The sequence below is a fragment of the Streptomyces sp. NPDC051738 genome, assembly GCF_044453205.1.
GTDB lineage: Bacteria > Actinomycetota > Actinomycetes > Streptomycetales > Streptomycetaceae > Streptomyces.
Window position 1 is genome coordinate 169,458 of the sequence record NZ_JBITCM010000020.1, and the last position, 46,069, is coordinate 215,526.

General features: G+C 69.4%; 45 protein-coding genes, 1 rRNA gene and 2 pseudogenes (1 of these 48 running past the window's edge). 19 read left to right on the forward strand and 29 right to left on the reverse strand.

Annotated features, from left to right (window positions below; translation table 11 throughout):
• The 3 genes and pseudogenes from ACIA8X_RS36525 to ACIA8X_RS36535 all read right to left on the reverse strand — a co-directional run.
• Window positions 1–134 carry the 5' end (the start) of a CE1759 family FMN reductase gene (locus ACIA8X_RS36525; RefSeq protein ID WP_393458334.1) on the reverse strand. 457 nt of this gene lie to the left of the window's left edge, so the window shows 134 of its 591 coding nt (coding positions 1–134); the start codon lies at window positions 132–134; the stop codon falls past the left edge of the window.
• Window positions 131–1,199, reverse strand: a pseudogene (locus tag ACIA8X_RS36530) (CE1758 family FMN-dependent luciferase-like monooxygenase). The gene ACIA8X_RS36525 and the pseudogene ACIA8X_RS36530 overlap by 4 nt, the downstream one beginning before the upstream one ends.
• A gap of 428 nt (window positions 1,200–1,627) precedes the next feature.
• The gene (locus ACIA8X_RS36535) at window positions 1,628–2,218 is read right to left on the reverse strand and encodes a TIGR03086 family metal-binding protein (RefSeq protein ID WP_393458331.1); all 591 of its coding nucleotides are present in this window, start codon (window positions 2,216–2,218) and stop codon (window positions 1,628–1,630) included.
• Between the two features lie 61 nt (window positions 2,219–2,279).
• Between ACIA8X_RS36535 and ACIA8X_RS36540 the strand changes: the two genes are divergently transcribed.
• Window positions 2,280–3,128 (forward strand): DUF6597 domain-containing transcriptional factor, encoded by an 849-nt coding sequence (locus ACIA8X_RS36540; protein ID WP_399460102.1) that lies wholly within the window; start codon window positions 2,280–2,282, stop codon window positions 3,126–3,128.
• A gap of 36 nt (window positions 3,129–3,164) precedes the next feature.
• Here the strand turns inward: ACIA8X_RS36540 and ACIA8X_RS36545 are convergent, their stop codons facing one another.
• Window positions 3,165–4,058, reverse strand: a complete 894-nt coding sequence (locus ACIA8X_RS36545; protein WP_393458325.1) for an NADP-dependent oxidoreductase — start codon at window positions 4,056–4,058, stop codon at window positions 3,165–3,167.
• A gap of 131 nt (window positions 4,059–4,189) precedes the next feature.
• On the opposite strand from ACIA8X_RS36545, the gene ACIA8X_RS36550 reads away from it, so the two are divergent.
• Window positions 4,190–4,615: a winged helix-turn-helix transcriptional regulator gene (locus tag ACIA8X_RS36550; protein WP_393458322.1), complete on the forward strand. Its 426-nt coding sequence runs from the start codon at window positions 4,190–4,192 to the stop codon at window positions 4,613–4,615.
• A 29-nt stretch (window positions 4,616–4,644) separates the two neighbouring features.
• Here ACIA8X_RS36550 and ACIA8X_RS36555 read toward each other — a convergent pair whose 3' ends face one another.
• Window positions 4,645–5,124, reverse strand: a complete 480-nt coding sequence (locus ACIA8X_RS36555; RefSeq protein ID WP_393458770.1) for a hypothetical protein — start codon at window positions 5,122–5,124, stop codon at window positions 4,645–4,647.
• A gap of 122 nt (window positions 5,125–5,246) precedes the next feature.
• Between ACIA8X_RS36555 and ACIA8X_RS36560 the strand changes: the two genes are divergently transcribed.
• Window positions 5,247–5,582 (forward strand): YnfA family protein, encoded by a 336-nt coding sequence (locus ACIA8X_RS36560; RefSeq protein WP_393458319.1) that lies wholly within the window; start codon window positions 5,247–5,249, stop codon window positions 5,580–5,582.
• 12 nt (window positions 5,583–5,594) lie between these two features.
• Here ACIA8X_RS36560 and ACIA8X_RS36565 read toward each other — a convergent pair whose 3' ends face one another.
• The gene (locus ACIA8X_RS36565; RefSeq protein ID WP_393458316.1) at window positions 5,595–6,023 is read right to left on the reverse strand and encodes an ester cyclase; all 429 of its coding nucleotides are present in this window, start codon (window positions 6,021–6,023) and stop codon (window positions 5,595–5,597) included.
• A gap of 136 nt (window positions 6,024–6,159) precedes the next feature.
• Between ACIA8X_RS36565 and ACIA8X_RS36570 the strand changes: the two genes are divergently transcribed.
• Both ACIA8X_RS36570 and ACIA8X_RS36575 read left to right on the forward strand, forming a co-directional pair.
• A complete protein-coding gene (locus ACIA8X_RS36570; RefSeq protein ID WP_393458313.1) occupies window positions 6,160–6,939 on the forward strand; it encodes an SDR family NAD(P)-dependent oxidoreductase in 780 nt (259 codons plus the stop codon).
• Complete coding sequence (locus ACIA8X_RS36575) at window positions 6,936–7,082, forward strand: hypothetical protein (RefSeq protein WP_393458310.1); 147 nt, start codon at window positions 6,936–6,938, stop codon at window positions 7,080–7,082. Before ACIA8X_RS36570 ends, ACIA8X_RS36575 begins: the two co-directional genes overlap by 4 nt.
• Before the next feature lie 28 nt (window positions 7,083–7,110).
• On the opposite strand, the gene ACIA8X_RS36580 is transcribed toward ACIA8X_RS36575, so the two are convergent.
• Window positions 7,111–8,304, reverse strand: coding sequence for an RtcB family protein (locus ACIA8X_RS36580; RefSeq protein WP_399460103.1), 1,194 nt, complete (start codon window positions 8,302–8,304; stop codon window positions 7,111–7,113).
• 216 nt (window positions 8,305–8,520) lie between these two features.
• On the opposite strand from ACIA8X_RS36580, the gene ACIA8X_RS36585 reads away from it, so the two are divergent.
• The 3 genes from ACIA8X_RS36585 to ACIA8X_RS36595 all read left to right on the forward strand — a co-directional run bounded on the left by ACIA8X_RS36585 (window position 8,521) and on the right by ACIA8X_RS36595 (window position 11,922).
• Window positions 8,521–9,426, forward strand: a complete 906-nt coding sequence (locus tag ACIA8X_RS36585; RefSeq protein ID WP_393458304.1) for a DUF3558 domain-containing protein — start codon at window positions 8,521–8,523, stop codon at window positions 9,424–9,426.
• A 137-nt stretch (window positions 9,427–9,563) separates the two neighbouring features.
• Window positions 9,564–10,457 (forward strand): DUF3558 family protein, encoded by an 894-nt coding sequence (locus ACIA8X_RS36590; protein WP_399460104.1) that lies wholly within the window; start codon window positions 9,564–9,566, stop codon window positions 10,455–10,457.
• Window positions 10,458–10,674: 217 nt separating this feature from the next.
• Entirely contained in the window at window positions 10,675–11,922 is a 1,248-nt protein-coding gene (locus ACIA8X_RS36595; protein WP_393458298.1) for a DUF2637 domain-containing protein, read from the forward strand.
• Between the two features lie 71 nt (window positions 11,923–11,993).
• Here the strand turns inward: ACIA8X_RS36595 and lysS are convergent, their stop codons facing one another.
• Window positions 11,994–13,730, reverse strand: coding sequence for a lysine--tRNA ligase (lysS, locus tag ACIA8X_RS36600; RefSeq protein ID WP_393458295.1), 1,737 nt, complete (start codon window positions 13,728–13,730; stop codon window positions 11,994–11,996).
• A gap of 254 nt (window positions 13,731–13,984) precedes the next feature.
• Here lysS and argS point away from each other — a divergent pair, with 254 nt between their 5' ends.
• Complete coding sequence (gene argS, locus ACIA8X_RS36605; RefSeq protein ID WP_399460105.1) at window positions 13,985–15,745, forward strand: arginine--tRNA ligase; 1,761 nt, start codon at window positions 13,985–13,987, stop codon at window positions 15,743–15,745.
• 75 nt (window positions 15,746–15,820) lie between these two features.
• Here the strand turns inward: argS and ACIA8X_RS36610 are convergent, their stop codons facing one another.
• Window positions 15,821–16,276: a peptidoglycan-binding protein gene (locus ACIA8X_RS36610; protein WP_393458289.1), complete on the reverse strand. Its 456-nt coding sequence runs from the start codon at window positions 16,274–16,276 to the stop codon at window positions 15,821–15,823.
• 325 nt (window positions 16,277–16,601) lie between these two features.
• Here ACIA8X_RS36610 and ACIA8X_RS36615 point away from each other — a divergent pair, with 325 nt between their 5' ends.
• Genes ACIA8X_RS36615 through ACIA8X_RS36625 form a run of 3 tightly spaced genes read left to right on the forward strand, consistent with a single transcriptional unit; the run spans window position 16,602 to window position 19,315 of the window.
• Window positions 16,602–17,414: a peptidoglycan-binding protein gene (locus ACIA8X_RS36615; RefSeq protein ID WP_399460107.1), complete on the forward strand. Its 813-nt coding sequence runs from the start codon at window positions 16,602–16,604 to the stop codon at window positions 17,412–17,414.
• Complete coding sequence (locus ACIA8X_RS36620) at window positions 17,411–18,406, forward strand: DUF2690 domain-containing protein (RefSeq protein ID WP_399460108.1); 996 nt, start codon at window positions 17,411–17,413, stop codon at window positions 18,404–18,406. Before ACIA8X_RS36615 ends, ACIA8X_RS36620 begins: the two co-directional genes overlap by 4 nt.
• A 42-nt stretch (window positions 18,407–18,448) precedes the next feature.
• Complete coding sequence (locus ACIA8X_RS36625; RefSeq protein ID WP_399460109.1) at window positions 18,449–19,315, forward strand: DUF4253 domain-containing protein; 867 nt, start codon at window positions 18,449–18,451, stop codon at window positions 19,313–19,315.
• A gap of 43 nt (window positions 19,316–19,358) precedes the next feature.
• On the opposite strand, the gene ACIA8X_RS36630 is transcribed toward ACIA8X_RS36625, so the two are convergent.
• Window positions 19,359–20,576, reverse strand: a complete 1,218-nt coding sequence (locus tag ACIA8X_RS36630; RefSeq protein WP_399460110.1) for a PLP-dependent aminotransferase family protein — start codon at window positions 20,574–20,576, stop codon at window positions 19,359–19,361.
• A gap of 382 nt (window positions 20,577–20,958) precedes the next feature.
• Between ACIA8X_RS36630 and ACIA8X_RS36635 the strand changes: the two genes are divergently transcribed.
• A complete protein-coding gene (locus ACIA8X_RS36635) occupies window positions 20,959–21,141 on the forward strand; it encodes a hypothetical protein (protein WP_393458274.1) in 183 nt (60 codons plus the stop codon).
• 30 nt (window positions 21,142–21,171) lie between these two features.
• On the opposite strand, the gene hemB is transcribed toward ACIA8X_RS36635, so the two are convergent.
• The gene (hemB, locus tag ACIA8X_RS36640) at window positions 21,172–22,170 is read right to left on the reverse strand and encodes a porphobilinogen synthase (protein ID WP_393458271.1); all 999 of its coding nucleotides are present in this window, start codon (window positions 22,168–22,170) and stop codon (window positions 21,172–21,174) included.
• A 182-nt stretch (window positions 22,171–22,352) separates the two neighbouring features.
• Here hemB and ACIA8X_RS36645 point away from each other — a divergent pair, with 182 nt between their 5' ends.
• Both ACIA8X_RS36645 and ACIA8X_RS36650 read left to right on the forward strand, forming a co-directional pair.
• Window positions 22,353–23,789: an FAD-binding oxidoreductase gene (locus ACIA8X_RS36645; protein WP_399460112.1), complete on the forward strand. Its 1,437-nt coding sequence runs from the start codon at window positions 22,353–22,355 to the stop codon at window positions 23,787–23,789.
• Between the two features lie 144 nt (window positions 23,790–23,933).
• On the forward strand, window positions 23,934–24,665 hold the full coding sequence (locus ACIA8X_RS36650) for a hypothetical protein (protein ID WP_393458265.1): 732 nt from the start codon (window positions 23,934–23,936) through the stop codon (window positions 24,663–24,665).
• A 79-nt stretch (window positions 24,666–24,744) separates the two neighbouring features.
• Here ACIA8X_RS36650 and ACIA8X_RS36655 read toward each other — a convergent pair whose 3' ends face one another.
• Genes ACIA8X_RS36655 through ACIA8X_RS36665 form a run of 3 tightly spaced genes read right to left on the reverse strand, consistent with a single transcriptional unit; the run spans window position 24,745 to window position 26,839 of the window.
• On the reverse strand, window positions 24,745–25,239 hold the full coding sequence (locus ACIA8X_RS36655) for a hypothetical protein (protein ID WP_393458262.1): 495 nt from the start codon (window positions 25,237–25,239) through the stop codon (window positions 24,745–24,747).
• 40 nt (window positions 25,240–25,279) lie between these two features.
• Window positions 25,280–26,518: a putative T7SS-secreted protein gene (locus tag ACIA8X_RS36660; protein ID WP_393458259.1), complete on the reverse strand. Its 1,239-nt coding sequence runs from the start codon at window positions 26,516–26,518 to the stop codon at window positions 25,280–25,282.
• Window positions 26,519–26,533: 15 nt separating this feature from the next.
• A complete protein-coding gene (locus ACIA8X_RS36665; protein ID WP_393458256.1) occupies window positions 26,534–26,839 on the reverse strand; it encodes a hypothetical protein in 306 nt (101 codons plus the stop codon).
• Window positions 26,840–27,264: 425 nt separating this feature from the next.
• On the opposite strand from ACIA8X_RS36665, the gene ACIA8X_RS36670 reads away from it, so the two are divergent.
• Window positions 27,265–27,618 carry a DUF4333 domain-containing protein gene (locus ACIA8X_RS36670; RefSeq protein WP_393458253.1) on the forward strand — a complete coding sequence of 118 codons (354 nt, stop codon included), beginning with the start codon at window positions 27,265–27,267 and terminating at the stop codon, window positions 27,616–27,618.
• A gap of 298 nt (window positions 27,619–27,916) precedes the next feature.
• On the opposite strand, the gene ACIA8X_RS36675 is transcribed toward ACIA8X_RS36670, so the two are convergent.
• The 5 genes from ACIA8X_RS36675 to ACIA8X_RS36695 all read right to left on the reverse strand — a co-directional run bounded on the left by ACIA8X_RS36675 (window position 27,917) and on the right by ACIA8X_RS36695 (window position 33,648).
• Entirely contained in the window at window positions 27,917–29,623 is a 1,707-nt protein-coding gene (locus tag ACIA8X_RS36675) for a uroporphyrinogen-III synthase (protein ID WP_393458250.1), read from the reverse strand.
• On the reverse strand, window positions 29,620–30,579 hold the full coding sequence (gene hemC, locus ACIA8X_RS36680; protein ID WP_393458247.1) for a hydroxymethylbilane synthase: 960 nt from the start codon (window positions 30,577–30,579) through the stop codon (window positions 29,620–29,622). Before hemC ends, ACIA8X_RS36675 begins: the two co-directional genes overlap by 4 nt.
• Window positions 30,576–32,321: a glutamyl-tRNA reductase gene (locus tag ACIA8X_RS36685; protein ID WP_393458244.1), complete on the reverse strand. Its 1,746-nt coding sequence runs from the start codon at window positions 32,319–32,321 to the stop codon at window positions 30,576–30,578. Before ACIA8X_RS36685 ends, hemC begins: the two co-directional genes overlap by 4 nt.
• Window positions 32,318–33,088 (reverse strand): redox-sensing transcriptional repressor Rex, encoded by a 771-nt coding sequence (locus ACIA8X_RS36690; RefSeq protein WP_399460113.1) that lies wholly within the window; start codon window positions 33,086–33,088, stop codon window positions 32,318–32,320. Before ACIA8X_RS36690 ends, ACIA8X_RS36685 begins: the two co-directional genes overlap by 4 nt.
• Window positions 33,089–33,369: 281 nt before the next feature.
• Window positions 33,370–33,648 (reverse strand): glutaredoxin family protein, encoded by a 279-nt coding sequence (locus tag ACIA8X_RS36695; protein ID WP_393458238.1) that lies wholly within the window; start codon window positions 33,646–33,648, stop codon window positions 33,370–33,372.
• 150 nt (window positions 33,649–33,798) lie between these two features.
• Here ACIA8X_RS36695 and ACIA8X_RS36700 point away from each other — a divergent pair, with 150 nt between their 5' ends.
• The 3 genes from ACIA8X_RS36700 to ACIA8X_RS36710 all read left to right on the forward strand — a co-directional run bounded on the left by ACIA8X_RS36700 (window position 33,799) and on the right by ACIA8X_RS36710 (window position 37,441).
• Window positions 33,799–34,734 (forward strand): HAD family hydrolase, encoded by a 936-nt coding sequence (locus ACIA8X_RS36700; RefSeq protein WP_393458235.1) that lies wholly within the window; start codon window positions 33,799–33,801, stop codon window positions 34,732–34,734.
• A gap of 437 nt (window positions 34,735–35,171) precedes the next feature.
• Window positions 35,172–35,945: an ECF subfamily RNA polymerase sigma factor, BldN family gene (locus ACIA8X_RS36705; protein ID WP_126394069.1), complete on the forward strand. Its 774-nt coding sequence runs from the start codon at window positions 35,172–35,174 to the stop codon at window positions 35,943–35,945.
• Between the two features lie 251 nt (window positions 35,946–36,196).
• Complete coding sequence (locus ACIA8X_RS36710; protein ID WP_393458231.1) at window positions 36,197–37,441, forward strand: DUF5667 domain-containing protein; 1,245 nt, start codon at window positions 36,197–36,199, stop codon at window positions 37,439–37,441.
• Window positions 37,442–37,664: 223 nt separating this feature from the next.
• Here the strand turns inward: ACIA8X_RS36710 and ACIA8X_RS36715 are convergent, their stop codons facing one another.
• The 10 genes and pseudogenes from ACIA8X_RS36715 to rrf form a co-directional block, all read right to left on the reverse strand.
• Window positions 37,665–38,717, reverse strand: a complete 1,053-nt coding sequence (locus ACIA8X_RS36715; protein ID WP_393458228.1) for a lysophospholipid acyltransferase family protein — start codon at window positions 38,715–38,717, stop codon at window positions 37,665–37,667.
• Between the two features lie 14 nt (window positions 38,718–38,731).
• The gene (locus ACIA8X_RS36720; RefSeq protein ID WP_393458225.1) at window positions 38,732–39,793 is read right to left on the reverse strand and encodes an NAD-dependent epimerase/dehydratase family protein; all 1,062 of its coding nucleotides are present in this window, start codon (window positions 39,791–39,793) and stop codon (window positions 38,732–38,734) included.
• Between the two features lie 271 nt (window positions 39,794–40,064).
• Window positions 40,065–40,163: a 30S ribosomal protein bS22 gene (locus ACIA8X_RS36725; protein ID WP_003948845.1), complete on the reverse strand. Its 99-nt coding sequence runs from the start codon at window positions 40,161–40,163 to the stop codon at window positions 40,065–40,067.
• Window positions 40,164–40,362: 199 nt separating this feature from the next.
• On the reverse strand, window positions 40,363–40,575 hold the full coding sequence (locus ACIA8X_RS36730; protein ID WP_004984898.1) for a helix-turn-helix domain-containing protein: 213 nt from the start codon (window positions 40,573–40,575) through the stop codon (window positions 40,363–40,365).
• Between the two features lie 129 nt (window positions 40,576–40,704).
• On the reverse strand, window positions 40,705–41,520 hold the full coding sequence (locus ACIA8X_RS36735) for a phosphatase (protein WP_393458222.1): 816 nt from the start codon (window positions 41,518–41,520) through the stop codon (window positions 40,705–40,707).
• Window positions 41,521–42,056: 536 nt separating this feature from the next.
• Complete coding sequence (locus tag ACIA8X_RS36740; RefSeq protein ID WP_393458219.1) at window positions 42,057–43,229, reverse strand: acetoin utilization protein AcuC; 1,173 nt, start codon at window positions 43,227–43,229, stop codon at window positions 42,057–42,059.
• On the reverse strand, window positions 43,180–44,415 hold the full coding sequence (locus ACIA8X_RS36745) for an MFS transporter (RefSeq protein ID WP_393458216.1): 1,236 nt from the start codon (window positions 44,413–44,415) through the stop codon (window positions 43,180–43,182). The genes ACIA8X_RS36740 and ACIA8X_RS36745 overlap by 50 nt, the downstream gene beginning before the upstream one ends.
• An 81-nt stretch (window positions 44,416–44,496) precedes the next feature.
• Window positions 44,497–45,203 (reverse strand): annotated as a pseudogene (locus tag ACIA8X_RS36750) (VC0807 family protein).
• Between the two features lie 69 nt (window positions 45,204–45,272).
• Window positions 45,273–45,917: an HAD family hydrolase gene (locus tag ACIA8X_RS36755; protein ID WP_393458210.1), complete on the reverse strand. Its 645-nt coding sequence runs from the start codon at window positions 45,915–45,917 to the stop codon at window positions 45,273–45,275.
• Between the two features lie 60 nt (window positions 45,918–45,977).
• Window positions 45,978–46,069, reverse strand: a 5S ribosomal RNA gene (rrf, locus tag ACIA8X_RS36760); the annotation flags it as partial.

Sequence of the window (46,069 nt, forward strand, 5' to 3'; positions counted from 1 at the left end):
ACGGCGAGCTCGCGCAGCTCGACGACCTCTACCTCCACCGCGGCCTCCCGGCCCACCGCCGCCGCCAGCCGATCACCCAGCAGCCGCGTGGAGGACGGGACACTCAGCCCCGCGGACACGACGACGAGCCTCATGCGACGGTCACCTCCTGAGCGGCCTTGAGCGAAGCGTGGGTCGGCGCCTGCGGCACACCCGCGGGACGCCGCGCCGCGAACTCCTTGCGCAGCACCGGCACGACCTCCTCGCCGAGCAGGTCGATCTGCTCCAGCACGGTCTTCAGCGGCAGCCCGGCGTGGTCGACGAGGAACAGCTGGCGCTGGTAGTCGCCGGCGTACTCGCGGAAGGCCAGGGTCTTCTCGATGACCTGCTGAGGGGAGCCGCCCGTCAGCGGGGTCTGGTCCATGAAGTCCTCCAGCGACGGCCCGTTCCCGTACACGGGCGCGACGTCGAAGTAGGGCCGGAACTCACGGATCGCTTCGTGGGAGTTGCGGCGCATGAACACGGGGACGCCCCGGCCGACTATTGTCTGCCGGGGCGTGCCCGTCCTGATGTGCGCTGAAGGGTCCTATACAGCTCGGCCCTTGGGCGCTTTCCCCCTTCGGCGGGGGCCAGAAGATGTTGTTTTGACCCCCCCCCTCGCCGGAGCGAGAGGATTCCAGCCCAAGGGCTGAGGTTCACGAGCGCTCGACCGCTGACGCGATGTCACCCCTCCGGCAGGCCCTGCCGCGACGCTCCGAGCGGAGCAATGGCACGCTATCACAACTCCACGTCACCACATCATCGCATTACGTAGCCCTCGATGGCGAGGTTGACGTCTGCCGGATGTCCTGGCCGAGCCAGGGGTAGACCGGGCCGGTGTTCCCGCGGCCCATCATCAGATCCACCCGCCCGTCGGCCAGGTGCTGGAGCATCGCGAAGTCCTCGGCGATCTTCACCGGGTCGTTGGTGGTGATGAGGGTGGTGGAGGTGGAGAGAATCAGCCTCTCCGTCCGCGCCGCGATGTACCCGAGCATGGTCGTCGGCGACGACGGCACGAACGGCGGATTGCGGTGCTCCCCGGTCGCGAAGACGTCGAGCCCGACCTCCTCGGCCTTCGGCGCGATGGCGACCATGGCCTTGATGCGCTCGCGCTCGCTCGGCGTACGGCCCGTCGTGGGGTCCGGCGCGACATCGCCGACGCTGAAGATCCCGAACTGCAGGGTCGCTCATCCTCCAGGTTGTTGACCGTTCAACTATAGCTGGAGAACGGGGAGGGAGCGGGGGGTATTCCCGGCAGATCTGCGACAGGGCCCGGCGGTCCCGGGCAGATCCCTTTTCGGGCCTGGGACCTTGCCCATGCGGAGACCGCTGCCGGGAACCATCGCCCGCTCGGGGACCGGTCGGTGAGCATTCCCGGCGGGTTCCGGCGGCGCCGGACACGTCCTGGGCGGATCCCTGGCGGGCCCGGCGGCTTGGCCTCTCGCGGGCCCAGCGGCATGGTCCCCGGCGGTCTCGGCGGCGCCGGACACGTCCTGGGCGGATCCCGGCGGTACCGGGACCCGCCCACGCAGGGATCGCCGCCGGGCGACCGGGGGCCCTCACACCCCGTACGGATCCCGACCCGGCACTGATCCCGGCAGGCCCGGAACTATCCCCAGCGCGGATCCCTACCCGTCCGCGCAAGCAGCCGCTCGAAGGCCGACGCGTCCTCGACCTCCGGCACCGGCTCCCCGAACACCCCCATCTTCCGGGCCGTCGGCGCAAGCTCGTCCACCGCGCCGGCCAGCTCCGCCACGACCGCCTCGTCGGCACCCGGGTAGTCCTGGCCCGTCGCGCGCGCCAGGTCCCACACATGGACGGTCAGATCGAGCAGCGCCATCGCACCGACCAGCCGCGCGGGCATGTTCATCCCGCCGGTCGTCCCCTCCTCGGCACCCGGCGCGGACCACGCCGCCACCAGTCGGTCCGCCTCGTCCGCGAGCCGCTCGCGCCAGTCGGGGCTCCCGGCGACCCGGTCGGGCGTCTCACCGAAGTCGGACGCCCCCTTCGCGGCCAGCCGCTGGAACTGCACGATCACCTGGAAGAGGTGATTGACCAGGGCTTTCACGTCGTACTCGGCACAGGGCGTGGGAGCGGAGAGGGCGGCATCCGGGATCCCCCGGACCACCGGAACCGCCCGCTCGCGCGCCATGCCCAGCAGTTCACCGATGCCGTACGTCCGCACAGAGTTCGTGTCCATGCCCCGACCGTAGGGACGCCCGCCGCTGCCTTCTTGAAGAAACGCGACGTACGATCCGGCCATGGAGGCACCCCGCCACGACACCCGCGGGATCGTCGACCCGGCCGGACTGCTGAACCGCGTACGGTTCCGCCGCCACGAGCCCGCCGAGCCGCTGCGCCGGTACGTCGAGTGGTACTGGCTCATCGACTGGGACCTGCCCGAGCCGTACGCCTCCCACGTGGTCCCGCACCCGTCCGTCAACCTCACCTTCCAGTGGGACGGGGCCGACGAGGAGGGAGCGCCGCCCTACTGCGAGGTCACCGGAGTCGCCCTCGGCCTCTTCACCCGCAAGCTGACCGGACGCGGCCGGGTCTGCGGGGTGAAGTTCCGGCCAGGCGGCTTCCGGCCGTACGTCCCCGGGGTGCCGGTGTCCCGCTGGACCGGCGAGGCGCTGCCCGCCGGGGAAGTCCTCCCGCAGGCCACGGCCGACATCGCCCACGGGATCGTCACCCCCGCCGACGACCACGCCCGCGTCGCCGCCCTCGACACCTTCCTCCTCTCCCTCCCCTGCGTCCCGGACCCCCAGGCCGACCTCGCCACGACCCTCGTCCAGCACATCCGCACCGACCGCACCGTGCGCCGCGTGGCCGACTTCGCCGACTGGCAGAACATGTCGGTACGTTCCCTGCAACGCCTCTTCTCGGCCTACGTCGGGGTCAGCCCGAAGTGGGTCATCCTCCGCTTCCGGATCCACGAGGCCCTGGCCCACGCCACCACCCACACTGACACTGACACCGGCACCGGCACCGGCACCGACTGGGCCACCCTCGCCAACGACCTCGGCTACGCCGACCAGGCCCACCTGATCCGGGACTTCACGAGGACGGTGGGGGTGCCGCCCGCGGCGTACGCACAAGGGGTGGAGTGACCCGACGTGCGTGGCTGCGGACAGCCGCACCCCACCTCAAGGCACCAGCACCAACCGCCCCCGAACCCCACCCTCCGCCAGCCGCGCATGCGCCTTGGCGGCGTCCTCCAGCGCAAACGTCTCGGCCACCCGAGTCGTCAGCACCCCCTCATCCACCAGCCGCACCAACTCGGCCAGCCGCCCCCCATCGGCACTCACCTCGACCGCACCGGTCCGCACCCCCCGCACAGAACCGGGCTGCGCCTGCGGAATGACCCCCGCATACGCACCCCCGTCCCGCACCCACGCCAACGCGGACTCCCCGAGCACCGCCGCATCCAGCACCGCGTCGACGCTCCCCGCAGCCACCCCACCGCTCACGAACTCCCCCGCCCCCAGCGACCGTACGAGCTCCTCGTCCCCCTCCCGGGCCACCCCGGTCACCGACACCCCGCGCCGCACGGCGAGTTGCACGGCGTACCCGCCGACCGCCCCCGCGGCCCCCGTCACCACCAGCGACCGCCCCGGCGCCAACTCCAGCAGATCCAGGGCCTGTACGGCGGTCAGCGCGTTCAGCGGCAGTGTCGCCGCGGCCACCGCCCCGACCGTCCTCGGCGCCGCCGCCACCGCACCCGAGTCCACGACGACATACTCGGCATGCGTGCCCAACGGCTTCATCAGCCCGGCGTCCAGCGCCACCACCTCGTCCCCCACACGCCACGCACCCCCGGCGTCCCCCATCGCGTCCACGGTGCCGGCCACGTCCCAGCCAAGACCGAGTTGCCGCCCCGCACCCCCGAAGACCCCGGACCGCACCCCCGCGTCCGCCGGATTCAGCGAGGCTGCCGCGACCTTGATCCGTATCTGTCCCGCCCCCGGTTCCGGCACCGCGGTCTCCACGACCTCAACGACCTCGGGCCCACCGAACATCGACACCACAGCAGCACGCATGACACATCTCCATCCCAGAGCATTCATCTCATTCCGGGGCATTCACCCCGCTACTGCGACAACCCTAGGAAGAGTTACTATCGAAAGGTAAGTAGTTACCCGAGAGTGCGTATGGACCCCGGAGGTGAGCCATGGCGACCATGACGGCGGCACAGCGCCGCGAGCAGGCCCGCATGGAGTACGACGCGTTCCTCAAGGGCTGCCCCACCAACCAGCTCATGGAGCGCATCAGCAACAAGTGGGTCTGCCTCGTCCTCGCCGCCCTCGCCCCCGGCCCCATGCGCTACAGCGACCTCGGCCGCAAGATCGCCGGCGTCAGCCCCAAGATGCTGACCCAGACCCTGCGCTCACTGGAACGCGACGGCCTCCTCACCCGCGCCGTCACCCCGTCCGTCCCGGTCCGCGTCGACTACGAACTCACCGCGCTGGGCGACGACCTGGCCCGGCTGCTGACCGCGGTGAAGGACTGGGCGGAGACCCACTTCGACGAGGTACGCGAGGCCCGCGAGCACTACGACGCCGAGGACACGAACGACGTCGGGAACAGTCAGAAGTAGCGGGACCAGCCAGGAGCAGCAGGACCCGGTCAGAAGTAGTACGTGTCCCCCGTGTCCAGCACGAGCACCCGCTGCTGCCCCTGCCCGGCCTGCTCATCGAGCTGCTGACCGCTCCGCAAGGTGCCGACTTCCATCAGCACCTCCGACGGCGCCCCCTGCAGCCGTACCCGCAACCCGACCCGCTGCCCCACCCCGTCCGCGTCCGGCCCCCCGACCCGGCACATCACCGCCTGCGGCTGCGCCCGCACGCACCCCCGCGGCAGCTCCTGCCGGTCCGCCAGCGGCACCGACCAGCGCAGCAGCACCGTCACCTGCGCGCCCGCCGCCGCGGCCGGCTTGTGCTGGTGCGGCGCGAACCGTACGTCGACCTGCCCGGCGGCCAGGGCCACCGACCCGTGATAGGCGAGACCCGGCTCGGGCCCACCCACCGCCCCGGCGTCCGAGGCCACCCCACCGACCGTCGCCAGCACGGCCGCACCGCACACCGCAGCCACCCGCATCCGCCGCATAGCGCCCACTCCCACTCCTCACTCCACGTGGTCGTACGGATGTATCCCACGCGGAGCGCCCGGCAGGCGCCGTCCAACAGGTGACGCGAAGGCTCACGTGAGGGCATGCGAAGCTGACGGCCATGCTCGTCCTCCGCTCCGCCGCCCTCTTCGCCGTCGCCGCCCTCTTCGAGATCGGCGGCGCCTGGCTGGTCTGGCAGGGCGTGCGCGAGCACCGCGGCTGGCTGTGGATCGGCGCGGGCGTCATGGCGCTGGGCGCCTACGGCTTCGTCGCCACGCTCCAGCCCGACGCCGAGTTCGGCCGCATCCTCGCCGCGTACGGCGGCGTCTTCGTCGCCGGCTCCCTCGCCTGGGGCATGGTCGCGGACGGCTACCGCCCCGACCGCTGGGACGTGACGGGCGCGCTGATCTGCCTCGCGGGCATGGCGGTGATCATGTACGCGCCGCGAGGAAACTGATCCCGTCAGGGCTCAGGTCGGCGGCAGCAGTCCCAGCTGCCCGAGGAAGTCCATCTCGTCGAAGTAGAGCCGGTAGTCGACGATGTGTCCGCTGGCGTCGACGGTGGCGAAGTCCACCCCGCGGATCCTGATCTCCTTCTGCGTCGGGGCCAGCGTCTCCCCCGTGGGCAACTGGATCGGCCCCGTGTTCCGGCCGCTGAAGATGCCCTCGTCGATGGCCGTGTTGCCGACCTCGTACGAGTGCACCGACTCGTAGGAGCCGTCGGGTACCGCCTCCGTCATCTGACGCCAGTACGTAGCGATGTCGTCCCGCCCATGGAGCTCCCCGCCGTCGGGGGTGACGGCGACCGCGTCCTGCGCGTACAGCTCGGCGATGGTTTCGGGGTCTGCCGTGGTGATCGCTTCGGTGAGCCGGTCCATGACCTCACGTGCCTGTCCCATGATCCACCTCCCGTAGTGGAGAACCACCCCCCTCATTCTCCCACCGCCCACCTATCCTGGCCGGACAGGCTTTCGATCACGCACAAGCACGCACAAGCACCCACGAGCCCGCACGATCACGCACCGAGGAGCAGCCATGCCCACCGCCGCACCGTCCGCCGCCTCCCGCATCGCCGTCGTCACGGGCGCGAGCGGCGGAATCGGCGCCGCCACGGCACGACAGCTCGCCGCGGCCGGCTACCGGGTCGTCCTGACCGCCCGCCGCAAGGACCGCATCGAGGCACTGGCCGAGGAGATCAACGCGGCCGGCCACTCGGCGACGCCGTACCAACTGGACGTCACCGACCGCGCCGCGGTCGACGAGTTCGCCCTGGCCTTCAAGACGATCGGCGTCCTGGTCAACAACGCGGGCGGCGCACTCGGCGCCGACCCGGTGGCCACCGGCGACCCCGCCGACTGGCGCACGATGTACGAGACGAACGTCATCGGCACCCTGAACCTCACCCAGGCCCTGCTCCCGAAGCTGGACGCGAGCGGCGACGGCACGATCGTCGTCATCTCCTCCACCGCCGGCCACGGCACCTACGAGGGCGGCGCGGGCTACGTCGCCGCCAAGCACGGCGCCCACGTCCTCGCCGAGACCCTCCGCCTGGAGATCGTCGGCCGCCCGGTCCGCGTCATCGAGATCGCCCCCGGCATGGTCAAGACGGACGAGTTCGCCCTGACCCGCTTCGCCGGCGACACGGACAGGGCGGCAAAGGTCTACGAGGGCGTCACCGAGCCCCTCACCGCCGACGACGTCGCCGACACCGTCACCTGGGCGGTCACCCGCCCCAGCCACGTCAACATCGACCTCCTCGTCGTCCGCCCCCGCGCCCAGGCGTCCAACACCAAGGTCCACAGGGAGCTTCAGTGACGGACGGCGACAAGAACAGCGCCCCGCCCCGCAAGGACCCGCACGACGAACGCCAGATGTGGTGGTGGCTCGCCTACTTCCTCTTCGGCATCCACATCGTGGCGTTCGTCATGATCTACGCGGTGACCCACGCTCCGAAATGAGGAGCGTGGGCCGGGGTGTCAGTGGGCGTCAGCCCTTCACGCACACAACCTGCTTCAGCTTCGCCACGACCTCCACGAGGTCCCGCTGCTGATCGATGACCTGCTCGATCGGCTTGTACGCACCCGGAATCTCGTCCACGACACCGGAGTCCTTACGGCACTCAACACCCCGCGTCTGCTCCTCCAGGTCCTTCGTCGAGAAGCGACGCTTCGCCGCGTTCCGGCTCATGCGCCGACCCGCGCCGTGCGAGGCCGAGTTGAAGGACATCGGGTTCCCGAGGCCCTTCACGATGTACGACCCCGTGCCCATTGAGCCCGGGATGATGCCGTACTCGCCGGAGCCGGCCCTGATCGCGCCCTTGCGGGTCACGAGCATGTCCATGCCCTCGTAGCGCTCCTCGGCCACGTAGTTGTGGTGCGCGCTGATCTCCGGCTCGAAGGTCGGCTTGGCCTTCTTGAACTCCTTGCGGATCACGTCCTTCAGGAGCGCCATCATGATCGTGCGGTTGTACTTGGCGTACTCCTGCGCCCAGAACAGGTCGTTGCGGTACGCCGCCATCTGCGGGGTGTCCGCGATGAACACGGCGAGGTCGCGGTCGACCAGGCCCTGATTGTGCGGGAGCTTCTGGGCCACGCCGATGTGGAACTCCGCGAGTTCCTTGCCGATGTTCCGGGAACCGGAGTGCAGCATCAGCCAGACGGAACCGTCCGTATCGGTGCACACCTCCACAAAGTGGTTTCCGCTGCCCAGCGTCCCCATCTGCTTCCCGGCCCGCTCCTGACGGAACTTGACCGCGTCCGCGATCCCGTCGAACCGCCCCCAGAACTCATCCCACCCCGCGGTGGCGAACCCATGCATCCGCCCCGGATCCACGGGACTGTCATGCATCCCCCGCCCCACCGGAATCGCCTGCTCGACCTTCGACCGCAGCCGCGACAGATCCCCCGGCAGATCATTGGCCGTCAGCGACGTCCTCACCGCCGACATCCCGCACCCGATGTCCACCCCCACCGCCGCAGGACACACAGCCCCCTGCATCGCGATGACGGACCCGACCGTCGCCCCCTTCCCGTAATGCACGTCCGGCATCACAGCGAGGCCCTTGATCCACGGCAGGGTCGCGACGTTCCGCAGCTGCTGCAGGGCCACGTCCTCGACCGTCGCCGGGTCGGTCCACATACGGATCGGAACCTTCGCGCCCGGCATCTCCACGTACGACATATCGTCCTCTATCCCCCGGAAATCACATACAAGTCTGAAATCGCAAAACCGGCGCCAGGATCGATGAAAAGGGACAACGGACCGGCGTCCACGGCAGTGCGTGCGATACACATTGTCTCCAGTGCACGCCCCCGCGCAGCAAGCGAATAACCAGCGGGGACACTGGAACACCGGCATCGCACCGACCACACAGCCACCGTCGAGAGGAGCCTGACCGTGCAGCGGAAGGCGTACGTACCCGGCGTAGCCGCGCTCCTCGCGGCGCTGCTGGCCGGCTGCACCGGCAGTTCCGACAGCGGCGGTTCGACCGACGACTCCAACCCAGGCGACTCGGGTACGGCGACCGCGGCGGCCGAGCCCGGCCGGTACACCACGCTGCCCGAGGCCTGCGAAGTGCCCGGCCAGGAGACGCTCGACGCGTTGCTGCCCGGCATCAGGCAGCTCACGGACGAGGAGCAGCGCGAGAAGGCGTACGAGGGCACGCCGACGCTGACCTACGACACGGACCGCAAGGTCGGCTGCCGTTGGAAGGTCGAGTCGGCGGACGCCACGGACCATCTCTTCGTCGACTTCGAGCGTGTGGTGTCGTACGACACATCGGTCAGCGACGACAGCGAGGCGCAGGAGCTCTTCGCGATCCAGCAGGAGGCCGCCGACCTTCCGGAGCCGACGAGTTCGGAGAGCGGTGAGGGCAACAGTGAGGGCGCCTCCTCCGGCGACCCGAGCGGCTCGTCCTCCCCCTCGGCGTCGGCCTCCGCCTCGACCTCGGCCTCGACGCCCAATTCGCCCTCTACGTCCGGCTCATCCCCTTCGTCCTCTGCCTCAACCTCCCCCTCCACCTCCGGTTCCTCCAGCCCCACCGACGGCGCGACCCCCGTCGAGCTCCAGCCCCGCGTTCTCGACGACCTCGGTGACGAGGCCTTCCTCGACGACGCGCTCAGCAGCTCCGGTTCGACGGCCCAGCAGCGCACGGTGACTGTGGCGTTCCGCACGTCCAACGTGATCGTGAGGATCGTGTACGAGGAGCAGCCGGCGACCGTCGGCACGGTTCCGGACAGTGAGGAAATGCAGGACAGGGCCCTGAATCTGGCTTCGCAACTGGCGGACGAACTCGCGGAGTAGCGCCCCTCGACCGCCCCACTGCGCCCGTGTGCGACGTAACCGAAACGAGACCACACACCTTCTTCACCGCGTACCGTGGCCCCTCGGACCCGATCCGACCGCAGGAACCACGAGTGTCAGTCATGAGTGAAGGAACCATGCAGCGAGCAGCAGAGCGAGACCAGCATGACCGGCGTGACCAGCGCGAGCAGTGGGCTAGGGGCCTGCGCCGTGTCCTTGTCTGCGCGGCAGCCGTCCCGGTGATGCTGATCGCCTCGGGCTGTTCCTCGGACTCCGGTTCGGACGACGCCGGTGCCGGGGACAGCGCGAAGGCGTCGGCGTCGGAGTCGTCGGCGAGCCCGTCGCCGACGGTGCAGGCGGTCGCGTACAAGGCGCTTCCCGAGCCGTGCAAGGTGCTGACGAAGAACACGCTGGAGGTTCTGGCCCCGAAGGCCAAGTCGGGCAAGAAGGGGTCGTCGGACGACGCCTCGACGCGTAGCTCGTGCTCCTGGAGCAGCCTCGACAACAACGGCGTGAAGGGCTCGCAGTTCCGCTGGCTGAACGTCTCCCTGCTGCGCTTCGACTCGGACGTCACGCGCGGCTCGGGCAACCAGCTGGCGCGGGAGTACTACGAGACGCAGGTCGAGGACGCCCGGGCGGTGAGCGGCGCGAAGAACGTCAAGTCGGAGCCGGTCAACGGGGTGGGCGACGAGGCGACGGCGGTGCGCTACGACCTGAAGAAGAAGGAGGGCGCCTTCAAGCAGGAGACGGTCGTGGCCCGGGTGGAGAACGTGGTCGTCACGCTCGACTACAACGGCGCCGGTCTGGCCGGTGAGAAGACGCCGAGCGCGGACGATCTGAACAAGCTCGCGCAGAAGGCGGCCAAGGAGGCGGTGGCCGCTGTGACGAAGGAGAACGGCAGCGGCGGCGCGGGCACGCCGAGCAGCACCCCTTCGAAGTCGGCTTCGAAGTCTCCCTCGAAGTCGCCGTCCGGCAGCTCCTCGAAGGCGGCGTCCAGCTCCCCGTCCAAGTCAGCGTCGAAGAAGAGCTGACCGTCACACCTGCCCCACCCCTGTGTCACAACGCGCAGCTCAGACCCGCCTGTTGTACGAGCCCGGCCCCCTCCAGGGACCGGGCTCGTGCCATGCGTGAATCCGGACGCCGCACAGATGTGCCACCCTGTTGCGCGCAACAGCATGCACTGGGAGGGGAGTACGAGTGGCCGCGCCACCACCGCAGCTGACTCGGACGCATCGCATTCTCATCGGTGTGGTCGTGTTCGGCGCCGTGATCATCGCCGGCATCGGCTTCGCCGGTTCGTACGCGGCCGTCCGCGAGCTGGCCATCCAGAAGGGCTTCGGGAACTTCAGTTATGTCTTCCCGATAGGCATCGACGCGGGTATCTGCGTCCTGCTCGCCCTGGATCTGCTCCTGACGTGGATCCGTATCCCGTTCCCGCTCCTGCGTCAGACGGCCTGGCTGCTGACGGCGGCGACGATCGCCTTCAACGGCGCGGCCGCCTGGCCGGACCCGCTGGGCGTGGGCATGCACGCCGTGATCCCGATCCTGTTCGTGGTGGCGGTGGAGGCGGCCCGCCACGCGATCGGCCGCATAGCGGACATCACGGCCGACAAGCACATGGAGGGCGTCCGCCTCACCCGCTGGCTCCTCTCCCCCCTCCCGACGTTCCTCCTGTGGCGCCGCATGAAGCTGTGGGAGCTGCGCTCCTACGAGCAGGTCATCAAGCTGGAGCAGGAGCGCCTGGTGTACCAGGCGCGTCTGCGCTCCCGCTTCGGCCGCGGATGGCGCAGGAAGGCCCCGGTGGAGTCCTTGATGCCGCTGCGCCTGGCGCGGTACGGGGTGCCGCTGGCGGAGACGGCTCCGGCGGGCCTGGCGGCGGCGGGCATCGAGCCGGCACTGCTGCCTCCGGCGCCCAAGCAGGCCCTGGACGTGGCACCCGTGGCGCCTGCGGCACCCGTAGCGGACGTGGCACCGGTCCCCCGGCAACCGGCGCCCCCTCGCGAGGAGCGCCCTGAGCTGATGGTCGGCGCCCCGGGCCCCGAGCAGCAGGAGTACGTGCAGGACTGGTTCAACACGCCGCGCCAGGTCGCGTACCAGGGCGGCTACGACCCCTCGCGCGAGCCCCAGGAGCACTACGACGACTGGTACCAGGAGCAGCTCCAGGCGGAGCAGTACCAGGACCAGTACCAGGAGGAACCCCCCGTCCAGGAGCCCTCTCCGGAGGACACCGGCACCTTCCCGATCCCCGTGACCGGCAACCGCACCCGCCAGCTGGGCGAGGGCGGCGGCCCCGCGGAACCCCCGGAGCCGGACGAGGACGACTACTACCAGGTCTTCCGCCAGTCCATAGACGGCAGCTATCCCACGCCCCGTGTGCTCGGCGACAACATCCAGGCGACTTACGGCGTGTCGCTGGGCCCGAGCGAGCTGAAGACCCTCGCGGAGCGCTTCCAGCAGCGCCACTCGGCGGAGCTGGAGGAGGACCACATCGCGTAACCCGTACCCGTACGACGATGGGGGGCGCCCGGCGAACACCGGGCGCCCCCCATCGTCGTAGAACGGCTTACTTACTCCCCGAGCAGGGCCCGCACCCGCTCCTGCCCCACCGCAAGCAGCAGCGTGGGCAGGCGCGGCCCGGTGTCCCGCCCGACCAGCAGGTGGTAGAGCAGGGCGAAGAACGTCCGCTGGGCGGTCTTGATCTCGGCCGGCAGCTCCTTGGGCGTGGCGTCCGCGGAGAACCCGGCCTGCACCTTGGGCACGCCGTACACGAGGTGGGTCAGGCCGTCCAGCGACCAGTGCTCGGCGAGTCCGTCGAGCAGCAGCCGCAGTGACTGCTGGGACGCCTCGTCGAGGGACTTCAGCAGCTCGGCGTCGGGTTCGTCGCGCACGATGGTCCGCTGGTCGGCGGGCACCTGCGTGTTGATCCAGGCCTCGGCCTTGTCGTACCGGGGACGGGCCTCGTCCAGCGTGGCCAGGGGGTTCTCCGGGTCCAGCTCGGAGAGGATCCGCAGCGCCTGGTCCTGGTGCCCGGCGGTGATGTCGGCGACGGACGCGAGCGTCCGGTACGGCAGCGGCCGCGCGGTCCTCGGCAGCTCACCGCCCGCCGTGCGCACGGCACGCGAGTGCGCGGCGACGTCGGCGGGCAGCGCGGACCCGTCGGCGACCTTCCCGTCGAGCTTGTCCCACTCGTCGTAGAGCCGCTGGATCTCCTGGTCGAAGGCGATCTTGAAGGACTGGTTGGGCCGGCGGCGGGCGTAGAGCCAGCGCAGGATCTGCGGCTCCATGATCTTCAGCGCGTCGCCGGGCGTGGGTACCCCGCCCCGCGAGGACGACATCTTCGCCATCCCGCTGATCCCCACGAAGGCGTACATGGGCCCGATGGGCTGCTTGCCGCCGAAGATCCCGACGATCTGCCCGCCCACCTGGAAGCTCGACCCGGGGGACGAGTGGTCCACGCCGCTCGGCTCGAAGACGACACCCTCGTACGCCCACCGCATGGGCCAGTCGACCTTCCAGACCAGCTTGCCGCGGTTGAACTCGTTGAGCCGGACGGTCTCCGAGAAGCCGCACTCGTCGCAGGTGTACGACAGCTCGGTGGTGTCGTCGACGTAGGAGGTGACGGTGGTGAGGTCCTTCTCGCAGTTGCCGCAGTAGGGCTTGTACGGGAAGTACCCGGCGGAGCCGAGGCTGCCGTCGTCCTCGCTCGCCGCGCCGGAGCCCTCGGCGGCCTCCAGCTCGGCCTCGTCGACCGGCTTCTGCGACTTCTTGGCGCCGGCCTTCGGCTTGGTGCGGTACTGGGCGAGGACGGCGTCGATGTCGCCCCGGTGCTTCATGGCGTGCAGGACCTGCTCGCGGTACACGCCGGAGGTGTACTGCGCGGTCTGGCTGATCCCGTCGAACTCCACACCGAGCTCGGCGAGCGCCTCGACCATGGCCGCCTTGAAGTGCTCGGCCCAGTTCGGGTGCGCCGAGCCCTGCGGCGCCGGCACGGAGGTCAGCGGCTTGCCGATGTGCTGGGTGTGGGTCTCCTTGGAGACACCTGCGATGCCCTCGGGCACCTTGCGGTACCGGTCGTAGTCGTCCCAGGAGATGAGGTGCCGGACCTGGTACCCGCGCCGCCGGATCTCGTCGGCGACGAGGTGCGGGGTCATGACCTCGCGCAGGTTGCCCAGGTGGATGGGCCCGGAGGGAGAGAGCCCGGACGCGACGACGACCGGTTTGCCCGGGGCCCGACGCTCCGACTCCTCGATGACCTCATCCGCGAAACGGGAGACCCAGTCGGTGGTCTCGGTGCTCTGAGCCACGTCGGCACGTCCTTCTTTCTCCAGGGCAGCCGTACGGTCAACGGCTGGCGCCGTCCATTGTCCCAGACCCGATAAGCGGCGCAGCCGCTTATCGAGGGGCGCGGGGCTGTATCGATTTGCGGCTCCGCCGCGTGGGCGCGACAAGCCCCCACCGCCCCGCACCCGGCCACGAACCCGGAAAACCCCTTTGCGACCCCGTGGGATACTGACCGGGACTGTCAACCCAGCCCCGACCAGAACGGCAGCCCATACCCATGGCCCCGGTCACGTCCATCACCGCCAACGTCAACGCACAGCTCTCCGACGCCCTCACGGCCACCCTCCCGGGAACCGTCGGAGACGCCTTGCTGCGACGTAGCGACCGGGCCGACTTCCAGGCCAACGGGATCCTGGCCCTCGCCAAGAAGGCCAAGTCGAACCCGCGGGAGTTGGCGACGCAGGTCGTCGGCAACATCGTCACCGGTGACGTCATCAAGGACATCGAGGTCTCCGGCCCCGGCTTCCTGAACATCACGGTCACCGACAAGGCGATCACCGAGAACCTCGCGGCGCGCTACGCGGACACCGAACGCCTCGGCGTCCCCCGCAAGAACACCCCCGGCATCACCGTCGTCGACTACGCCCAGCCGAACGTCGCCAAGGAAATGCACGTCGGCCACCTCCGCTCCGCGGTAATCGGCGACGCCCTCCGCGGCATGCTCGACTTCACCGGCGAGCAGACGATCGGCCGGCATCACATCGGCGACTGGGGCACCCAGTTCGGCATGCTCATCCAGTACCTGTTCGAGAACCCCGGCGAGCTGGCCCCCGCGGCCGACGTCGACGGCGAGCAGGCGATGAGCAACCTGAACCGGGTGTACAAGGCGTCCCGCGCGGTCTTCGACTCGGACGAGGAGTTCAAGGAGCGGGCCCGGGGGCGGGTCGTCGCCCTGCAGTCCGGTGACAAGGAGACCCTGGAGCTGTGGCAGCAGTTCGTGGACGAGTCGAAGGTCTACTTCTACTCGGTCTTCGAGAAGCTGGACATGGAGATCCGCGACGAGGAGATCGTCGGCGAGTCCGCGTACAACGAGGGCATGCCCGAGACCGCCCGCCTCCTGGAGGAGATGGGCGTCGCGGTGCGCTCCGAGGGCGCGCTCGTGGTGTTCTTCGACGAGATCCGCGGCAAGGACGACCAGCCGGTCCCGCTGATCGTGCAGAAGGCGGACGGCGGCTTCGGCTACGCGGCGTCCGACCTGACGGCGATCCGCAACCGGGTCCAGGACCTGCACGCCACGTCCCTGCTCTATGTCGTGGACGTCCGTCAGTCCCTCCACTTCAAGATGGTCTTCGAGGCGGCCCGCCGCGCCGGCTGGCTGACCGACGAGGTCACCGCGCACAACATGGGCTACGGCACGGTGCTCGGCGCGGACGGCAAGCCGTTCAAGACGCGTGAGGGCGAGACCGTACGGCTGGAGGACCTGCTGGACGAGGCGGTCGAGCGAGCGACGGCGGTCGTACGCGAGAAGGCCGAGAAGGTGGGCCTGACCGAGGAGGAGATCGTCGAGAACGGGCGGTACGTCGGGATCGGCGCCGTGAAGTACGCGGACCTGTCGACGTCGCCGAACCGTGACTACAAGTTCGACCTGGACCAGATGGTGTCGCTGAACGGCGACACGTCGGTCTACCTCCAGTACGCGTACGCCCGTATCAGGTCGATCCTGCGCAAGGCGGAGGGAGCTGCCCCGCTCGCGCACCCGGAGCTCGAACTCGCCCCGGCGGAGCGGGCGTTGGGCCTGCACCTGGACGCGTTCGGCGACACGGTCTTCGATGCGGCCGCGGAGTACGCACCGCACAAGCTGGCCGCGTACCTGTACCAGCTGGCGTCGTACCTGACGACCTTCTACGACCAGTGCCCGGTCCTCAAGGCCGAGACCGCGGAGCAGACGGAGAACCGCCTGTTCCTGGTCGACTTGACGGCCCGGACCCTTCACCAGGGCATGGCCCTGCTGGGCATCCGGACACCCGAGCGGCTCTGATCCATTCCGGAAACGCGTGCGGCCCGTCCTCTCCCCCGCTGGGAGGACGGGCCGCGGTCCGTTGGGGGCGACCCCTCAGCAGTACGGCTGGGAGTCGGCCGCGAAGTCCTTGAACGCGGCCTTGGTCCCCGATCCGGCGATGCCGTCGATCGCGCCGGTGTACCCGTGGTGCGCCTTCAGGTCCCGCTGCAGGGCCTTGATGGTGTTCGGGCCGACGATCCCGTCGATGCTGTCGTTGTAGCCCCAGTGCGCCTTGAGCCAGCGCTGCAGCGCCTTCCAGCTGTTGGTGCCCAGCTGCCCGTCGAGGGCGCCGGTGTAGCCCCAGTAGTCCTGGATCCAGCACTGGACGTACTTGGCCTGCGTGGTGCTCAGGCCGAGGTTGTTCACCGCGAGGACGCCGGCGTCGGCGCGCACGGCCGGTTTCGCGTCCGAGGCGGCGAAGCTGGTGCCCGCGGTCGCGAGGCCTCCGGCGGCAAGGCCGACGACGGCGCTGACGCCGACGAGGGTCCTCGTCCAGACATTCGGTCGCATACGCTTCCCTCTCGATCTCGGTCGGGTGGCGGCCCGTGCCGCCTGGCTGGCGAAACGAGACTGCGGGGCCGGCGACGAGGGTGGCCACAGTTACCGCGGAAGTGACGTCATCGCGGGACACCCCACTCACTGACCTGCGCGAACGCCGGCCGCCGGGACGCCGCGGCGGGACGCCTGGGGCGGCCGGTGGCCGATTCCCGACCGGTCCGGGAACCGGCTTCCGGTGCGGGCCGTGCATGCTGATGCAGAATGCGGCGGGCGCGCGGGGACGCTGACCACGGACCATGGACCGCGGGCCCGGACCGTTGACGCGAGTGGGGGGAACATGTCGCGTTGGGCAGTGCTGCCCGCGGAACTGGATCCGCGCGTACGACAGTTGGTGGTGCGGCTGCGCCGGCTGAAGGATCACAGCGGGCTCAGTCTGCGGCAGCTGGCGACGCGGACCGGGTACAGCCCGAAGTCCTGGGAACGGTATCTGGGCGGCAGGTCGCTGCCGCCCCGGGAGGCCGTCGAGGCACTGGCCCGGACCGGGGGCGAGGATCCGACCCGGCTGCTGGCGTTGCACGAGGTCGCCGCGGAGGCGTGGGCGAGGGGACGCGGGGACGTGACCGCGGCGGACGCGTACACATCCGTACCGGAACCTCCGGCGACGGAACCGGAGATCCTGTCCGCCGAGGTCAACGGGGCGCGGTCGCCCGGGGGTTCGCTGCTGGTGGCGCTCGTGGCGGGGGCGGTGGCGCTGGTGCTGGCCGTCTCCACGGCGGTCCTTCTCGTCGTACGGCTGAGCGGCGGCGAGGGAACGGGAGCGGCGGCCCCCGTGGCGGCGCCCACCACACCCGCCGCGACCGCCTCACCCACCGTGTCGGCACCCCCGTACGCCTGCCGCGTCGAGCGGATCGACGGCCGCTGGTACGCGGGCAACAGCCGCACCCAGGGCGCCGTCCTGGCCTTCGGCCACGCCGGGTCGGAGGTCGCGGAGGCGCAGTGCCTGCTGCGCAGGGCGGGGATCTCGCCGGGCGACGTCGACGGGATCTTCGGTCCGGTGACGGAACGCGCGGTCCGGCAGCTGCAGAAGCGGTCGGGGCTGGTCGTGGACGGCATCGTCGGGCCGCACACCTGGAAGGCCCTACGACGATGACGAAGCCGTCGCCGTCGACGTCGCCGGAGCGGGCCCGACTGGCCGCCACGCTGAGGGAGTTGAAGGTCCGCACCAGTCTGAGCCTGGTCGGCCTCGCGACGAAGACCACGTACAGCAAGTCCTCCTGGGACCGCTACCTCAACGGCAGGGCGCTGCCCCCGCGCGACGCGGTACAGAAACTGTGCCGCCTCGCCGGCGAGCCGGAAGGACGGTGTCTGGCGCTGTGGGAGATCGCGGAGGCGGAGGGGAGTGGGCGGGGTGCGGGGAGCGGACGGAGCCAGTGCGCGGGTTCGCCTCCGCTGCCGTCCCGAGAGGAGGTCACGCCTGCCGACGACGGTGCCGGGAGTGGAGGTGGGGCCGGGGGCGGGGACGGGTGCACCGCTGACGCCGGCGCCGTGCGCCGGAGCGCGACGGCCATGGCTGTGCTCGCGACGGTGTGTGCCGTGGTGGTCGGAGGCCTGGCGACAGCCGTACTCCTCCTGCCGCACCGGGACGGCGAACCGCGGTCGGCCCTGTCCCCGTCCTCCTCCCCTGCCGCGCCCGGCGGCCCGCGCTGCCGGGGAGCGGTCTGCGAGGGCAGGAGCCCGATGCAGATGAAGTGCGGCGCCGAGCCGACGACCGTCGCCGCGCACCGCACGGCCACCGGAACCTGGATGGAACTGCGCTACAGCGAGGAGTGCGGGACGAGTTGGGCCCGGATGTGGCGGACGCGCATCGGGGACCGGATCGAGATGACGGCGGGCGGAGGTGAGGATCCTGACGGTCGTGAGGATCGTGATGGTCGTGATGGTCGTGATGGTCGTGAGGCTACTGACGGTCCCGAGGATCGTGCGGGTCCGGTCCGCAGCGCCGAAGTCCAGGACGCCGTCGACGCGGACTCGTACCTCTTCACCCCCATGACCGTGGCTCATCCCGGCACCGTCGTCCGGGCCTGCTTCCGGCCCGCGGCGGGCGGCGAGGGGGAATGCTTCGACGCCAGGGTGCCCGGGTGAGGGCGGGGTCCGTTGTCAGTGGCACCGCCTACAGTCACCGACATGGCGACACTTCCGAACCCGCTGCCGAAACTGGCCACCGACCCGACGGGCACCGCCCTCGGCCTCCAACTCCCGCCCGGCAGACTCCTGGACGCGACTGACGAGGGCCCCTGGCACGAGCCGCTGCTGTGGCTCGCCGACGTACCGGCGGCACCCGGCGCCTGGGCGGCACTGGAGCCGGCACGGCACTCGGCCGGACTGCTGCCGGTCGTCATCGACGTGGGCGGAAGCCAGGGTGCCCCGGAGGACTGGGAGTTGATGCCCGGGGAGATGTCGTATCCGGGAGACCACGACGCGGAGGAAGTACTGGAGGACTTCTGGTACGACTGCGTGACGAAGGAGGACGCGGAGTGGCCGGGCCTGGCCGACACCCCCGACACCCCCGCCACCACCTTGAACGGCTCCGCCCCCGCCACCACTTTGAACGGCTCCGCCCCCGGCCCGGCCCCGGACCTGTCGCCGGACCCGGACACGGTGGCCACCGGCATCGCGGACGCCCTCGTCGACGGCGGCGGCCCCCTGAAGAACCCCCGCCTCGCCCTGGTCCCGGCCCGCCGCAGCGCGGACGTTCCGGCGGCGATCGGCTGGACGGGCCCGATGAACCACGAGAACGACACCGCCCGCCTCTGCGCGGTGCTCCGCTCCTGGGAGGACCGCTTCGGCATACGCGTGGTGGCGCTCGGCTTCGACCACCTCCTCGCCTCGGTGGCGTCCCCGCCCACCACCCTGGCGGAGGCGGAGGCCGTCGCCGCCGAGCACTTCGCGTTCTGCCCCGACAACATCTGGCAGGGCAGGGACACGACCATCCGCGCCTACGCCGAGAACCAGCTCCTCAACCAGCCGGTCTGGCACTTCTGGTGGGACTGACTCCTCTTCCGAAGGATGGGCTGAGCCTGTTCCGAAGGATGGCCTAAGCCTGCCGCAGCCCGTCCGCCAACCTCCTCAACCCTTCCCGGATCTCCTCCGGCGTCTGCGTCACGAAGCACAGCCGCAGCGTGGCCCGGTCGGGCTCACCGGCGTAGAAGGGCGCCCCGGGGACGTAGGCGACATCGTGCCGCACCACCCCGGGCAGCAGGGCCGTCGTGTCGTACGACTCCGGCAGCCGGGCCCAGAGGAACATGCCGCCCTCGGGCCGGTTCCAGGTCGAGCCCTCCGGCAGCGCCTCCGCCAGCCCGGCCAGCATGGCGTCGCGGCGTTCCCGGTAGACGTCCCGGACGCGGGCCACGTGGGCGTCGAGGCCGGTGAGGTAGCGGGCGGCGGCGAGCTGGTTGACGGTCGGGGTGTGCAGGTCGGCGGCCTGCTTGGCGACCGCGCAGGCGCGCCGCGGGGCGGCCGGTGCGCGCAGCCAGCCCAGCCGCAGCCCCGGCGCCATCACCTTGGAGAAGGAGCCGAGCAGCACGGTGCGGTCCTCGGCGCCGGGGTAGGAGGCGATCCAGGGCACGCGCTCGCCCTCGTAGCGGAGTTCGCCGTAGGGGTCGTCCTCGACGATCCACAGCCCGCACCGGGCGGCGACCTCCGCGACGGCCGCCCTGCGCTCGGCGGGCAGGGTTCTGCCGGTCGGGTTCTGGAAGGTCGGCACGGTGTAGAGGAGCTTCGGCCGCTCCCGCGCCACCAGGTCCTCCAGCGCCCGCACGTCCACCCCGTCCGCGTCGCCCGGCACGGCCACGATCCGCGCTCCCGCGAGGCCGAAGGCCTGAAGTGCCGCCAGATAGCAGGGGTCTTCGACGAGGACGGTGTCACCGGGATCCAGCAGCGCGGTGGCGAGGAGCGACAGCCCCTGCTGGGAGCCGGTCGTGATGAGCAGGTCGTCGGCGTCCGTGGCGAGACCCCGCGCCGACATGCGCGCGGCGAGCCCGCTCCGCAGGCTGGGCTCGCCCTCGGTCGTGGAGTACTGCAGCGCCTGCGCCGGTGTCTCGTCGAGTACGTCGCGGAAGGCGGCCGCGATGCCCTCCCGGTCGAACAGCTCGGGCGCCGGCAGCCCGCCCGCGAAGTTGATGACCTCGGGACGGGAGGTGACGGCGAGGATGTCGCGCACGGGTGAGCCACCGACGGACGCGGCCCGCGCCGCAAGGGACGGTACGGCGGCGCGGGTGGGGAGTGGCGCGGATGCGGACTCGATCACGCTCATGACACGGCTCCTTCGGCTACGACGACGAGTGTGACGGCTCGTGCCGAGCAGCGTAGAGAACTACATGTCACCTACAGGCAGCTTTCCGGGATACGGACCCCAGGGGCTCCGCCGACGGCGTTCCGATGGCGTCCACGTGCGGTCCGCTTGCCGCCTGCTTGCCCTCCGCTTGCCGCCTGCTTGCCCTCCGCTCGCCATCGGCTGCCGATTTCCCCGGCCCCCGGCGTCCCATGCCACGCCGACGGGACGGACCATCCCCGCAGGTCAGCGGCGGTCCCACCACTCCGGTGTCCCGAATTCCCGGCCGAGGGTGGCGGCCGGGACGGATGATCACGCAGGCTGAAGGCCGACCTCGACCCCCACCCAAGGAGAGGGCAACCCCATGTCCGCGGACGCACCCCCCGCCCGTCGCCCCCGCGCCCGGCTCCTCGCCGCCACGCTGGTGGCGGTCGCCGCGCTCACGCTCACCGCGTGCGAGGACGGCCAGGGCCTGCGCGACGAGGGCCCGTCGACCCCGACCAGCCCGACGGCGACGGCACCACCGCCGACGTCCGACCGCCCGTGACGGGCCCTCGGCATTCAGGCGTTCAGGCGTTCAGGCGCGGCCCAACTTCTGCGCCGCCTCCGTCGCCCAGTAGGTGAGGATGTTGCGCGCACCGGCCCGCTTGATGCCGGTCAGCGTCTCGAAGATCGCCCGGTCCCGGTCGATCCAGCCCTTCTCGGCGGCGGCCTCGACCATCGAGTACTCGCCGGAGATCTGATAGGCGGCGACCGGCACGTCGACGGCGTCGGCGACCCGCGCCAGGATGTCGAGGTAGGGCCCGGCCGGCTTGACCATCACCATGTCGGCGCCCTCCTCCAGATCGAGGGCCAGCTCCCGCAGCGACTCCCGCACGTTCGCCGGATCCTGCTGATAGGTCTTCCGGTCCCCCTGCAACGAGGAGGCGACGGCCTCCCGGAAGGGGCCGTAGAAGGCGGAGGCGTACTTGGCGGTATAGGCGAGGATCGCGACATCCTCCCGCCCGATCTGATCGAGCGCGTCGCGGACGACGCCGATCTGCCCGTCCATCATCCCGCTGGGCCCTACGACATGGGCCCCCGCGTCGGCCTGGACCTGCGCCATCTCGGCATACCGCTCAAGGGTGGCGTCATTGTCGACACGCCCTTCGGCGTCGAGCACGCCGCAGTGCCCATGATCGATGGTCTCGTCGAGGCACAGGTCGGACATGACGAGCAGCTCGTCCCCCACCTCGGCCCGCACGTCCCGGATGGCGACCTGCAGAATCCCGTCGGGATCGGTCCCGGGAGTCCCGAGGGCGTCCTTCTTCTCCTCTTCCGGCACCCCGAAGAGCATGATCCCGGAGACACCGGCCTCGACGGCTTCGGCGGCGGCCTTCTTGAGGCTGTCCCGCGTGTGCTGGACGACCCCCGGCATGGCGGAGATCGGCACCGGCTCGCTGACGCCTTCCCGCACGAAGGCCGGGAGGATGAAGTCGGCGGGGTGCAGCCGGGTCTCGGCGACCATGCGCCGCATGGCCGGGGTGGTCCGCAGACGCCGCGGCCGCGTGCCCGGGAAGGATCCGTACGTCGTCATGCCACCTACGCTACGCCCGCCCCCGCAGCACCTTTGCCGACGGCAAGTCGGCACGGACGTACGACCGCGAACGACCGCGAACGGCCCGCATGCGCCCTCCCACCCACCGGGTCCATCCTGAAAGAAGCCCCGGATCCCAAGGACCCCGACGGCCCCGCCGCCCCTCGGTGAAGGTGGTGAAGGTGCCGCCGCCGTCCCTCCGTACCCGCACCACGGAGGACGCGATGCCCACCACCCACCCCCTCCACCAGACCCCCGACCTCTTCGCCCTCTCCGAGATCCACGGCCCGGTCCTGCGCCCCGGCGACGATGGCTACGCCGACGAGGTCACCGGCTTCAACCTGGCCGCGCTGCACACGCCCGACGTGGTCGTGGGTGCGACAGGAGTCGACGACATCGTCGCGGCCCTGCGCTGGGCGACGGCCACCGGCACACCGGTCGCGGTCCAGTCGACCGGCCACGGCGCGAACTTCCCCATCGACCACGGTCTGCTGATCAGCACGGCCCGCATGACGGACGTACGCGTCGACCCTCAGGAACGCCTCGCCACCATCGCGGCCGGAGCGAAGTGGCGGCACGTCCTGGACGCGACCGCACCGCACGGCCTCGCCGCACTCTGCGGCACCTCCACGGACGCCGGCGCGGTCGGCTACACCCTGGGCGGCGGCCTGCCCGTGCTGGGCCGGGCCTACGGCTACGCGACCGACCTCGTCCGCTCCTTCCAGGTCGTCACCCCCGACGGCACGCTCCGCGAGAGCGACCCCGACCACGAGCCGGAACTGTTCTGGGCCCTGCGCGGCGGCAAGGGCAACGTGGGCGTGGTGACGTCAATGGTCTGCGAGCTGCTCCCCCTCCCCACGATCCTCGGCGGCGGCGTCTACTGCCCCGGCGAACACGCAGAGCCCCTGCTCCGCACGTGGACCGACTGGACAAGAACCCTCCCGGACGCCATGTGCAGCGCCTTCACCCTCCTGCGCCTGCCACCCATCCCGGAGATCCCCGAACCCCTGCGCGGCGGCTTCTGGGCCCGCGTGGCGATCGCCTGGCCCGGCGACCCGGCCGAAGGCGAACACCTGCTGGCCCCGATCCGCGCGGCGGCCCCGGTGACGGTCGACACGGTCGAGGAGATGCCGTACGCGGCCCTGGACCGCATCCACATGGAGCCACAGGACCCGCTCCCCGCCCGCGAGTCGTGCGCCCTCCTCCGCGACCTCACCCCCGAAGCCATCGACACCTTCCTGGCCCAAGCAGGCCCGCAGGCCCCCGACTGCCCCCTCCTCCTGGTGGAGCTCCGCCACCTCGGCGGCGCCCTGTCCCGCCCCGCCCACACGCCCGACGCGATCTGCGCCCGAGACGCGACCTACCTCCTGGAAACGGTGGGCGTCCTGACCGCCCCACCAGCGGCCGAGGCCATAGAACAGGCCACAGCCGCCCTGCACACAGCGATGGCCCCCTACGGCACAGGCCTCACGATGGTCAACATCCACGGAACGCCGGGCGACGATTCCGACCGCGCCCGGGCCTGGAGCCCAGAGGTCTACGACCGGCTACGCAAGGACAAGTCGACTTACGATCCCACCGACCTGCTCCGCTTCGGCCACACCGTGACTCCTGTATAGGCGGCCATTCCCGACCGCATCCCCATTTTCGACTCCGATAACACACAGGATCGTCACATCACCCCACCCCGCCATCACTTCCGGTAGGGCCGACACGGAATCCCGGTGTGCGTTACGTCCGGGCATCCACCATACTCATGCAGCATGGATGATGACGTGCTGGAAGTACTCGTGCAGACCATCATGTTCCTGGTGATTGTTGCTGGTTTCATTGTTGTTATCCGCGGCATCAGACGCGTGAACAAAAGGGACGTACGGAACGAGCAAGATCAGGCGGGCCTTGTCCAGCTCGCCCAGGAACGCGGCTGGAACTATACCGCAGAGATCCCCGGCGGGGCAGAACGTTACGTAGGAGCGCTGCCCTTCCGGGCAAAGGGCCATTACCTTTGGGACCATGTGACCGGTGAATTCCAGGGGCACACTGTCAGCTGCTTCGAGTACCGCCCGCGCGATTTCGACGCGGAGGACGCCGGGACGACCGACCATCGGTATTTTGTCGCATTCACGGTCACACTGCCGGCACCCACACCCGGCATGATCATTGATAGGCCGAATGTACTGGAGAGGGCGGACAACCGCCTCAACAACGTGTTCGGTCTCGGCGACAACGAGGTGAAGCTGGGAGTTCCCGAATTCGACGAGGACTTTCGCATCATCACCGACGACGAGCCGTTCGCGCGTAGCGTGCTGACCGACGACCTGGTGCGGTTCCTCCTGTCCGACCCCCGCGTCAAGGATGCGCCTCTTCGGTTCCACGGGAACGAGCTGATCACGTGGTTCGAGGGACGGCTGCGGCCGGACGGGATCGATCCGAAGCTGAACTACCTGTGTGACGCCCTGGAGCGGGTACCGGCACAGACGTGGCACTCAGCCTGAGTGGAAACTGCTCAGGGGTGAGCCCCTCGCGGATCTGATGCGCGAGGGGCTCACCCATGAGTGCCGAGGTACATGAGAGCTACGCTGCGGCAGGGTCCGCGGGGCGAATTGACCGGACGAACTCCTTGAAGTCGTCCTGGACGGCGTCGAGCTGGGACAACTTGGCCGTCAGCATGAACTCGAGCACCGCGCGCTTGGCCGGATCGTGCACATCCTGCATGGTCACGTACACCTGGCTCTGCACCAGCTCCAAGGGCAACCCGCGCAGCCTGCTCGAGAGACGGAGGGTCTGGGTGAGCACAGGCGCCTCCGGTGTTCCCACCTCGTGCCGCTTGGCGACGCGCACGGCCCCCGCCTCACTCAATCGCTGAACCGACTCTTCGGCGAGGGTGACCAGGTCAGCCAGGTCGTCCCGCATCTTGCCGGCGATGGTGATATTCGCGGTGAACCCGTCCCGGGACTCGGGGTGGAGCGCTACGAAAGCCACCTCTGGGGCGCCCATCTCATCCGGGGATGCAGGCTGCCAGCCCTCCGGCAATGAAAATTCGATCTTCACCGGCAGCGTGGTCGCCATGGTGGATCATCTCCCTCAGTATGCGGAATTCAAAGTAGTGTCAGCCGAAGGGGTTCCACTCTTTCACCGTGTCTCCGACATCATCAAGGCCAACAAAGTCGGCTGCGTCACCGATCGAATCGACGACCTTACCCGGGTCAATCTCGACCTGCCCGCCAACGCTGCCGCCGACGCCAACTGTGGCACCCAACTCTCCACCGATGACGAACTTGCCGTCCTTCATACCGGCATCAAAGGTGGCTGTGCCGCCGAGTCCGTAACTCACCTCGGCCTTGCCACCGATCCCGACACCGGCAACATCACCATGGCCCTCCACACCGGCCTTGCCGCCCACAAATCCCTCAACGCCGGCATGCACACCGTCCTTTCCGACGGATGCCTTGGCTGACGCTTCGGCGCCGACGGATGCCGAGGCCTTTCCGCTGACGGCAAAGGGGCCGTTCTCGATACTGCCCTCCGCGGAGGCAGCTACAAGGTTGGCGGAAGCGCCGACTCCGGCCTGCAATCTGCCGTCGACCATGGATGCCCCTGCGGTGGCTTGCGCAGAGAGCACTTGGACGCCGGCCTTTCCTGCGGCCTTACCACCCGCCAGCTCCGTCTCGCCTTCGGCCTCGGCCTTCCAGGCCTCTGCTTCGGCGCTTCTTTCCCACAACTTGGTCTCATGACCTGCCTTGGGCTTGGCGTTGGGGTCTTCGGCGGACTGGCCGTTGGGCGTGCCCCAGGTGCGGTGCTCTGCCCCCTTGAGGTCTTTGGCTTGGCTTTCGTAGACGTTCTTGCCGTAGCTGGACTTCCCAGATTCCTGCTGGTTCTCCGCCGTTTTCGCCGCCCGCGCCAGCCAGTCCGGAGCCTTGTCGGAGTCGCCGGACAGCTCCTTGAGCTTCTCCGCCGCCTTGTCGCCTTCGTCCCGAAGATACTGCCGGGCATTGTTCAAAATCAGCTCGGCCTGGCTCTTGTCGCCACCGTCCCACAGCGCGATAGCCTCTCCGGCCTGCCGCTGCGCCTCACTCAACGCCGCGGCATACGTGCTGATCGTCGAGGCCGCCTCAGACATCTGGTCGGACGCGTAAAGCCAGTTCTTCTTCTCGCCGGCGAGCTTCTCCGAGAATCCGTCGCTGGCCGGCCCGGTCCAGGCGGAAATACGTACGCCGCCCAGCCCATCACCGACATCCTCGAAGTTGCCGGAATACTTCCTGAGTGACTGCGCAATGCTGTAGAGGTTCCCCGCGTCACCGGGGATCAGCTCCTTCGGGTCTTTCGTCTCACCCAGATCAGCTGCCATGCCCGTTCCCCGTTCTTACCGTCCCCCGTGAGACGGACTCACCAGCCGCTCTGCCTCGGCATCCGACCGCTCATAATTGTCGGCCGTCCTCTTGAGTTCGTCCGCCAAGTCGGTCGAACGTTCCCCGAGGACCCCGATGGCCACGTCCCACGTGTCGCAGAATTTTTCGAACTTCCCGGACACGATCAGATTGCCAAATTCTTCAACACTGCGATTCAGTGCACCAAAATCGGCATCTTTGGCTGGATTCAGACATTTTTGAATATCTGAAGCGCCACCTCTGAGCTCTTCCGGATCGGCGCGAAAGCCGTCCATGCCCATGTTCGAATCACCGCCCCCGTGAATGCACGCCAAAGACAGGCAGGTTGACACTGCCGTCGGCGATGAAACATATCACCACCTGCACCATCAGGATGCGCGCGGCGCTTCACCACCCACGCCCACAAAACCACCCGAAAAATTCCCCAAGTCGCACAGGTCCGCCGCTCGGAAAACCGTTTTGCCACCGCGAAGAAAGAACAGATGGAGCTACCGACGGCACCCTCGGCGCTGTCGGAGCAGCAATTGGTTTCACGTTCTTCAGAAAAAGTGTGGAAGGCGTGAAGGTATTGCGAGGCTCTCCAGTGCCGGCACGCGCGCCAAGGGCGCTCCGCCCGACGTCCGACCAGGGAAATCTCATGCCCCAGTCGAGTCCTGCCGGTATGCTCCGGTTATTTGTGTCTTGCTCATCCGAAACGGAGACCCCCATGGCCGTAGCCCGGCTGTCCGCAGCAACTTCGCTCCTCTCGGCCGTAGCCGTTGGCGCGCTACTCACAGGCTGTTCCGCGTCGGTGAATGTCGAAAAGCCGGAGCTGAAAATGTCTGCGGAAAAGCTGGCGAACCTGGTCGCCGAAAAGCTGGCCGCTACTGCAAACCAGCCGAAGCCGGATGTCACGTGCCCCGAGGCCGTCCCCGCGAAGGTCGGCACGACCACACGGTGCAAGCTCACTGCGGACGACGGCAGCACCTTGGGCGTCACAGCGACGGTGAGCTCGGTCGAAGGCACCAAAATGAACTTCGACATCCAGGCCGACGAGACTCCGACCCCGGCGCCGAGCTGACCACCCCTCACAGGCGGAAAAAAGTGAGGGCGAGGGCCGAACCGGCCCCGCCCTCTACACAAACCAACGCAAGCCGCTCTGCCCACGGCCCACCTGAACACCGGCCCGCGCATTTCAGCCCGTCCGGCGTTTGAGGACAAGGCCCCTCAAGGGCCGAACCGGGGGTCTGGGGGCGGAGCCCCCAGAAGGACCCCGGGGTCAAAGGGGCAGAGCCCCTGGAGGACGGGACGGGTAGGGGCGGCGGGGGCGAAAAACTCCACCCGCACCAACCCCCAACCCCCAACCCACCCCCACACCCCTACGTAGTAGACCGCCTCCGCCGAGCCCCCGGCCTCCGCTCACTGGGCCGAGTAACCGGATCCCCCGCCTCAAGCGCCGCAGCCCGCCGCCGCAGCCCAAAGTCGGCAAGCGCCTCGGCCAACTTGTGCACAGACGGCTCCGGAGCCATGACATCCACCCGAAGCCCATGCTCCTCGGCGGTCTTCGCCGTAGCAGGCCCGATACACGCGATCACCGTCACGTTGTGCGGCTTCCCGGCAATCCCCACCAGATTCCGCACGGTAGACGACGACGTGAAGAGAACGGCATCGAAGCCACCCCCCTTGATCGCCTCCCGCGTCTCCGCCGGCGGCGGCGAGGCCCGCACGGTCCGATAGGCCGTGACGTCATCGACCTCCCAGCCCAGCTCGATGAGCCCGGCCACAAGCGTCTCCGTCGCGATGTCCGCCCGAGGCAGGAACACCCGGTCGATCGGGTCGAAGACAGGGTCATACGGCGGCCAGTCCTCAAGCAGCCCCGCAGCCGACTGCTCCCCCGAAGGCACGAGATCCGGCTTCACACCAAAGGCGATCAGCGCCTTCGCGGTCTGCTCCCCCACTGCGGCGACCTTGATCCCGGCAAACGCCCGAGCATCAAGCCCGTACTCCTCGAACTTCTCCCGCACGGCCTTGACCGCGTTCACGGAGGTGAAGGCGATCCACTCGTACCGCCCGGTCACCAGCCCCTTGACCGCCCGCTCCATCTGCTGAGGCGTCCGCGGCGGCTCGACGGCGATCGTCGGCACCTCGTGCGGCACGGCCCCGTACGACCGCAGCTGGTCGGAGAGCGAAGCCGCCTGCTCCTTCGTACGCGGCACGAGCACCCGCCACCCGAAGAGCGGCTTGGACTCGAACCACGACAACTGGTCGCGCTGCGCGGCGGCGGACCGCTCACCGACCACGGCTATCACCGGCCGCCCGCCCTCCGGCGAGGGCAGCACCTTGGCCTGCTTCAGCGTCTGGGCGATGGTCCCCAGGGTCGCGGTCCAGGTCCGCTGCCGAGTCGTCGTACCGGCGACCGTCACCGTCATCGGCGTATCGGGCTTACGCCCAGCCGACACCAGCTCACCGGCGGCCGCACCCACGGAATCCAGCGTCGTCGAGACGACAACCGTCCCGTCCGACGCCCCGACCTCGGTCCAGCACCGGTCCGAAGCGGTCCGCGCGTCCACGAACCGCACATCGGCGCCCTGCGCGTCCCGCAGCGGCACACCGGCGTACGCGGGCACGCCGACGGCCGCGGCCACACCCGGCACGACCTCGAACGGCACGCCCGCCGCGGCGCACGCGAGCATCTCCTCGGCGGCGTACGTGTCGAGCCCGGGATCCCCGGACACCGCACGTACGACCCGCCTGCCGCCGCGCGCGGCCTCCATGACAAGATGTGCGGCATCCCGCACGACGGGTAGCCCAGCGGTCGTTGACGCGCCGTCAACAACCGCTAGTTGAGGCGTGCCTGTGCCCGGGACGGTGTCCGCATCGGGACCCGTATCCGTGTGCACTTCGGCAACACCTCGTCTGGCGTGCTGGCGTACGACGTCGAGCACCTCGTGCTCGGCGACGAGTACGTCCGCGTTCGCCAACGCCTCTACGGCGCGCAGAGTCAGTAGCCCCGGATCCCCGGGTCCGGCACCGAGGAAGGTGACGTGCCCGTGTTCAAGGCCGGCGGGAAGGGTGGTGGGGCTCAATGTGCTCGCTCCCCCATCAGACCGGCCGCGCCCTGGGCAAGCATCTCGGAGGCGAGTTCGCGACCGAGCGCCAGCGCTTGGTCGTGCGTCTCGGGCACGGGACCGGTGGTGGACAGCTGCACCATCCGCGTGCCGTCGGTCGTACCGACGACGCCGCGCAGGCGCATTTCCTTGACAATCTGCCCGTCGGCCAGAAGGTCGGCCAGCGCGCCCACAGGGGCGGAGCAGCCGGCCTCCAGGGCGGCGAGCAGTGAGCGCTCGGCAGTCACGGCGATCCGCGTGAACGGGTCGTCGAGCTCGCCGAGCGCGGCGATGAGGTCCGCGTTGTCCGCGGTGCATTCGATCGCCAGTGCCCCCTGGCCGGGGGCGGGCAAAACAGTGTCGACCGACAGGAAGTCGGTCACCTCGTCGATACGGCCGATGCGCTGCAGGCCGGCCGCAGCAAGCACCACCGCATCGAGCTCACCATCGCGCACGTACCCGATGCGCGTATCCACGTTCCCGCGGATCGGCACGGCCTCGATGTCCAGCCCGTGGCCGCGCGCGTACGCGTTCAGCTGCGCCATCCGGCGCGGCGAGCCCGTACCGATGCGCGCCCCGCGGGGCAGGTCGGTGAACTTCAGCGCGTCCCGCGCGACGATCACATCGCGCGGATCCTCGCGCACGGGAACGGCCGCCAGGACGAGTTCCTCGGGCTGCGCGGTCGGCAGGTCCTTGAGGGAGTGCACCGCGAAGTCGACCTCGCCGCGCAGCAGCGCGTCCCGCAGCGCGGTGACGAACACACCGGTGCCGCCGATCTGCGCGAGGGCCTCGCGTGAGACATCGCCGTACGTGGTGATCTCGACGAGTTCGACGGGCCGTCCGGTCACCTGGCGCACGGCGTCCGCGACCTGCCCGGACTGGGCCATGGCGAGCTTGCTGCGTCTGGTGCCGAGCCGAAGTGGCGCTTGAGTCATCGTGGGCCTCGGTTCTTCTCGGTGCTGTCCTCGGCGCGGGAGACGGAGGCCACCGTCTCCTGGTCGAGGTCGAACAGGGTCCGCAGCGCGTCCGCGTATCCGGCGCCGCCGGGCTCGGCGGCGAGCTGCTTGACCCGCACGGTCGGGGCGTGCAGCAGCTTGTCGACCACGCGCTTGACGGTCTGCGTGATCTCGCCGCGGTGCTTGTCGTCGAGCCCGGGCAGCCGTCCTTCGAGGCGGGCGATCTCGCTCGTCACGACGTCGGCGGCCATCGCGCGCAGCGCGACGACGGTGGGCGTGATGTGCGCGGCCCGCAGCGCCGCCCCGAAGGCCGCGACCTCGTCGGAGACGATACGGCGGACCTGGTCGACGTCGGCCGCCATCGGGGCGTCGGCGGAGGCTTCCGCCAGCGACTCGATGTCCACCAGCCGCACCCCGGTCAGCCGGTGCACGGCGGCGTCGATGTCGCGCGGCATGGCGAGGTCGAGCAGCGAGAGCACCGGCGCGGGGCGGGGCACCTCGACGACGGGCTCGGGCTTGCGGCGCTCGGGGATCCGGCCGACGGTGGCCACGGTCGCGGCGAGCGCGGTGATCAGCTCGGCGTCGGCCTCGGGGCTGCGGCGGGCGGCCTCGCGGCGGTCGACGGCACTGCCCGCCGCCCAGGCCGCGTGCTGCTCCAGCTGGGCCGCGTCCATACCGGCGACGGCGGCCTCCCCCATGACAGAGAAACCTCCCTGCACGGAGCCGAGATCCAGCGGGCAGTCGTCGTCGGTGCCGACGCTGGTGGGCGGAAGCGGAGTCTGCCGTACGTCAACGCTGTCGCCGCTCGTCCGGGCCGCGGGCGCCTGGACGGCCGTACGGACTCCGTCCTCGGCCTCCTCGAAGGCGACCGGCCGCCCGGTACGGCCCTCGACCGCCGACGCGATCGCCTCGGCCGTGAGGACGAGCCCGGTCGCGCCGGTACAGGAGACGGCGACGTCGGCACGTGTCAGCTCGACCGGCACCGACTCCATCGGTACCGCGCGGGCGGGCACGTCCGTGCCGTCGACCTCGGTGAGGATCTGGGCGAGCCGCTCGGCGCGGTCGTAGGTGCGGTTGGCGACGACGATCTCGGCGACCCCGGCCCGCGCGAGCGTGGCCGCGGCCAGCGAGGACATCGAACCGGCGCCGATGACGAGGGCCTTCTTGCCGCGGGCCCAGGCCGCCACGTCCGTCCCCGTGGCCAGCTGCTCCAGACCGAAGGTGACCAGTGACTGTCCGGCACGGTCGATCCCGGTCTCGGAGTGGGCGCGCTTGCCGACGCGCAGGGCCTGCTGGAACAGGTCGTTCAGCAGCCGCCCGGCGCTGTGCAGCTCCTGCGCCTTGGCGAGGGAGTCCTTGATCTGGCCGAGGATCTGCCCCTCGCCGACGACCATGGAGTCGAGCCCGCAGGCCACCGAGAACAGGTGGTGGACGGCCCGGTCCTCGTAGTGGACGTAGAGGTACGGCGTGAGCTCGTCGAGCCCGACCCCGCTGTGCTGGGCGAGCAGCGTGGACAGCTCGGCGACACCGGCGTGGAACTTGTCCACGTCGGCGTACAGCTCGATGCGGTTGCAGGTGGCCAGCACGGCGGCCTCGGTGGCCGGTTCGGCGGCGACCGTGTCCTGCAGCAGCTTGATCTGGGCGTCGGCGCTCAGCGCGGCCCGCTCCAGAACGCTGACCGGGGCGCTGCGGTGGCTCAGCCCCACGACGAGGAGACTCATGCCGGCATCACGGCGGGTACGTCCCCGTCCGGTCCCTTGTCGGCGGATGCGTCGGGGTCCTCGCGGGTGACGGCGGCCGGACCGGCGCCGTCGGAGTGGGCCTCCTCGCCGGCCTTGCGCTGCTCGTGGAAGGCGAGGATCTGCAGCTCGATGGAGAGGTCGACCTTGCGCACGTCGACGCCGTCCGGGACGGTCAGCACGGTCGGCGCGAAGTTCAGGATGGAGGTGACCCCGGCGGCCACGAGCCGGTCGCAGACCGGCTGGGCGGCACCGGCGGGGGTCGCGATGACGCCGATGGACACGCCGTTGTCCTGGATGATCTTCTCCAGGTCGTCGGAGTGCTGCACTGGAATCCCGGCGACGGGCTTGCCGGCCATGGCCGGGTCGGCGTCGATGAGCGCGGCGACCCGGAAGCCACGGGAGGCGAAGCCGCCGTAGTTGGCGAGCGCGGCGCCGAGGTTACCGATACCGACGATCACAACCGGCCAGTCCTGGGTCAGGCCGAGTTCGCGGGAGATCTGGTAGACGAGATACTCGACGTCGTAGCCGACACCGCGCGTTCCGTACGACCCGAGGTACGAGAAGTCCTTGCGCAGCTTGGCGGAGTTGACCCCCGCCGCAGCCGCGAGCTCCTCGGAGGAGACCGTGGGTACCGAGCGCTCTGACAGTGCGGTCAGCGCGCGGAGGTACAGCGGAAGCCTGGCGACGGTGGCCTCGGGAATCCCTCGGCTACGGGTCGCCGGTCGGTGTGTTCGGCCAGTTGCCACGGTGCTCCTGCGGGTAGAGCGGGGCTGCAGGCGGTCACACGTCCCCAGACCGCCCCGTCGAATGCAGGCTATGTCTTTGTGAACGCGTGCACAAAGATGGTGTCCGATTTGCCCGCCCAACGTGACCGGGCTCACGCACGCCCGGCGCGCAGCTATGGAACCGGCGCATACGCACCACCGTTCCTCTGCTTTCGGGGGCAAAACCGCACACTCTCCTCAACGATCCTCGCCCCCCAGACCAGGTCGCCGTCGATCCTAAGCCAGTTTCCCGGCCAGTTGGACTAGCCGGTCAGTGCTTTGCGCAGGCGATCTTCGTTCACGCGCCAGAAGGTGTGCTGGTCCCCGTCGACCAGGACGACGGGAATCTGTTCCCAGTACTGGTCGTGGAGTTGGGGGTCCTCGGTGATGTCCTTTTGCTCCCACGGAACGCCGAGATCACCACAGACCTTCTCGATGACGATCTGTGCGTCATCACACAGATGACAGCCGGGTTTGCGGATGAGTGTGACCAGCCGCTCCTGGGGCGACTTGGCCGCGCCGCGACGAAAGAAGGGACTCATGTCAGCCATTCTCCCGCGCGCCGCCTGATCGCTCGATATCGCTCGATCGTGCGCTCCGCCACGCTGTTTAACTGCGCGGTCGCGGAGAGTTCACACCCTTCAAACCTCTCGACTCCGGTAGCACCGAACAAACTGGCTATGCTCACGGTCATGGCCGCTCTTGGATGGCTCACTCCCCGTAGGCGCTCCGCCACGGCGCGGAGCGTGTTGGCTGGCGAGGCCTCGGCGGAGGCAGCCCGTAAGTCGTCGCAGGAAGCGACAGTGTCCGAAGTCCCCGAGGACACCTCCGAGGAACCGGAGTTCCCGGTACTCGGCGACGAGAAGGCCGCCGCCTTCTTCGACCTGGACAACACCGTGATGCAGGGCGCCGCGCTGTTCCACTTCGGGCGGGGCCTGTACAAGCGGAAGTTCTTCGAGACCCGCGACCTCGCCAGGTTCGCCTGGCAGCAGGCGTGGTTCAGGCTGGCGGGCGTCGAGGACCCGGAACACATGCAGGACGCGCGCGACTCGGCGCTGTCCATCGTCAAGGGTCACCGGGTCTCCGAGCTGATGTCGATCGGCGAGGAGATCTACGACGAGTACATGGCCGAGCGCATCTGGCCCGGCACCCGCGCCCTCGCCCAGGCACACCTGGACGCCGGTCAGAAGGTGTGGCTGGTGACGGCGGCCCCGGTGGAGATCGCCCAGGTGATCGCCCGCCGCCTCGGCCTCACCGGCGCTCTCGGCACGGTGGCGGAGTCGGTGGACGGCGTCTACACCGGCAAGCTGGTGGGCGAGCCGCTGCACGGCCCGGCGAAGGCGGAGGCGCTGCGCGCCCTGGCCGCGGCGGAGGAGCTGGACCTCTCCCGCTGCGCGGCGTACAGCGACTCCCACAACGACATCCCGATGCTCTCCCTTGTCGGCCACCCCTACGCCATCAACCCCGACAGCAAGCTCCGCAAGCACGCCCGCAAGCTGGACTGGCGCCTGCGCGACTACCGCACCGGCCGCAAGGCGGCGAAGGTCGGCATCCCGGCGGCCGCCGGCGTGGGTGCGGTGGCCGGCGGAACGGCCGCGGCGATCGCGCTGCACCGGCGCCGCCGATAGCGGACTCGACCCGCACTCGACCCGCAAGCGGCTCCACCCCTGAAGCGGCACCACCCCTGACAACGAGATGCACTCCCCAGCGCCGGCCGGCCAGCTCGATTCGGCCGGCGCTTTCAGCCGCGCGCCCGGCCATTCGGCCAATCCGCACCCATACCCCCGCGGCCCCCGGTCCAGTCCCCTTGGCTGCACACGGCCACAACACGCCCCGGAGTCAGCCGGAACACGGGCGGATTCGATCAACAAGCGGTCACTCTGCGGCACTTGATCGGCCGTCAATCGGTTACAGAAGAGACGCAATCGGTGATTTGAGCAACTGGGCGTAGCAGTGCCTGCACGAAGCGTTATTCTCCTCAGACGCAATCCGGTACCCCTCCGTCGCTACGACGGGTGAACGGTCCCGCACTGCACGTGATGGAAGCTCTGCCTCTGGGAGTCCCGTGTACCCACACGTCGGGGTTGACGCCTCGGGCCTGGCTACGCTGCGCGCAACGGTCCAAGACCTGTTGCGCGGCTTCGTCCCCACCGCGTACGCCGTCCCCGCCCTCGCCGTTACCACCGTGCCCGTAGGCCCGTGCTACGCACTCGCCGACGGCACCGCCGCCGTCGGTAGACGGGGACGGTCGGCCGGTGCGGCAACCGCTCGTCGACCTGCCGCGGACAGCGACAGCGCTCGAATGATGGATCTCGTCGAACGCGCACAGGCCGGCGAGGCCGACGCGTTCGGAAGGCTCTACGACCAGTACAGCGACACCGTGTACCGCTACATCTATTACCGGGTCGGAGGAAAGGCCACCGCCGAGGACCTCACGAGCGAGACCTTTCTGCGGGCACTCCGACGCATCGGCACCTTCACCTGGCAGGGCCGGGACTTCGGTGCCTGGCTCGTCACCATCGCCCGCAACCTCGTCGCCGACCACTTCAAGTCCAGCCGCTTCCGGCTTGAGGTGACCACCGGGGAGATGCTCGACGCCAACGAGGTCGAGCGGTCCCCCGAGGACTCCGTCCTGGAGTCCCTCTCCAACGCCGCACTCCTCGACGCCGTACGACGGCTCAACCCGCAGCAGCAGGAGTGCGTGACCCTCCGTTTCCTCCAAGGCCTCTCCGTCGCCGAGACCGCCCGTGTCATGGGCAAGAACGAGGGCGCCATCAAGACCCTCCAGTACCGTGCCGTGCGCACCCTCGCCCGGCTCCTCCCGGACGACGTGCGCTGAGCACGTCACCCATACCGACCCGGCACTCTCCGCAACCGCCAACTCACCGTCGGTGAAAGTCTGTTGACTTCGCGGTCCGTTCATCCTCTGTCCGTAACCCAAGTGCCGAGCCACTCGTTGTGCGGGATGCAGGCTCCCTGTGGTCACTCCCTGGCCGACTTCGATCACTCGATCGTGTGCATGTGGTCAGGGCGTGCAACCCTCAGGACCCCCTGGGGAGCCGACCGTCATCACGAGAGGAGGTGCCGCCAGTGATCGCGAACGTATCGGCACACCGGCGGGCGAACGCCTTCGCCCAGGCCCTGGAGGAGCTGACCGACCGGGGCTCGGCGGCCGAGCAGGCCGAGCAGCCCGATGGATCGGCACCGGCACCGGCTGCTGCGGAACACAGCGAGCAGGGGCGCCTGTTGGCCCTCACCGAGGACCTCGGCGAGTTGCCCAAGCCCGTGCTCGACCCCGAGGTCAAGGTCGTCCAGCGCGCCCAGCTCGTGGCCGCGATGGAGGCCATGCTGCTGGAGAGCACCGCGGGGGGCGAGGCGGGACCGGCCCTGCCGGGGCAACGTTCGGACCGGGCACGGGGCGCTCACCGGGCGTCCCCGCTGGGGAAGTTGCGACCAAGTTCACGGTTGGCCAAGGGCCTCACCGCGGGCGGGCTGAGCGTAGGTGTCGCCGCAGGGGCCTTCGGCGGAGTATCCGCCGCAAGCGCCGACGCCCTGCCCGGTGACTCCCTCTACGGCCTCAAACGCGGCATCGAGGACTTCAAGCTCAACATCCTGGCCGACGGCGACGACGAACGCGGCCGCTCCTATCTCGACCAGGCCTCCACCCGGTTGAGCGAGGCCCGGCGACTGATGGAGCGCGACCGTGGCGGACAGCTCGACCACGAGTCGATGGCGGAGATCCGCCGCGCCCTGTCCGGCATGCAGCACGACGCCTCGGAGGGGCATCGCCTGCTGAGCGAGGCCTACCAGCGCGACCCGGGCTCCCTGGGCCCCATCCAGGCCCTCTCCGCCTTCTCACGCTCGCACCGCGCGGCGTGGGGCAGCCTCCGCGAGCGGCTTCCCCTCCAACTGGGGGACGTCAGTGACCGGGTGTCGTCGGTGTTCGACGCCATAGACGAAGAGGTCGCCCCGCTGGAGTCGCTCCTCCCGCAGCCGCCCGCACAGAGCGGCGACGGCAAGCGGGGAGGCGGTTCCGGATCGGCGTCCACCGGTACGTCGGACTCCGACCGGTCGGCCCGCCCCAGCACCGGCGGCAGCGGCTCCTCCGACGGCAACCGGTCCAGCCGCCCCAGCAACTCCGCCGAGAGCTCCGCCGGCGAGAGCGAGGGCCTGCTCGGCGGCAGCACCGGCGGCCTGCTCGACCCACCGAAGGACACCGGCAGCACCGGCACGTCCCCGTCCACATCACCGAGCACCGAGCCCGCCGTCACCCTCCCACCCCTCCTCCCGGGCCTCCTGCCGGGCCTGGGCATCGAGGGCGAGGACACGAACTAGGCACATAAGCCGTACGGCAATGGGGGCGCCCCTCCCGTGAGGGGCGCCCCCATTGCCGTACAACCGCTGCCGGCGTCAGAAGAACACGGACCGCCGCTGCACCAGCAACTTGGCCCCTCCTGTCTGCTGCCCTTGCACTGCTCCGCAGGCTGCGGACAGCTGCGCCGGACTCCGTGTGGCGGCTCCGAGCGACCGGCCTCCCGGCAATACCGTCCGATCGACGTCAGAAGAACACCGACCGCCGCTGCACCAACAACTTGTACAGCGTGTGCTGGATCTGCTCCCTCACCTGGTCGGTCAGGTTGAACATCAGCATCGGGTCCTCGGCGGCCTCCGGCGGATAGCCGTCCGTGGGGATCGGCTCGCCGAACTGGATCGTCCACTTCGTCGGGAGCGGGATCGCGCCCAGCGGGCCCAGCCACGGGAAGGTCGGCGTCAGCGGGAAGTACGGGAAGCCCAGGAGGCGGGCGAGGGTCTTGGCGTTGCCGATCATCGGGTAGATCTCCTCCGCCCCGACGATCGAGCACGGAATGATCGGTGTGCCCTTGCGCAGGGCCGTGGACACGAAGCCGCCGCGGCCGAAGCGCTGCAGCTTGTAGCGCTCGGAGAAGGGCTTGCCGATGCCCTTGAAGCCCTCGGGCATCACCCCGACCAGCTCGCCCTGGCCGAGAAGGCGCTCGGCGTCCTCCGCGCAGGCCAGGGTGTGGCCGAGTTTGCGGGCGAGCTCGTTGACCACCGGCAGCATGAAGACCAGGTCGGCGGCGAGCAGCCGCAGATGGCGGCCCGCCGGGTGCTGGTCGTGCACGGCGACCTGCATCATCAGGCCGTCCAGCGGCAGTGTCCCGGAGTGGTTGGCGACGATCAGCGCGCCGCCCTCGGACGGGATGTTCTCGATGCCCTTCACCTCGACCCGGAAGTACTTCTCGTACACCGGGCGCAGCATGGACATCAGGACCTGGTCGGTGAGCTCCTCGTCGTACCCGAAGTCGTCGACGTCGTAGTCCCCGGTGAGCCGGCGGCGCAGAAAGGCCAGGCCGCTCGCGATGCGCCGCTCCAGCCCGCCGTCGTCCTGCGGCTTCTGGGGCGGCTGTTCCTCACGTGTCACAGGAACATCATCCTGCGCGAAGGACCGTCCCGGGAGGGGCTGGACCTCGCGTACCAGCGCGGATTCACCGCTCTTGCGCCGGCTCCCCCCGCTCCGGCGCCGCGCCGGCCGCTGCACGGCGCTCCCGCGGGACCGGTCGTCGTCGAACGGAATGACCTTGGCGTCCGCCATCGTTGATGCGCTCCTCAGTTGGCGCTCTGAGTCGGGAGGTGGCCGCCGCCCAGCACGGGCAGCGCGGCGATCCGGTCGACGGCCCCCGCAAGGGCCTCAGGCGGCAGCAGACCCGGTGCGCGGCTGCGCGCGAACTCCGCGAAGGTCTCCGCCGTCGTGAACTTCGGCTTGAATCCGAGCGTCTCCCGCATCTGGTCCGTCGCCACGACCCGGCCGTGCGTGAGCAGCCGGATCTGCTCGGGCGAGAAGTCCGACATACCCAGCGTACGCACGAGGGAGCCGGCCCAGGTGACCGCGGGCAGCAGCAGCGGCACGGTCGGCCGTCCGAGCCGCCGGGAACACTGCGAGAGCAGCAGGACGCCGTCGCCGGCGACGTTGAAGGTGCCGCTGTTGAGCGTGCCCCGCTCCGGCTCGTGCGAGGCGATGCGCAGCACCTCGATCACGTCGTCCTCGTGCACGAACTGCAGCCGTGGGTCGTACCCGAACACGGTCGGCAGCACGGGCAGCGAGAAGTACGAGGCGAGGGGGGTGTCGGCGCTCGGTCCGAGGATGTTGGCGAACCGCAGCACGCACACGGCGACATCCGGCCGCCGCCGCGCGAAGCCCCGCACATAGCCCTCGACCTCGACCGCGTCCTTGGCGAAGCCACCGCTGGGCAGGGACTTGGGCGGGGTGGTCTCGGTGAAGACGGCCGGGTCGCGGGGCGCGGATCCGTACACGTTCGTACTGGACTTGACCACGAGCCGCTTGACGGTGGGGGACTTCTGGCAGGCGCCCAGCAGCTGCATCGTCCCGATGACGTTGGTTTCCTTGACCGTGGTCCGGCTGCCGCTGCCGAGCGCGGTTCCGGTCACATCCATGTGTACGACGGTGTCGGCGCCGCTCTCGGCCAGCACCCGCGCGATGGTGGGCTGCCGGATGTCGGCCTGGATGAAGTCGGCACCCCCCAGATGGTGCTCCGGCGGCACCGCGTCCACGGCGACCACCCGGTCCACCTGTGGGTCACGCTGGATCCGTCGTACGAACCGGCCCCCCAGTTGACGGGCCACTCCGGTCACGAGCACGACCTTGCCCAAAATTCAGCGCCTTCCTTCCAGCACTCGTCCCCTGCGTACCCTGCCGAGTTCCCCGTGTGCGGCCAACCTAGCGGGTCGGTGTTGCGCTGTGATGACCGCCCAATGCATGAAGTGACGAAAATTCCCTGCGTACGACCGGACGGATCAACCGGTTGTCCAGGCATACGCACAGAGTCCGGCCCTTCGCACACCGCCCGCGATACGCGTGTGGCCCCCCACCGGATGCGGTGGGGGGCCACAGACACGCCTTACGCCGCTTCCGCGGCGTCGCTCACTTCTTGTTGCGACGCTGAACGCGCGTGCGCTTGAGCAGCTTGCGGTGCTTCTTCTTGGCCATCCGCTTGCGCCGCTTCTTGATAACAGAGCCCACGACTACCCTCGCTCACTTCTCATCACTCGGTGTTTGGGCGCCATGGGCCCACACGACCTACGAGGGGCTAGCCTACCCGCCCGAGCGCTGAGGTCGTAATCGAGGCGGACGAGAGGGGAATCCCGCAAAGCCCTGAGGACCTTTGAGGGCCCCTGGGGAACCCTGAGAATCCCGGAGGATCCCCCCTCGCCCGTCGCCGTCAGGCCGTTTCCACCCCCACATAACTCTCGCGGAGGTACTCGTGAACCGCTTGCTCGGGGACGCGGAAGGACCGCCCCACCCGGATCGCGGGCAGATGACCACTGTGCACCAACCGGTACACGGTCATCTTCGACACTCGCATCACCGAGGCGACTTCCGCCACGGTAAGGAACTGAACCTCGTTCAGAGGCCTCTCGCCAGCTGCAGCCATGACACACCTGAACCTTCCGCACTCGACGGCCACCGGCTTCCCCTTCCGGTGACTCTTCGTCGCTGCGTGCTCACTCCCCAATGTAGGTGCCAGTGATGCGAGTGGGGAAGAGGTGCACCCATCGGCGGCCTACTGGGACAGACACGCTCGATTGAGTACGTAGCGGGTAAGCGGCCGGTAGTAATCAGACCGCACAGCGTCATCAAGTGGAACGACGACGGACACAGACCCCTCAGCCTCCCCCACAAAGAGCGCGGGGTCATTCGTATCGGCGAGACCAATGGCCTCAAACCCCAGCTGACCTGCCCCGCAGACCCACCCGTGGTCCCCGATCACCAGCTCCGGCAACGGCCCGCCGGCCTCGGCCGCGGCGGCCAGGGCGGTACGAACCGGGAGGGGCGAATGCGTGTGTGCGCCGGTCTCACGCCCGGTGCTCGGAGCGCCGGCTTCGCGCACCAACGCGACTCCTCGTACGTAGTCAAGGTTGTACGTGCGTAGGCCGAACCGGGTCGTTATGTCGACACGGCGACCATGCGCGGGGGTGAGTACGGCACACCCCGCCGCCGACAACGCGTCCGCCAAGGCGGCGTAGAACCCGAGCAGTCGATGCGGATGCCCGGTACCGATCAGCACGGGCACCCGGTGCTCGGCGGCCACCCCGATCCGCTCACCGAAGGCATCCAACCCACTCAACGTCCGCTCAGGATCGATCACATCAAGGCCGGAAACATGCGCCGGATCGGCCGAAACCCCACACTTGTCCGCCATCAACTCGACCAGATCCCGCAGCCCCCAACTCCACTCAGGATCAAGCCCGATGACCACTCGAGGATCCCGAGCAGCAAAAAGCCGATAACTCCTGAGACTCACCTCCCGAGAAGTAGCCACGACCCCAGCAAGCCGAGCAGCCAGGAGATGGGCACGAAGGGCTCCGGTACTCAACACGTGAGCGATGCTGACGGACGGGACGGCAAGGAGTCGGACGAACAACGAAACACCGCGCTGTTGGGCTAAGGAACCCACCCCCAATCCCCCACCCACCCACAGGGCGCGTCCTAGCGAACCGACGACAACCTCACGGCGCAGGCCCGCGCATTTCAGCCCGTCCGACGTTCGAGCCCGAGGCCCCACCGTCCCAATCCCCCACCCACCCGCAGGGGACGTCTTAGTGCAGCGAAGGCGACGCCTCGACGCCAGCCCACGCATTTCAGCCCGTCCAGCGTTCGAGCCCGGGGTCACACCGTCCAATCCCCCACCCACCCGCAGGGGACGTCGTGGTGGAGCAACGGCAACTTCTCAACGCCGGCCCAGGCACTTTCAGCCCGTCCGGCGTTTGAGGACGAGGCCCCTTAAGGGCCGATACGGGGGTCTGGGGGCGGCAGCCCCCAGAAAGGCCCCGGGGTCGAAGGGGCAGAGCCCCTGGAGGACGGGACGGGTAGGGGCGGCGGGGGCGAAAAACTCCACCCGCACCCCCCACCCACTCACGCCAACAACCCCCGCAACGGAAACACAGCCTTACGAGTAGCAAGCACAGCCTGATCCAACCGATCCGCAGGGTCGTACCCCGCCTCCCACTCCCCCCAAGACACAGGCCACCGCCCATCAGTCATCCGCACCGGCCCCAACTGCCGAGTCCGAGCAAAGACTTCCTGCCGCCACCCCTCCGGAATCACCGCCGAAGGCTCAATCGGCCGCCCCGCCACAATCCCCACCAGATGCGTCCACGACCGCGGCACGACCTCCACCACGGCGTATCCACCCCCACCCAGCGCGACCCACTTCCCCTCGGCGTACTCATGCGCCAGCTCATGACACGCCACCTGCACAGCCCGCTGCGCATCCAACGACACAGCCAGATGCGCCAGCGGATCCTCGAAGTGCGTATCGGCCCCATGCTGAGTCACCAACACCTGCGGCCGAAAATCAGCAATCACCTCCGGCACCACGGCATGAAACGCCCGCAACCACCCCGCATCCCCGGTCCCGGCCGGCAACGCCACATTCACGGCCGACCCCTCCGCGGCCCCCCCACCGGTCTCCTCCGGCCACCCGGTCTGCGGAAACAACGTACGAGGATGCTCGTGCAACGACACCGTCAGCACCCGCGGGTCCTCCCAGAACGCCGCCTGCACCCCATCCCCGTGATGCACATCGACGTCGATGTAGGCGACCCGCTCAGCCCCCAGCTCCAACAACCGCGCGACAGCCAGCGACGCATCGTTGTAGATGCAGAACCCCGACGCACCCCCCGGCATCGCATGGTGCAACCCACCCGCGAAGTTCACCGCATGCAGCGCATCCCCCCGCCACACGGCCTCCGCCGCCCCCACCGACTGCCCGGCGATGAGCGCCGACACCTCATGCATCCCCGAGAACGCCGGATCATCCAGCGTCCCGAGCCCATACGACTGATCGGCCGCCCGCGGATCCGCCGAAGCCGCCTTCACGGCCGCGATGTAGTCCTCCCGGTGCACCAACCGCAACGTCGACTCCCCGGCCGGCTGCGCCGCGACGACGTCCATGTCCTTGTCCAGCCCGAAGGCATCGACGAGTCTCCTGGTCAGCGCGAGCCGGACCGGGTCCATCGGATGGTCCCGGCCGAAGTCATAGCCCGTTACTGCCTCGTCCCACATCAGCTGTGCGCGGCCGCTCATGCCCGCCACCGTATCGGTCCGGTTGAGCGGCGAACGACCGGGCGTACACCAGCGTCACCAGCACCAACACCATCGGCACCAACATCGCCCCGCGATAGCTCCACGCATCGCCCAGCGCACCCACCAGAGGCGAACCGATCAAAAACCCCACGTAATTGAACACATTGAGCCGCGCGATGGCAGCGTCCGAACCCCGCGGGCCGTACTTGTCGGAAGCGAGCCGCCCAGCCGCCGCGAACGTCTGCGGCACCAGCACACACAACCCCAGCCCGAGCAACGTGAACCCCAGCATCCCGACCCACGCCCCCGGCGCCCCGGCCACCACCGCGAACCCGACGGCCGCCACCAGCGCCCCCATCCGCACCACCACGACAGCCCCGAACTTCCGCACCCCGAAGTCCCCGATGGCCCGCCCCAGCAACGTGGTGACCATATAGACGTTGTACGGCACGGTCGCGAGCTGCTCCGAACTCCCCAGCACATCCTGCAGATACTTCGCGCTCCAGTTGGAGACGGTCGAGTCCCCGATATACGCGAAGGTCATCACCAGACAGAACGGCAACAACACCTTGAACGCGACGGGCCCACCCGCCCCAGAGTCCCCCGCCTCACCACCGCCCCCACTCCCACCACCGTCGACGTACCACCGACTCCCCACCAGCACGGCCGGCAACAACACCACAACGACCGGCAGATACGACACGAACAGCGCCAGATCCCAGTGCGCCCCCACCCACGCCAGCGAGGCCCCCACGATCCCACCCAGGCTGAACGCCGCGTGAAAGCTGAGCATGATGCTGCGCCCGTACGACCGCTGCAGGCTCACCCCGAGCATGTTCATCGAGGCGTCGAGCACACCCACGGCCAGCCCGAACACGGCAAGCGCCAGCCCCAGCTCGACCATCCGCTCCCCCGCCCCGACCCCGAGCAGCGCCAGGAGCACCACGGGCTGGGACCACCGCAGCAGCCGGCTCGGCGGTATTCGCCGCACCAGCCGCTCGGTCGTCACACTCCCGACACCGGCCAGGATCGGTACGGCGGCGAGGAAGGCGGGCAACAACGCGTCGGAGACCCCGTACCGGTCCTGGATGGCCGGAATCCGCGTCACGAGCAGGGCAAAAGCAACACCCTGAGCAAAGAATCCGAACGCCAACGAGGCCCTACCGCGCCGCAGCACATCAGTCATGGCGGCGAGCGTAGGGCCCCGGACTACCCGTGGGTAGATCCAGCCAAAGATGAATTCCCCTCAGCTTTACGGCCACAGCCCTCAGGCGACAACGGCAACCCCAGCCCGCGCAGCAGCCTCAGCCGCCTTCACCTCAGCGATGAGCAGCCGCGCCATGGGCTTGGCGGCGACCGCCCGGCTGACCACGAAGGCCACCGCCATAGAACCGATCAGAATGACGGACCCGAGCCACACCATCGTGTCCACGGGCACCGTGTACGCACCGACGACCCGCACCACACACTCCACGAGCAGTACGACACCCCACACCACCGAGAACACCCGCTCAGCGCGCACAAACGCAACCGCCCCGGCAACGGACCCACCAACCAGCCGCTCCCACGCAGCCTCCCGGGCCGGGTCACCCTGCACCAGGAAGGGCTTGAACCCCGCGGTCAACATCGGCCGCCCCACCACCACCGACACCAGAACCGCGAGGCCGATCGCGCTGCTCACACCGCTGTCCTTGGCAAGCATGAGCCGCGGGTCCCCAGAGACGAAGCTGAGCAGCAGCGACACCACGTTCACGACGAGGATGAGCCCCGCAAACGCATTGACCCGCCGCTCCTTGACCACACACCACACCGTCCGCACAGCAGGCGCCACACTGCTCAGGCAAGCGCCGCGAAGGTGCTCGCCCCGAAGGCCTCCTTGAAGAGGTAGTACGACCCGACGGGCACTGCCACGTCCACAATCAGCGGCCCGAAGGTGTCCTGCTTGCGCGTCTTCTTACGCGTCTGCGTCGTCATGCCGTCAGCGTCTCGCCCGGCCGGGGTCCCGCAGTAGAAACGAACGTCCGGGGCTCGGCATGACAAATGTCAGACCAGCAGGCCGGCCAACTCCCCCATGTCCGAAAAGAGATGAGTGGCACGAGCGAGCCTGTCGACAGGCGTCATGGCGGCAAACCCGTAGACATCCATCCCGGCCGCAACAGCCGCCTGCACCCCCAGCGGACTGTCCTCGACGACGACACACCGCTCCGGCGCAACCCTCATCCGCTCGGCCGCGTACAGAAACAGATCAGGCGCCGGCTTCCCCCGCCCCACATCCTGGGAACTGAAGATCCGCCCGTCATCGAACCACCGGTCCAGCCCGGTCGTCCGATGCCCCACCCGGATCCGCTCATGACTCCCCGACGAGGCCACGCAGTACGGCACCCCGTCCCCGGCCAGCCTCTCCAACACATCCGCGGCCCCGTCCACCGCTTTCAACTCCCGCTCGAACGCCGCGAACACCCGCGCATGAAAGACATCATCGAAGTCCGCCGGCAGCCGCTGCCCGGTCCGCTCCTCGATCAGATCGTGGATCCGGTGCATCGCGGACCCCATGTAGTCCCGAATGGAGTCCTCGTACGACGTCGGATGCCCCAGCTCCGTCAGATACTCGGCCAGCAGCCGGTTGGAAATGGGCTCGCTGTCGACGAGCACACCGTCGTTGTCGAAGATGATGAGGTCATAGCGCATACCGCGAGCCTAAACGCAGAAAACCCCGCACCGAAACGGTGCGGGGTTTTCTCAAATTTTGTTCGGCGGCGTCCTACTCTCCCACAGGGTCCCCCCTGCAGTACCATCGGCGCTGTAAGGCTTAGCTTCCGGGTTCGGAATGTAACCGGGCG

Excerpts from the sequence above, each read along its gene's own strand:
- ACIA8X_RS36535 (WP_393458331.1), bottom strand. The coding sequence starts at position 2,218 with ATGGACACGAACTCTGTGCGGACGTACGGCATCGGTGAACTGCTGGGC.
- ACIA8X_RS36540 (WP_399460102.1), top strand. The coding sequence starts at position 2,280 with ATGGAGGCACCCCGCCACGACACCCGCGGGATCGTCGACCCGGCCGGA.
- ACIA8X_RS36545 (WP_393458325.1), bottom strand. The coding sequence starts at position 4,058 with ATGCGTGCTGCTGTGGTGTCGATGTTCGGTGGGCCCGAGGTCGTTGAG.
- ACIA8X_RS36550 (WP_393458322.1), top strand. The coding sequence starts at position 4,190 with ATGGCGACCATGACGGCGGCACAGCGCCGCGAGCAGGCCCGCATGGAG.
- ACIA8X_RS36555 (WP_393458770.1), bottom strand. The coding sequence starts at position 5,124 with ATGCGGCGGATGCGGGTGGCTGCGGTGTGCGGTGCGGCCGTGCTGGCG.
- ACIA8X_RS36560 (WP_393458319.1), top strand. The coding sequence starts at position 5,247 with ATGCTCGTCCTCCGCTCCGCCGCCCTCTTCGCCGTCGCCGCCCTCTTC.
- ACIA8X_RS36565 (WP_393458316.1), bottom strand. The coding sequence starts at position 6,023 with ATGGGACAGGCACGTGAGGTCATGGACCGGCTCACCGAAGCGATCACC.
- ACIA8X_RS36570 (WP_393458313.1), top strand. The coding sequence starts at position 6,160 with ATGCCCACCGCCGCACCGTCCGCCGCCTCCCGCATCGCCGTCGTCACG.
- ACIA8X_RS36580 (WP_399460103.1), bottom strand. The coding sequence starts at position 8,304 with ATGTCGTACGTGGAGATGCCGGGCGCGAAGGTTCCGATCCGTATGTGG.
- ACIA8X_RS36590 (WP_399460104.1), top strand. The coding sequence starts at position 9,564 with ATGCAGCGAGCAGCAGAGCGAGACCAGCATGACCGGCGTGACCAGCGC.
- argS (WP_399460105.1), top strand. The coding sequence starts at position 13,985 with ATGGCCCCGGTCACGTCCATCACCGCCAACGTCAACGCACAGCTCTCC.
- ACIA8X_RS36610 (WP_393458289.1), bottom strand. The coding sequence starts at position 16,276 with ATGCGACCGAATGTCTGGACGAGGACCCTCGTCGGCGTCAGCGCCGTC.
- ACIA8X_RS36615 (WP_399460107.1), top strand. The coding sequence starts at position 16,602 with ATGTCGCGTTGGGCAGTGCTGCCCGCGGAACTGGATCCGCGCGTACGA.
- ACIA8X_RS36620 (WP_399460108.1), top strand. The coding sequence starts at position 17,411 with ATGACGAAGCCGTCGCCGTCGACGTCGCCGGAGCGGGCCCGACTGGCC.
- ACIA8X_RS36625 (WP_399460109.1), top strand. The coding sequence starts at position 18,449 with ATGGCGACACTTCCGAACCCGCTGCCGAAACTGGCCACCGACCCGACG.
- ACIA8X_RS36630 (WP_399460110.1), bottom strand. The coding sequence starts at position 20,576 with ATGAGCGTGATCGAGTCCGCATCCGCGCCACTCCCCACCCGCGCCGCC.
- ACIA8X_RS36635 (WP_393458274.1), top strand. The coding sequence starts at position 20,959 with ATGTCCGCGGACGCACCCCCCGCCCGTCGCCCCCGCGCCCGGCTCCTC.
- hemB (WP_393458271.1), bottom strand. The coding sequence starts at position 22,170 with ATGACGACGTACGGATCCTTCCCGGGCACGCGGCCGCGGCGTCTGCGG.
- ACIA8X_RS36650 (WP_393458265.1), top strand. The coding sequence starts at position 23,934 with ATGGATGATGACGTGCTGGAAGTACTCGTGCAGACCATCATGTTCCTG.
- ACIA8X_RS36655 (WP_393458262.1), bottom strand. The coding sequence starts at position 25,239 with ATGGCGACCACGCTGCCGGTGAAGATCGAATTTTCATTGCCGGAGGGC.
- ACIA8X_RS36660 (WP_393458259.1), bottom strand. The coding sequence starts at position 26,518 with ATGGCAGCTGATCTGGGTGAGACGAAAGACCCGAAGGAGCTGATCCCC.
- ACIA8X_RS36665 (WP_393458256.1), bottom strand. The coding sequence starts at position 26,839 with ATGGGCATGGACGGCTTTCGCGCCGATCCGGAAGAGCTCAGAGGTGGC.
- ACIA8X_RS36670 (WP_393458253.1), top strand. The coding sequence starts at position 27,265 with ATGGCCGTAGCCCGGCTGTCCGCAGCAACTTCGCTCCTCTCGGCCGTA.
- hemC (WP_393458247.1), bottom strand. The coding sequence starts at position 30,579 with ATGACTCAAGCGCCACTTCGGCTCGGCACCAGACGCAGCAAGCTCGCC.
- ACIA8X_RS36685 (WP_393458244.1), bottom strand. The coding sequence starts at position 32,321 with ATGAGTCTCCTCGTCGTGGGGCTGAGCCACCGCAGCGCCCCGGTCAGC.
- ACIA8X_RS36695 (WP_393458238.1), bottom strand. The coding sequence starts at position 33,648 with ATGAGTCCCTTCTTTCGTCGCGGCGCGGCCAAGTCGCCCCAGGAGCGG.
- ACIA8X_RS36700 (WP_393458235.1), top strand. The coding sequence starts at position 33,799 with ATGGCCGCTCTTGGATGGCTCACTCCCCGTAGGCGCTCCGCCACGGCG.
- ACIA8X_RS36715 (WP_393458228.1), bottom strand. The coding sequence starts at position 38,717 with ATGGCGGACGCCAAGGTCATTCCGTTCGACGACGACCGGTCCCGCGGG.
- ACIA8X_RS36730 (WP_004984898.1), bottom strand. The coding sequence starts at position 40,575 with ATGGCTGCAGCTGGCGAGAGGCCTCTGAACGAGGTTCAGTTCCTTACC.
- ACIA8X_RS36740 (WP_393458219.1), bottom strand. The coding sequence starts at position 43,229 with ATGAGCGGCCGCGCACAGCTGATGTGGGACGAGGCAGTAACGGGCTAT.
- ACIA8X_RS36745 (WP_393458216.1), bottom strand. The coding sequence starts at position 44,415 with ATGACTGATGTGCTGCGGCGCGGTAGGGCCTCGTTGGCGTTCGGATTC.
- ACIA8X_RS36755 (WP_393458210.1), bottom strand. The coding sequence starts at position 45,917 with ATGCGCTATGACCTCATCATCTTCGACAACGACGGTGTGCTCGTCGAC.